Origin of the sequence: Streptomyces sp. NBC_01465, from assembly GCF_036227325.1 — a bacterium.
Taxonomy (GTDB): domain Bacteria; phylum Actinomycetota; class Actinomycetes; order Streptomycetales; family Streptomycetaceae; genus Streptomyces.
In genome coordinates this window covers 3,679,170-3,736,840 of the sequence record NZ_CP109467.1, presented here as the reverse complement: position 1 = coordinate 3,736,840, position 57,671 = coordinate 3,679,170, and the positions used below count along the sequence as shown (strand labels likewise).

Sequence of the window (57,671 nt, the reverse complement as noted above, 5' to 3'; positions counted from 1 at the left end):
TGGAACCTCGACTACGCCGTCGATGTGCACGGGAACGCGATCGCGTACTACTACGACAAGGAAACCAACTACTACGCCCGCAACCTCAAGCCGGCCGACGAAACGGTCTATGACCGCGGCGGGTCATTGGACCGCATCGAGTACGGGCTGAAGTCGTCATCGGTGTACACCGCCAAGGCCCTGGCCATGGTGGACTTCACCTCCTCCGAGCGGTGCCTGCCGGAGACCGGAGTGACCTGCGACGCCTCGACGATCGAGGACAAGTCGTTCTACTGGTACGACACACCGTGGGACTTGAACTGCAAGTCCGGTGTCGACTGCACGAAGTCGTACTCGCCGAGCTTCTGGACCCGCAAGCGCCTCACGGACGTGACCACCGAGGTCCTGCAGCCCGCAGGAACGTATACCCCCGTGGACTCGTGGACGCTGACGCACAGGTGGGGCATGGCCGATATCGACTACCAGTTGCTCCTGGCTTCTATCCAGCACACGGGTAAGTCGGCCTCCCCCAACGTCCCGCTGCCGAAGGTGACTTTCGGCTACGACCAGCGCGCCAACCGACTGGACACGCATGAGGACGACACCTCACCGTTTATCAAGGAACGGCTGTCGACGATCGCAGACGAGTCCGGCGGGCAGACGGATGTCACCTACTCCGCCGCAACCTGCGACGCGGCCAATTTGCCGACCCCGCAAACCAATACCACCCGGTGCTTCCCGGTGTACTACACCAAAGCAGGCCATGAAGATCCCACACTGCAGTGGTTCAACAAGTACGTAGTTGACGCGGTCACCCAGACCGACCGCACAAAATCTTCCCCGGACATGGTCACCCGCTATTCCTATCTGGACGGCGCGGCCTGGCATTTCGATGATGATGACGGGCTGAGCAAGGAGAAGTACAAGACCTGGTCGAGTTGGCGCGGTTACGCGCATGTGCGGGTGCAGACCGGCGGCCAGGACCCGGTCGGGATGAAGTCGCAGACCGACCACTACTACCTGCGCGGCATGGACGGCGATAGGGCGAGCTTGGTCAGCGACCCTAAACCTGTCACCAAGTCCGTCACAGTTTCGGATGACAACGGCGGCACCATCACTGATCATGATTCGGCTGCCGGTTATGAGTACAAGAGCGAGAGCTACAGCGGGCCGGGCGGCAAGATACTGAGTAAGACCGTCAGCACGCCCTGGCACTACGAGACGGCCAAGCGCGTCCGCTCCTGGGGCACCACTACGGCCAACCTGACCGGTACGCAGCACACGTACGCCTGGATGTCCCTCGACGATGGCGCGGGCAGTAAATGGCGGCAGACTTACGTCTCCTATACCCATGAGAACACCGCGGGCCGCGTCATCGTCCAGAACGATGCGGGGGACACCTCCACCGCGACGGACAACCAGTGCACCCGCACCACCTACGCCGACAACGCCACCGACTGGATCCTGAACAAACCCTCCCGGATCGAGACGGTCGCCGTGGCCTGCGCGGACACCCCCGACCGCACCAAGGACGTCCTCTCCGACGTCCGCACCGCCTACGACGGCCAGGCATATGGGGCAGCCCCCACCAAGGGCGAGGTCAGCAACACCGCGACGCTCAAGTCGCACAACGGCACGACCGCGACCTACCTGGAATCCGGCACCACCTATGACTCGTACGGCAGGCCGCTGACCGTCACGGACATCACTGGCACGGTCACCGCCACCGAGGACACGGCTCCTGTCCGCACCAAGCGCTCGGACGGTCGCACCACGACCACCGTCTACACCCCCGCCACCGGCTTCCCCACGACGACTAAGGTGACCGGTGCGCCCGCCACCGCTGGCGATGCCACCACGGCGCAGTCCACCACCACGACCTACGACACGCTGCGCGGCCTGCCGACGGTCGCGCTGGACACCAACAACAAGCGCACCGAAACCACCTATGACGCACTGGGCCGCAACCTGAAGGTGTGGCTGCCCAACCGCTCCAAGGCCAACAACGACACCCCCAACTACGAGTACACCTACAGCATCACCGACAGCAGCCCCGTCGCGGTCGGCACCAAGACCCTCAAGAACGACGGATCGCAGCGCACCAGCTACACCCTCTTCGACGGCTTCCTGCGCCAGCGTCAGACGCAGCAACCAGGACCGGATGGCGGCCGCCTGATCACGGACACGTTCCTCGACGAACGGGGCCTGGACGTCAAGGATTTCGCGCCGTACTACAACACTGACGCCCCCTCGACCACGCTCCTCGCATTGGATGACGCGCTGAACGTGGAGACCCAGACCTGGAACAGCTACGACGGCCTGGGCCGCGCCATCAAGACCCAGCAGGTGGCGGGCAACGGCGACGGCGGCCAGGTGCTGTCCACCACCCTCACCAGCTACCTCGGCGACCGGACCTCCGTCACCCCGCCCCAGGGGGCAACCCCCACCACCACGGTCACCGACGCACGGGGCAACACCACCGACCTGCTGCAGTACCACGGCACCACCCCCACGGGTGCCGCGGACACTACGCACTACGACTACTGGCCCTCGGGCAAGGTCGCCAAGCTCACCGACGCGGCCGGCAACGTCTGGAGCTACGGCTACGACCAGAGCGGCAACCAGACCAGTACCCACGACCCGGACAAGGGCGACTCCACATCGCACTTCGACGACCGCAACCAGCTGATCTACACCGTCGACTCCCGCAGCAAGACCATCACCCACATCTACGACGGCCTGGGGCGTGAAACGGAGTCCCACGACGGCGACGCCTCCGGACCACTGCTGACCAAGCACGTATGGGACCCCACCGGCTTCAAGGGCCAGCTCGCCACCGCCACCCGCTACGTCGGCGGAGCCACCGGTGATGCATACACCACCACGTACAGCCTCTACGACACCCTCTACCGCCCCAACCGCACCACCGTCACGATCCCGGCGTCCGAAGGGGGCCTTGCCGGCTCCTACCAGTCGAACACCAAGTACAACCTCGACGGCACCACCCAGTCCGCCAGCTACCCTGCGGCCGGCAGCCTCACCTCTGAGGTCATCACGCCGACCTACGACGATGTGATGCGCACCAAGAAGCTCACCGGCACCGGCGGCGCCACCTACCTCACGGACGCGATCTACAGCCTCACCGGCAAGCCGCTGCAGTACTCGTATCAGGCACTCGGGGCGAAGAAGGCGCAGGTCACCAACACCTACCAGTGGGGTACCCAGCGCCTGTCCAACTCCAGCGTCAACCGCGAGGACGTCGCGGGCACCGACAAGTCCGCCACCTACAGCTACAACGAAGCCGGCACGATCACCTCGATCGCGGACGTCTCCCGCGACGGCACCGACAACCAGTGCTACACCTACGACTACCTCGGCCGCCTGACCGAGGCATGGGCCCAGCCGACCACCACCTGCGCGAGCACCCCCAGCGGCACCGTCCTGGGCGGCCCGGCCCCGTACTGGCAGTCCTTCGGCTACGACCTCACCGGCAACCGCACGGCAGAGACCGACCACGACGCCGGCGGCGACAGCACCAAGGACGTCAAGCACTCCTACGTCTACCCGCCGTCCAAGGCGGCCCACCCGCACGCGCTCTCCGAGGTCGACACCACCGGGCCCACCGGGATCTCCGCCGACAAGTACCACTACGACTTCGCAGGCAATACCGACACCCGCACCATCGCCGGCGACCAGCAGACCCTCCTCTGGGACGACGAAGGCCACCTCGCCAAGGTCACCCAACCCGACGGCAGCGGCGGCACCAAGACCACGTCCTACGTCTACGGCGCCGACGACAACCGACTCCTGCGCCGCACAGACTCCGCCACCACCCTGTACCTCGGCACCACCGAACTCACCCTCACCAAGGGCGCCACAACCCCCACGGCCACCCGCTACTACGACCTCGGCGGCGGCAACCAGGCCATCCGCACCGACGACAACAAACTCTCCTTCCTCCTCGGCGACCAGAACGGCACCGCCCAACTAGCCGTCAACTCCACCGACCTGACCATGCAGCAGCGCCGCTCCACCCCCTTCGGCACAGCCCGCGGGAAGAGCCCCACCAACTGGCCCGGAGAGCACGGATACGTCGGCGGCACCATCGACGACACCACCGGCCTCACCCAGCTCGGCGCCCGCACCTACGACACCAACACCGGCCGCTTCCTCTCAGCCGACCCCGTCATGGACCTCGGCGCGCCACAACAGATCAACGGCTACAGCTACAGCAACAGCAGCCCCATTTCCTACGCGGACCCCACCGGCCTCTACTACTGCCGCAACGGCCGCTCCGACAACTGCGACGTCCACGGCAACGCCCGCGGGAACGGCGCCTGGTGCCCCAGCGCCGCGGACCCCTACTGCAAGCCCGGCGTCAAGCACGGATACCAGATGGGCAAGAATTCCGAGCCCACCGAAAAGCAGAAGAAGAAAGAGAAGAAGCTCTACGACTACTTCTTTACGAAAAACCAGTGCTACGGAAACCCAGTCAGCGCCAACCCGAAATACGACGTCTGCTACACCCAAGCGGAAATCGACGCAGACAAGCAAATGGGCAAAGAGCTGCTGTCGGCAATCGGCGACATGACACTCATTGTTCCCGACATTCGATGCAAAATGGGAAACGATGCGGAATGCGACGTTGAGGGCGAAGCGATTTCTACCTTTGATGTTGGTGGAGTCGAGATTGGTTCCGTGAGATTTCTTGGAGCGCTCACCAAAGCCGCCAGGGCGATCTGCAGCTTCACCCCCTCCACCAAGGTGCTAATGAAGGGAGGGGGAAAGAAATCGATCAGCGAGATCAAGCCCGGAGACGAGGTAGAAAGCGCTGATCCGACAAGCGGGCGACACCGAGGTGCGCGAACCGTTACAGCAAGACTTGTGCATCACGATAGCGATCTTATCGACCTCGCAATCGGCGGCAAAAATGATCGAGTTAAAACGCTACACACCACGTCTAATCACCCATTCTGGGACGAAACGATCCATGCTTGGGTGCCAGCTGCAGAGCTGATCCCGGGGCACGCCCTCAAGGTGGAATCTGGCCCGGGGGCGACCCTCCTTGGCGCAGTGGTGCGAACTGGCTCTGCCGACATGTACAACCTCACCGTCGAGCAGCTCCACACGTACTATGTGCTGACTGGCGAGACGCCGGTCCTCGTACATAATGCTTGTGGAAGCAGCAATCTAAGGATTGCTGTCGGCAAGGGCGCGAGTCGCGATTACCAGATGTCCACAACTGGAATGATTGAAGTGCGCCTGCACGGTGGAGGCGAGAAGATTTGGGCAGATGGGGTTGACGGTGACTCTATTCTCGATGCGAAGTTCGTCAGCGGAAAATCGAGCCCATTTGTTCCCCCGGGCATCAAGAATGCTAAGGTGCAAGGATTCATCGATGCCGACATTGAGAATGAGATGCGACGCTATGCGGCTGTGATCGGAGATGGCGAAAACCGGTACACGAACCTCAGAATCATTACCAATACGAGTGCAGCTGTACCATATTTCGAAGGGATGATGAGCAAGTATGGGGTACCGGGCGCGGTGTCGGTGGTCCAGTGAGTGCGGAAAGAGTGAGGCGCAGGGATGACATGCCTTGTCTTCGCAGATGACGAGGAATCCGAGTGGCGCGTCGAGCAAGCAGAGCTATCCTCGCACCTCCTCGATGACTGGCCGAGCGCGGAAATCCAGGAGTCCACGCCATCGGATTCCGGGATCGAAGGTCGAGGATTGCGATGGACTTGCGATATCGAAGGCGATGAGGTGGAAGCATGGCTCAACAAGGCGGGCACATGTCTCTACATCGATGGACCGCTTCACGGGGTGGTAGTCCTCGTGGCGTGGTTCAGGAGCCGCATGTCGCAGCAAGTGGAATTCTCCATGTGTGATGACTCCTATTCGTTTCAAGTAGTCATTGAAGTTGGAATGTCGGCACTCGACATCCTGGAATCAATCCCGGATTGATGCCTGCTGGGGTTTCTCGACTTATTAGTCTCGGTAGCGGGTAACCGGGCTGGATACTGCTGCTTGCAGATAGCTGTCGGTAGATCGTTAAATCCGGTGGTAGAGATAAAGGGGTCTGTCGGTGGTGACGGCGTCGAGGAGTGCCTGGAGCGGGGCGGCGGGTCCTCGTCGGCCCAGGCTCGCTACCAGCAGTGCAAGCTGATGGGCATGCAGGGGGCGAGTTTTGCTGAAGCTCCAGACGCGAAGTTTTATCCAGAACTTGTCGAGTTCGGTGGTCTATCTCGGGCACTTCGCCGTGTCGCCGAAGAGCGGAGCCTCGACCTGGGTGACGTGCGACCCGGTTCGGAGCAAGGGCTCAGTGTGTATCGAACTGTCGAGGCTGATTCGAGTCGCGGACCTATCAGGGTTAGCACGGTCTTGAATAGGAGGGCCTTTTCGATTTCCATTGACAGTGCTGCAGGCGATTTCGTATGGGCATACGGGAGCGCGACCACGCTTGAAGACCTAGCGGATGTCATTGACGCCTGGCGGAGCGGGGTGCTACTTGCGCCTCTGCAGGAGCGATTTCCGTTCATTGATTTTTCCAAAATGGCTGAAGGTTATGAGCGCGGCACGCCTGTGGAGACTGCTTGGAACATCCTCCTTTCGGAAGATACCTACGACTCTCGCCGTGAGATGGTGGCCGCACTGCACTCAAGGCCCCGCCTGAGTGAGCTGTTTCCGTTCTTCTCTCATGAGGTATTGCGTTTGGCCGTCGACCCCTTCGATAGAGATGCGGGTGAGATTTGCATCGAATTGCAGGTTAATGGCCTATATTCCATGCGATCATCTGATGATGAGGTCCTGGTCGGCGTCGGGTTGGCTGATCTTGCCGACGCCGCTACAGCAATCGTCGAGTTCCTTGCGCGGCGGCGCCCTCATGGGTGAGCGGACAGGGTGGCGCCCTGTGGCGCTGCCAGACACCCCGCTTGCGTGAGCGATGCGTGAGCGGACGGGGCGGCTCCCTGCGGACCGGACGGCACGGTGGGCGAAGTCGCGACCTTCTGGCCAGGTGAAGCCGGATCGAGCGTGATCACGGAGCACTGCGCGTCATGATCTTGAAGGCCCTCGTAATGCGTAGGTCTCGGGTTCGAATCCCGAAGGCGGCTCGGAATCACCCCAGGACTCACTCGCCGTGACCTGGGGTTTTTTCATGCCCGGGGCGCGTGCCGAGCCGCACGACCGGGATGTCGTGGAAGTGCAGGGTCCAGCACAGCCTGACTGTGAAGGAGTGGGCGGGAGGCGCGTAGGTGACGAAGGCGGGGGCGAGCGGCAAACCTCCCAGTTGTGGTGCATTCGTGGGGCCCTGCCCGAGCCTGACTACGTCGTCTCCAGCAACCCGTGCTGGTTCCTGCTGACCGTCTTGTTGATGGCCGAGAAGGGCATGCGCGAGGTCGATACCCTGCGGCTGAAGGAGTTCAAGGCCGAGCGGCGCGGCTGGTCGGTCGATGACGTGGATGACCTGCTGCCGGCCATCGGACTCAAGGAGGTCCCGCGGTTGTTCGCGGCATCCGAGCGTCACGCGGACAGCGGGGCGTCGCCAGGCTCTCGGCATCCGCCCGATGGGGGTGCGAGGCAGGCAGGAGTTTTGAAGACAGCCTACGTCCCGAGCAGCCGCGCCTTCTGTTGATCGAACTCGTCCTGCGTCAGAGCGCCTTGATCGACGAGGGCCTTGAGCTTGCCGAGTTCGTCGGCCACTGACTGGGGCTTGGGTTGAACTGCTTCGGGCGATGAAGCAGAGCCCATTTCGCCGGCCAACTGCGAAGCGAGCACGTTGAATGCATTCACGTACTGGTTGGCCGCTCGCAGGGTCGTGGAGTCTGGTTTTACGTTGTACGTCTGTGCAGCTCCGTTGCCGAAGGTCACATTGATGACAGCCGCGCCTTTGTTCTTGCGTCCCGCCAAGGCTGAGATACCGCCCGTTGCAACTCCGCCAGCGAGCCTGGTTGCCGTCCACGCTTTGTGAGCGCCAGCGTTGACGAACTCGGCCTGGCCGCCGAGTACTGGTCCTTGCCCAGTCACGCCGAACTTGGAGGACGGCCAAAGGCGCATCATTGCAGCGGTGTTCATCGTCTTCTCGGCAGGGTGCAACTTGCGCCAGTCCTTCAGTGCTTCCTTGTCCGCCTGCCGCTGTTCGGCGGCTTCCGTACGAGCCTGCTGCTTTTCCTCGTGTGCAGCAGCCTTCTGCGCAGTTCTCTCCGGGGCACGCTTGAACATGATCCTCATCAGCCCCTTTGGAAGATGGGAGCGGGCCTCACGCCTCGGCCCAGTGTCGCGCGCTCCTCGCCCAGGGCAACACCTTCAACGCCTCTCGCGCTGGGCACATCTTCCGAGCACGGTCAGGGGCTGGGGCAGTACGCTGAACGCAGCGGGATCGGGCCCGCTTGCATGGTGTCCAGGAGGTGCGTCATGACTGCCGAGACGGTGGCTCCTGCGTGGATGCACGAGCAGATCACTGCGGAGCAGTACGACTCTTGGTCCGAGGAGCAGTGTGCGGGGATCGAGATCGTGGACGGGATGGTCGTCGTGAGCCCCAGTGCGTCCAAGCGCCACAACCGGCTCGCCCGGATTCTGGCGAATGCCTTGGAGGCTGCCGCGGAGCCGGAGTGGAACGCCGATACCGACTTCGACGTCCGTCTGCAGGATGTTCCGCTCACCAATCGGCGTCCGGATGTTGTCGTGTATCGCGCGGACACGATCGATGTCTCGCCCACCCGGCCGGAGCATGTGCTGCTGGTCGTGGAGGTTGTCTCGCCAGGGTCGGAGACCACCGACCGGATCGTGAAGGCGGACCAGTACGCGAAGGCCGGCATCGCCTTCTACTGGCGGGTCGAGCAGGCTGCGACCGGGGTCCCGCTGGTGTACACCTACGTGCTCGATCCGGCTACCAGGGCCTACCGGGACGGGGACGTGTTCACCGGTGTCGTCAAGGTCTCGGCGCCCTTCCCGGTCAAAGTCGACCTCGGTCGCATCTGAGTCCCACGCCGGCGAGCGGCATGCCAATTTGCGTGAGCCCTGCGTGAGCGGACTGGGCGGCACGAGGCCGGATCGGCAGTCATGGTCATACGCTTCTGACCAGCTGAAACGTCATCCATCGGGACGCCCCAGAACCACCCGTAACGATCTTGCAGGCCCTCGTAATGCGTAGGTCTCGGGTTCGAATCCCGAAGGCGGCTCGGAATCACCCCAGGACTCACTCGCCGTGACCTGGGGTTTTTCATGTCCGGGGCGTTCTAGGGCCGAGGGGCGGGCGCCTCCGTGCGCCTTGTGCGCAATCACGCCACCCCGACAGCCAAGCCAGCAGGGCGGACCGGGTGCTGAGGGATCGGCATCGTACGCAGGGTTCAGAGGTCCGCGAAGACGGTGCGGTCGAGGAAGTCGTTGGTGAACTTCCCGGTCGGGTCCCAGTGGCGGGCCAGCTTCCGGAAGTCCGGCAAACGCGGATAGCGCGACTGCAGGGTGGCGGACGAGGTGGTGAAGAGCTTTCCCCAGTGTGGCCTGGACGCATACGGGGCCAGGCGTTCCTCGATCATGGCCAGGACGGGCAGGACCGCTGTGGTGTCGTTGGTCCACGTGAAGTGGAAGGCCACGATGTCCTGTTGGTGAGCGGGGCTCATCCACAGCTCGTCCGCGGCGATGGTGCGGACCTCGGAGATCTGCACGAGGGGCGCGATGTGGGCGCGGATGTCGTCCAGGGCGCGCAGGGCGGCGACGGCGTGCCGGCGGGGTACGAAGTTCTCGGACTGCAGTTCGTTGCCGTAGCCAGGGGTGAAGTCGGAGCGGAAGTGCGGCAGTCGCTCGTGCCAGGGACCGGCCTCGCCGAGTTGCTGGGTGGCGTGGACCGGGGACATGCCGGGCAGCGGGTTGAGCGGGATGTCCGACAGGCGTGCGCCGAGCCAATGGGTCCCCGGGAGGGGCGAACCGGTGTCGTCCTGCTTGCGCTTGAGCCACATCTGGTTGATGCGGGGGCCGCTCCAGTCGGTGAAGAGGCTCACGCTGTAGGCGCTGGCGAAGATCTCGGCGAAGTGCTCGGTCAGCGCCTCGAAGGGCAGGTCCTGGTAGACGTACTGCTCCACCTCGAAGGTGGGCACGAGGTCGAGGGTCACCTGGGTCACGATCCCCAGGGCGCCCAGTGCCACGACGGTGCCGTGGAAGCGGTCCTCGTCCTGGTCGCGGTCGAGCTCGGCCACCTCGCCGTCTGCGGTGACCATCTGCAGCGCCGTGACGGCGGTCGCCAGGTTCCCGTTGGCGTCACCCGAGCCGTGGGTGCCCGTGGCGCAGGCTCCGGCGACGGAGATGTGGGGCAGTGAGGCGAGGTTGTGCAGGGCCCAGCCCTGTTCGTGCAGGCGTCGCCCCAGCTCCGCGTAGCGCATGCTCGCGGTGATACGGACGGTGGCGGCCGCGGAGTCGATCTCGAACAGGGGCGGCAGGTCGTCCAAGCACACCAAGGTCCGGCCGGTGTCCGCGATGTCGCTGAAGGAGTGCCGGCTGCCCAGGGCGCGCACCTTGGAGCTGCGTGCCACCGTGTGCTGCAGTTCCCTGAGGGAGATGGGCCGGTTGATCTCCTGTGCGCGGAAGGCCACGTTTCCGGCCCAGTTGGTCAGCTTCTCGGTCATGTGCGGTACCTCGTCTCGCGCGCCGTTGCGCGGTGGTGGAGTGCCGGGCCTGGTCAGGCCGGACGGTGCTTGTGGGTTCGAAGGGAAGCGCCGGCCCGGGATCAGACGCTGGTCAGTCCGCCGTCGACGCACAGGATGTGCCCGTTGACGTACGCGGAAGCGGGCGAGGCAAGGTAGATGAGGGCGCCGACCAGGTCCTCGGGCTGCCCCCAACGGCCGGCCGGGGTACGGGCGCACACCTGGGCGTGGTGGTCCTTGTCGTCGAACTGGGCGCGGGTCATGTCGGTGACGATCCGGCCGGGGCCGATGCCGTTGACCTGGATGCCGTACGGGGCCAGATCGGCGCACATGCTCTTGGTGAGCATCTTCAGCGCGCCCTTGCTGGTGGTGTACGCGGCCGTGCCGGGGGCGGCGAGGTCGGAGCGGATGGAGCAGACGTTGATGATCTTTCCGCGGCCACGCGGGACCATGCGGCGGGCGGCGGCGCGGCCCGTCAGGAACGCGCCGGTGACGTTCGTGTCCAGCGTCTGCAACCAGTGGGCGTCGGTGAGTTCGGTGAGCGGGCCCCGGGGGTGGATGCCGGCGTTGTTCACCAGGATGTCCAGTTCCCCGACCTGCTCCTCGACCCCGGCGATCGCCCGCTCGACCGCTGCCGGGTCGCTGACGTCGAAGGGGCTGGTGTGCACCTGGCCCGGCAGGTCCGAGGCGACCTCCTCGAGCCGGGCCCGGTCGCGTCCGTTGAGTACGACCCGGCAGCCGGCCTCGGCCAGGGCGCGGGCGAACGTGAGCCCGATGCCGCGCGTGGCGCCGGTGATCAGGGCCGTACGGCCGTTGACGTCGAAGAGCTGGTTGATCACGTGAGCCCGCCTGGTTCCGCGGTCCGGTCAAGGAGATCAATGAGGATCTTCACGGCCACCGAGCCGGTGTCGGCACGGTGAGCCGCCAACTGCAGTGCCTCTGGTGCCGGCGGGTGCGCCCTGTTGGGGACGGCCAGAACCTGCAGGCCGGCACGGTATGCCGCGAGGATTCCGCTGCCGGAGTCCTCCACCGCCACGCACCGGCCGGGAGGCAGCTGCAGGCGCCGGGCCGCACGGAGGTAGATGTCGGGTGCGGGTTTGCCGTGGGTGACCTCGTCGGCGTACGCGATGGCCTGCAGGAATCGGCCCAACTCGAAGGCGGCTACGGCCGCGTCCACGAACCGGCGCGGTGCCGCCGAGGCCAGTGCGACGGGCACTCGGTCCGCCGCTGTGGCGATCAGTTCCAACGCTCCGTCGAGCGGCTCGACACGGCCTTCCGCGAGCGCGACGACCATGTAGTCGGTGCACGACGCCTCCAACTGGGCCGCATCGCCGCCGCACCAGTCGGCCAGGTGCTCACTCCACTGCCCCGACCCCACACACCGGGAGGCGACTTCAGGACTCCACGGGCGTCCGGCCCGCTCACAGTGCTCGCGCCAGCACTCCACCCACACCGGCCCACTGGCCAGCAGGGTGTCATCCAGGTCGAACACCACACCCCCGATGCCGGGGAGGACCTCACCGGACAGCCCGGTCATCGCTGTTGCGACGTTCGGGCCGGGTGCGGTGGGTCGTACGCCTTCCACCGGGGACACTCAACCCCTGCCTACGGGGGCCGAGTCGGTCAGGGCACGCTCCTGGAAGGCGACGAGCTGCTCGATCGAGATCAGCTTGAGATCGTGCTCGTCGGCGAACAGCCGCAACTGCGGCAGCCGAGTCATCGTGCCGTCGTCGTTGATGACCTCCGAGATGGCCGCTGCCGGCGCCAGCCCGGCCAGCCGGGCCAGCTCCACCCCGGCCTCGGTGTGACCGCGCCGGGACAACAGGCCGCCCTCGGCGGCGCGCAGCGGGTACACGTGCCCCGGCCGCATGAACTGCCCGGGCAGCGCGGACGGATCGCCCAGTGTGCGGACCGTCAGCGCCCGATCGGCAGCCGAGATTCCCGTGGAACACCCCAGCGCATCGGTGGACACCGTGAACGCCGTCCCCTTGGGGTCCTGGTTGTCGCTGCACATCGGTGGCAGCTCCAGCCGGTCCAGGTCCGCGCCCTCCATCGCCACGCACACCACACCGCCGGTGTGGCGGATGATGAACGCCATGATCTCGGCGGTCATCTCCGATGCCGCGACGATCAGATCGCCCTCGTTCTCGCGGTCCTCGTCATCGACCACCACGACCGGGCGGCCCGCCGCGAACTCCGCGACCGCAACTTCCACAGCATCGAGCATCATGCGTCTCCACTCATCTCACCGAATACGAGGCGTAGTGAATCAGACGCGGAACGTAGTGAGCGTTGTCCGAGCTGGATCGTTTTTCCGCCACTGCGAGGGAGCGTTCCGGCATCGCCGGCCTCGACCTGAGGGGCGGAGGGTGGCGCCCCCCGGCTCGCTCAAGGGATTCACCGAGCCGCTCGGGCGGCCACCGGCAACCTCGCACCATCCCTGAAGCAGTCGCGATCAGGCCAGCAGCCCCTGAACCGAACCCGCAGACCAAACGAAGATTCCCCAAGCGGTATGAACTCCCGACTGACGGGTTGACGGTGGAGGGGCATCAGCATCGAAGAGCGGTCCGAAAACCACCAGCCCGGAGTTGGTCGGGATCGCGCCGATGGCCGGGCCGCGGGTGACGAGGCAGCCGCGCAAGAGGGCCACGGCGAAGGCCGTTACGGCGTCACCTGGCATCGGACCGGGCATCACGCGACCACGCCGAAACCGACCTCCGGCCGGGTGCCTTCCCCCAGAGGGATGACCGTCGGGAGTGTCTGGTGCGGCGCTCGTGCGCCTTTTCGTAAACACCCCCAGACCGGGAAGCACCAAGCACCCGATACGGCTTGCCGCGTTGAAACCGCGCTCCCCGCCTTGTCGGGAGCGAACAAGAGGCACTTGTGACCGAGATGGAGGTGGATGCCTGGCGTGCCGTAGCCGCGAAGCGCACTCAGGGGAGCGCAGGGGGAGCGCGGACGCCTTTGGACGGTGCGGCACGGGGCCTGCACAGCAGGACGGTGGCAGGTGCCCTGATCTGCGAAGACGGGATCTAATGCGATCGTTCAACACGCGTCGGCATGATCGCTACCGTGCTCGTAATGCGTAGGTCTCGGGTTCGAATCCCGAAGGCGGCTCGGAATCACCCCAGGACTCACTCGCCGTGACCTGGGGCTTTTTCATGTCCGGCCGACTGTTCGTCGAGTCGTCTTCCGGCCTCGGCCCAGCTGATCGGGAGATCGGCGGCGGAGGCGTCCCAGTACACGAACGTCGAATCTCTCATCGTGGGGCGCATCGACTTCATGATCGAGCGGTGCGGCTCCGTCCGGACGTACGTCATGAGCTGCTCGCGGCTTTCCCAGGCGGACAGCGTCTGGAACGTCCGCTTGACGGGCCGGGCGACGAGCGAGGCGCCGAAGCAGCCCGGAGCCTTGCGGACCTGGCGCCAGGCCGCGAGCGAGTTGAGGAAGAACCGGGGTACGTCCTTGGGGCTCCGGACCTCGAAGCGCGACGCCATGATCAGCGCCGTCTCGTGGCCTTCGGGAGAGCTGGGGGTGGTCCAGGGCAGGGTGGGCATCGACGTACTCCTCGGTAGTGGCGTGGTGCTTGCCGGGGGGTTTGCTCAGGTCTCGTCTGCCGCGCCGGCGTTGTCGCCGAGGCCGATCAGCAGGGTGCGCAGGGTGGCGGCGAGGTCGCCCTGCCGGTGCGGGTCGAGCGCGGTGAGCAGTCGCCGTGAGTTTTCTAAGTGGGCGACGACGACGCGGTCGATGAGCTCGCGGCCCGCGGGGGTGAGGGCGACGACGACCGTGCGGCGGTTGGCGGGGTCGAGGTCGCGTGTGACGTAGCCCTTGGCGACGAGCCGGTCGAGCCGGTTGGTGATGGCGCCGGCCGTCTTCATCGCGTGGCGGGCCAGCTCTCCCGCGGTCATGCGGCCGGAGGTGCCGGCGCGGAGGAGTGTTCCGAGGACGTCGAACTCGCCTATCTGCAGGCCGAATTCACTGAAGAGCGACTGGAACTCGCGCTCGACGATGCGGGTCGCCCGGGATAGGCGGCCGAGAACGTGCACGGGCGACGCGTCGAGGTCGGGGCGGGCGTGCGCCCACTGTTCCACGATGAGGTCGACGGCGTCGCGCTCCACAAGGGACCCTTCAACGTTGAAAATTTTGACGCGAGAGTAGCACTTGTCGTGCGGTCGTCAACATCAGAAATCATTCAACTGTGGTGAGGGATCAGGTCAGTTGCTCGGCCAGGCCCACGATGATGCCCTCCGGGCCGCGGACGTAGCAGAGCAGGTAGCTGTCCTCGAAGCGGGCCATCTCGCCTACGAGTTCGCCGCCGTGCGGGCGCAGGCGGGCCACCGTGTCCTCGATGTCGTCGACGGCGAACATCACGCGGTGCGTGCCCAGGATGTTGTGCGGCTGGTTGCGCTGCGCGGGGGTGATCGGTGCGGGGGTGCGGTAGCTCGACAGTTCCAGGCGGCTGTGGCCGTCCGGGGTCCTGAGCATCGCGATGTCGCAGTGGACGCCGTCGAGGCCGGTGCACCGGTCGGCGACTTGGCCCTTGACCTCCGTCCTGCCCTCCAGCTCCAGGCCGAGTTCCACGAAGTACGCGATGGCTGCATCCATGTCCGCGACCACGATGCCTACGTTGTCCATCCGCTGAATCGTCATGCCTGTTCTCTCCCTCTTCCGCTGTGTGACTGGGACGGAGCCGGGTGTGCGTTCTCGACATCCGTTGCCGTCAGGCTAGTCAGCGGGAGGCGGTAAGTGAGGTGTGGCCGTCAGGGCGTGGCGGGCGTGCGGTGCGGGTCATCGGGCGTACGCCGCGGCGAACCGCTCGCGGGCCCGCTCGTACTCCGCGTGGCCCGCATCGCCGTGCGTGAGCAGCAGGTGGAGCCGGAGGATCTCCAGCATGCTCTTGGCGCTGATGAGGGTCTCGTCGACGTCGGTGAAGACGAGGTGTCGCGGGCTGCGCGCGTGCGCCATGTCGGGTGCCTCCGGGCCGAGTTCGATGATCGGCGGCTCACTCTGCCACGGTCGGTCCGTGGGCGGGATCCGGGTCAGAAGCGCCCCCACGCGACGAAGACGGCCAGGGCGAGGTAGACGAGGTCGACGGCGATGGCGAGGTCGTGGCGGCGGAGGCGTACGAGGGCCGCGCCCGTCATCAGCACGGCCACCCCGACCGCCGCGACAGGGACCAGGACCGGTGCGATGTCCAGTGCGGCGGGCAGGACCAGGCCCAGTGCGGCCAGGAATTCCACGGCTCCGATCGACTTGATGGAGCCCGCGCCGAAGTCCTCGGCCCAGCTCCCGCCGGGGAAGGCGATGATCTTCTCCCGGGACATGAACAGTTTGGAGGCGCTGCCGGTCGTGAAGACGACGGCCAGCAGTCCGGCGACGATCCACAGTGCGGTGTTCATCGGGTTTCTCCTTGCCGGGGCGAGCGGGTCAGCCGAGCTGGCCGGCGCGGTAGTTGCCGCCCGGCTGGCGGGTGATGACGTTCATGCGCGTGAAGGAGTTGATGAGGGCGATGACGATGACCAGGGCCGCGAGTTCGTCCTCGTCGTAGTGCTTGGCCGCGTTCTCCCAGGCCTCGTCCGACACACCGCCCGCCCCGTCCGCGATGCGGGTGCCCTGCTCGGTCAGTTCCAGGGCCGCACGCTCGGCGTCGGTGAAGACCGTGGCCTCGCGCCAGGCCGCGACCAGGTTCAGGCGTGTCGTCGTCTCGCCCGCGTGCGCGGCTTCCTTGGTGTGCATGTCGAGGCAGCCCGAGCAGCCGTTGATCTGGCTCGCGCGGATCATCACCAGTTCGCGCGTCGCCGCGGGCACCGTCGACTCCGCGAGCGCGTGGTGCGAGGCGATGAGGTGCTTCATGGCCTTCGCCGCGATCGGGCTGGCCATCGGGTTGATACGAGCAGTCATCGTGAACTCCTGTGTCGTTGTTCGCTGTCACCCCTCTAAGACAGAGCACCCCGGCCGCCTGTGACGGCCGTGGATGTGACCTGCGTCTCCTTGGGGGAGTGCCGGATACGCTGCGGGGCGAGACGAGTCGGTGGGAGGGGTTCCGTGACGGGGTCGAGTGGGACGGCAGTTGAGGCAGGCGTGGCCGGGTATCGGCCGCTGCTGTTCTCCATCGCGTACGGAATGACGGGTTCCGTCGGTGACTCCGAGGACATCGTCCAGGACGCCTTCCTCGGGCTGACCCGGGCGGGCCTGGCGGGTACGGACATCGCCGCCCCGAAGGCGTACCTGACCACGGCGGTGACGCGGCTCGGCATCAACTACCTGGGGTCCGCGCGGGTCCGGCGCGAGACGTACGTGGGGAACTGGCTGCCCGAGCCGGTCGTTGTGACAGGTGACGGGGCGGACGGCCCCGTCGAGCACGCCGAGTTGGCCGACTCGCTCTCCATGGCCTTCCTCGTCCTGCTCGAAGCCCTCTCGCCGGTGGAGCGCGCGGTCTTCATGCTGCGCGAGGTGTTCGGGTACGGATATCCGGAGGTCGCTGCGGCCACCGGCAAGACCGAGGCGAACTGCCGGAAGATCTTCGCCCGTGCCCGGCAACACCTTGCCGAGCAGGGGGAGTTGAGCGACAGCGCGCCGGTCGCGGAGCGGCGTGCGGAGGGCCAGGAGCTCGCCCGGCGGTTCTTCGACGCCGCCGACGGCGGTGACCTGGACGCGCTCCTCGGCATGCTCGCGCCCGACGTCGTGCTCCACGGGGACGGCGGCGGCAAGGCGATGGCGCTCGCGACCCCGGTGGCCGGACGCGCCGGCGTCATGCGGATGCTCGTCGCCGGATTCCGCCGCACCCGGAGCCTCGGCGGCACGGTCCGGGCGGCCCTGGTCAACGGCCGGCCCGGCCTGATCACGTACGACGACCAGGAGTGCGTGCTCAGCGTGGTCGGGCTCGACATCGCCGACGGTGTGATCCACGCGGTCCGCGCCGTCGCCAACCCCGACAAGCTCGGCCACCTCGGCCCGGTCTCCGACAAGGGGCTCCTGCCGCAGAAGAAGAGGGTTGACCTCAAGGAGGATTGAGGTCGCATCCTGGTGGCATGACCACGACCACGAACTCCATCGATCTGCCCGCCTACCTCGACCGGATCGGTCTCGACGGGCCGCAGGCCGCCGATCTCGCCTCGCTGCGGCGCATCGTCGCCGCCCATACGCGGACGATCCCCTTCGAGAACCTCAACCCATTCACCGGGCGCGAGGTCCGGCTCGACCCGGAGGGGCTGACGGAGAAGCTGGTGCGGGGCGGCCGCGGCGGCTACTGCTTCGAGCAGAACCTGCTGCTGAAGGGGGCGCTGGACGCGCTCGGTTTCCGTACGACTGGACTGGCCGCCCGCGTCCTCTGGGGCCGGCCCGCAGGCGCCCCGCCCATCGCCCGCAGCCACATGCTGCTCCGGGTCGAACTCCCGCAGGGCGGGCCCTCGTACCTCGTCGACGCCGGATTCGGCGGGGTGACGCTGACGGGTGTGCTGGCGCTGGAGCCCGGGGTCGAGCAGACCACCCCGCACGAGCCGTTCCGGATCGTCACGGACGGGGCCGACGGCTTCGTGCAGCAGATCTTCGTACGGGAGCAGTGGCGGCCCGTGTACTCCTTCGACCTGCGCGAGCAGCTCCTCGTCGACTACGAGGTCAGCAACTACTACCTCTCGCACGCCCCGGAGTCGCACTTCGTCACCGGGCTGATGGCTGCCCGCCCGGCCGAGGACCGGCGGTACGCGCTGAACGGTGCGTCCCTCGCGGTCCACCACCTGGGAGGGCCTTCGGAACGCACCGAACTGGAGAGCCCGCTCGCCGTACGGGAAGTCCTGGAGAAGTACTTCCTGGTGGATCTGGCGGGGCTCGAGGGGCTCGACGCGGCGCTCGCGCGGCTCTTCTGAGCTACAGGTACAGGCGGTAGAAGCGGTAGCCCTCGTCGTCGTTGAACGGCTGCGCGCCGAGGGCGGTCGCGATGCCCTCCGCGAAGCCGGGTTCCGCCTGGCCCCAACGGAGTTGGGCGTACCCCGCCTTGCGGGCCAGGACGGCCGATTCGGCGGCCAGGGCGGAGAGGATCTCGATCTCCGCCGGGGTGCCGGGGTGGGTGGTGTTGTGCCCGTCCGTGATGCGCTGCCGTTCGCGGTCGAGCAGCAGCCACTGGAGTACGGAAGTGCTGCTTCCCGGCTCCTCGGCGAAGAACACCGTCCAGCCCGCCAGCGCCCCGTTCTCGCGCCCCGCGACGGTCCCGTACGGCGGACGCCAGGGCTCCCCGTCCAGGTCGGGCATCGGGACGGGGAGCCCTGCGTACAGCTCGCGGTAGAGGTCGTTCTCGGCTTCTTCCGACACGTTTTCCAGTACGAGCACCACTGCGCCTCCAGTGACGGGTCCCCCCTGTCACTTTCGGCCGGGGTCACCGGCGCCGCAACTCGCGACGGGGTGCCAGGAACACTGCGGTGAGCACGGCGCCCGCCAGGACCAGGGCCGAGTTGACGAGGATCGCGACGCTCACCCCGGACAGGACCGCGTCGGAGCCCTGACCGGCGCCCATCCGGGCGGTGGCGATCGCGCTCATCACCGGGATGCCGAGGGTGATGCCGACCTGCTGGGTCATCGTGGCGAGCCCGGTGGCCAGGCCCTGCTCCTCGTCGGGGAGGCCGGAGGTCGCGGTGACCATGAAGCCCACGATCATCAGCATGTTGCCGATTCCGCCGACGAAGGTCGCGGCGAGCAGCAGCCAGATCCAGCCGCCCGAGGTGCCGAGGGCCAGGAGGGCGGCGGTGGCCGCGGTCTGGATCAGGGCTCCGGTCACGATGGTCGTACGGCTTCCGAAGCGGCCCACGGCCCGGCCGCCGAGGGTGCCGCCGATGACGGTGCCGGCACCGAGGACGCCGAAGGCGAGACCGGTGGCGAGCGGGGAGTAGTGCAGGACCTTCTGCAGGTAGAGCGTGAGCAGGAAGACCAGCGACGTCTCGGTGACGAAGGCGATCAGGCCCGCGGTGTTGCCCCAGATGACGCTGCGGCGCTTCAGGACGCGGATCGGGACCAGGGGCGCTGTCGCGCGCTTCTCCACGTACCAGAAGGCGACGAGGAGGGCGAGGCCGGCGAGGAGTGCGGCCAGGGTGGTGGGGGTCGTCCAGCCGGATTCGCCCGCCTGCGTCAGTCCGTAGACGAGGAGCAGCAGGCCGCCGGTGACGGTCGCGGCGCCGGGGAGGTCGAGCTTGGGGCGTACGGCGGGGCGCGAGTCGGTGATCAGGGACGGGGCGAGCGCGACGACCAGGGCGGCCACGGGGACGTTGATGAAGAAGGCCCAGCGCCAGGAGAGGAGGTCGGTGAGGAGGCCGCCGAGGATGGCTCCTGCGGTGAATCCGGCGGACATCAGGGCGCCGTTGAGGCCCAACGCCCGCTCCCGCAGGGGGCCTTCGCGGAAGGCGGTGGTGAGGAGCGCGAGTCCGGCGGGGGTGACCGCCGCGGTGGCGAGGCCCTGCAACACCCGTGCGGTGATGAGGACTTCGGGGGTGGTGGCGAGTCCGCCGAGGGCCGAGGAGAGGCCGAGGACGGTCATTCCGCCGATGAAGAGGCGCTTGCGGCCGATCAGGTCGGCCACGCGGCCGAAGAGGAGGGTGAATCCGGCGGCGGCCAGAGCGAACGCGGTGGCGATCCACTGGAGGTGGGAGAGGGAGAAGCCGAGGCCCTCGCCGACGACGGGCAGCGCGACGTTCAGGATCGAGAAGTCGACGGCGATCATGAACTGGGCGCCCAGGAGGAGGGTGAGGACCAGCTTTTGACGGCCCGTCATATGGGAGGCGCGTGGTGAAGCGGTGGAGTGCGGACGGGTCTGCGTGGGTGCGGACATGGCGTGCCCTTCCTGAGGCAGGAGCTTTAACGGGTTTGTGGTTCCGTTAAGTGGGTTCACCGTAGCAGGGCAGACGCGCTAATGGAACTGTGGAACCGTTTTGGATGCTGGCCGGTGCACCGTGGGTGCGCTCAGGTACACCCCGGGCTCGGTGTTTACGGCCATCGATCGCGCCGCCCGTCCTCCGTAGCGTCGAACCCGACAGCACAGAGCAGGTGCCACGAGGGAGTTGACCAGGATGTTCGCCCGCAAGAACCAGACACAGACCGGCAGGGCCGCCACGGCCCTGCGGCTCGTATCGGTCACCAAGAGCTACGGAACCGGCGACAGCGCCGTCACCGCCCTCGACGGCGTGACGCTCGGCCTCCCCGCCGGGACCTTCACCGCCGTGATGGGCCCCTCGGGCTCCGGCAAGTCCACGCTCCTGCAGTGCGCGGCCGGCCTGGAGCGGCCCGACAGCGGCATCGTGCGGGTCGACGGCGAGGAGATGACGGGCGGCACCGAGGCCGAACTGACCAAGTTCCGCAGGCAGCGGATCGGCTTCGTCTTCCAGCAGTACAACCTGCTGCCCACCCTGACCGTCGCCCAGAACACCACCCTCCCGCTGCGGCTCGCCGGCCGCCGCGTCGACCGCGAGCGCGCCCGGCAGATCCTCACCCAGGTCGGTCTCGGCGACCGCCTCGGCCACCGCCCCGACCAGCTCTCGGGCGGCCAGCGCCAGCGCGTCGCCATCGCCCGCGCCCTGGTCACCGAGCCGAGCGTCGTCTTCGCCGACGAGCCGACCGGGGCGCTGGACACCCGCAGCGCACGCGATGTGCTGCGGCTGCTGCAGCAGGCGGTACGGGTCCACGGGCGGACCGTGGTGATGGTGACCCACGACCCGGTGGCCGCCTCGTACGCCGACTCCGTGCTCTTCCTCGCGGACGGCCGCCTCGCGGGCGAGCTGCACGCACCGACCGTGGACGCGGTGGCCGAGCGCCTCGCGCACCTCGGCGACGACACCCTCCTGGAGGTGTGAGCCATGTTCACTCTCGCCCTGCGCTCGATCCGGCTCCGTCCGGGGCGCTTCGCCGCGACGCTGCTGTCCGCCTTCCTGGGGGCCGCGATCATCATGACGTTCAACTCGATGCACGACACGGCGGGCGGCGCGGGCGTCGACTCCGTCAGCTCGGAGTCGCTCTCCACGGCGGCGTCCGTCGTCGGCGGGTACGGCTCGCTGCTCGTCTTCTTCGCCGTCGCCTCCACGCTGACGGTCAATGTCCGCCAGCGGTCGTCGGAGATCGCTCTGCTGCGCTCGACGGGGGCAACTCCCGCGCAGATCAAGCGGATGGTCGTCGGCGAGGCGGCCGCGGTCGGGCTCGTCGGGGCGCTGCTCGCGATCGGTCCTGCGATGCTGGCCGGGCGGGCGCTCCTGGGGATGTTCCAGGACAGCGGCCAGGTGGCGAAGAGCGTGCAGTACTCCTTCGGGCCGATCGCTCTCTCGTCGGGCATCTCCATCGCCCTGATCGCCTCCGTCGGCGCCGCGTTCCTGGCGGTGCGGCGGGCGACGCGGGCCGCCGCCGGAGTGCGTAAAACCCCGGGCAGGGGACGGAAGTTCGCCGGTTACGGTGCTCTCGTGGCCGGCGGTGGAGCCGTCCTGACCACCTTCGCGATGGACTCCACCGACCCGATGGCCATGGCGCCCGCCGCGTACGGATCGATCCTCCTCGCGGTCGGCTTCGCGGTCTTCTCGCCGATGCTGCTGCAGGGTCTGCTCGGAGTGCTGGAGCGGCCGCTGGCCGCCCTCGGAGGGGCGAGCGGCTATCTGGCCGTACTCAACATGCGCCGCAGGGCAGGGGAGTTGGCCGGAATCCTGATGCCGCTGATCCTCTTCATCGGGATGGCGACGGCGACGCTCTACATGCAGGCCGTCGAGAGCGACGCGATCAAGGCGTCGGGCCTCACCAAGTCGGTCGACGACAAGAACCTGGAGACGCTCAACCTGGTGGTCGTCGGGATCATCGTGGTCTTCTCCTGCATCATGCTGATCAACAGCCTGTACGCGGCGACGAGTTACCGCAGCCAGGAGTTCGGCCAGCAGCGTCTCGCCGGGGCCACCCCCGGGCAGGTCCTGGGGATGGTCGGCTGCGAGGGGCTCGTGCTGACACTGACCGGCGTCTTCTTCGGCAGCATCTCGGGGCTCGCCGGGATCATCGCCTTCACCTCGGTCCGTACGGACTCGGTCCTCCCCGACCAGGGGCTCGGCATCTGGCTGGCCATCGTCGCGATCGCCGCGGCGGCCACGCTCGGCACCAGCCTGGGCACGGCCCGGCGGGTGCTGCGGACCCCGGCGGTCGGTGCGGTCGCTCTGGCCGCCTGATGGGGGTGGGATGCCCCGCCGCCCGGGATGCCATGATCGCGGGGGGCGGGGGATCGATCCACGGACGGGGCTGCATGCTGAACGCGCTGAACACGAGGAAGAAGCAGGGGGCGGCCGCCGGTGCGGCCGCCGCCGGCGTTGCCGGGGTGGTGGCGCTGGCGCTGATGGCCGGAAGTTCGGGCAACTCGTCGGGTCGAGCGGCCGCCACCACGTCGCACGCCAAGCCGGTGGCCCATGCGCCGACCGCCACGGCGAGCCCGTCCTGGGACGGGAAGACCGAGGTCATCGGCGACGGCTCCACCTCGTACACCGGACCGCAGCCCAAGCAGCTCAAGCCGAAGAAGCTGAAGCCGGGCGAGAAGCCCCCGCAGTTCGTGGTGTTCTCGTGGGACGGCGCACTCGAGAACGACGACCATCTCTTCTCCCGTTTCCGGGAGTTGGGCGAGAAGTACGACGCGCAGATGACGTTCTTCCTCAGCGGCATCTATCTGCTGCCGGACGCCAAACGGAAGCTCTACCACGCACCCCTCCACTCCGCCGGTGCGTCGGCGATCGACTTCCCCACCGAGGAGCACATCAAGGAGACGCTGGAGCAGCTGAGGCTCGCGTACGAGGCCGGCGACGAGATCGGCACCCACTTCAACGGCCACTTCTGCGCCCCCGATCCGGGCGGTGCCAAGTGGAGCACCGCGGACTGGCGGAGCGAGATAGCCCAGGCGTACTCCTTCGTGCAGAACTGGAAGACCAACACCGGCTTCAAGGACATCCCGCCGCTGCCCTTCGACTACGCGCGCGAGCTGGTCGGCGGCCGGGCGCCCTGCCTGGAGGGCCAGAAGAACCTTCTCCCGGCGGCGAAGTCGTACGGATGGCGGTACGACGCCAGCTCACCCGGCGAATTCCAGGTGTGGCCGGCGAAGAAGAACGGCCTCTGGAACTTCCCGCTCCAGCTGATGCCCTTCCCCGGCAAGGACTTCCAGGTCCTGTCGATGGACTTCAACTTCCTCTACAACCAGTCCGGCGGCGACGTCACGCAGGGCGACCCGGCCAAGTACCAGCAGTGGGAAAAGCAGGCGGTCCAGGGCTACTTGAACGGATTCCAGCGCGTCTACAACGGCAGCCGCGCCCCGCTGTTCATCGGCAACCACTTCGAGACGTGGAACGGCGGCATCTATATGCAGGCCATCGCGGACGTCATGAAGGACGTGTGCCGGCGCGACGGCGTGGAGTGCGTCTCGTTCAAGGAGCTGTCCGACTGGCTGGACGTGCAGGATCCCGCCGTACTGGCCAAGTTGCGCAATCTGGACCCCTCGGAGTCCCCCGACTGGTCACGGTTTCTGAAGAAGTGACGTCTTCTCGTACTGCGTCCAGATGTCCGTGGGGAAGCCGGCGCCCAGCCCCTTCAGGGGCAGCAGCGTCTGCGTCTTGGGGTCGACACGGAAGACGGAGACGGTCGTCGCCGCCGTACGGTCGTAGCCCGCGAACGCGGCGGACGTGCCGTCCAGTGCCGTCCCCGGCAGCCCGGCCAGATCAACACCCGCTTGCCCGACCGCAGTTGAAGCACCATCGGTAACTGCGTTCTTCAGCGCCTGGTCGACGTCGGCGGCGACCTCCGGGGTGAACGGGTGCGTGACCTCGGGCCGGCGCAGCGACTGCTGCTCGCCGATGTGCGTGACGCGCAGGACGGAGTACGGCTCGGTGTGCGTACCGGCGGCCGCGAAGGTTCCGTACGCGCTGGCCAGCCGGATCGGGCTCGGCGTCGCGCTGCCCAGCGAGAAGGAGGGCACCTGCGCGCCGAAGCTGTCCGGCAGCAGGCCCGCGTCGACGGACGCCTGGCGCACGCGGTCGAGGCCGACGTCCATGCCGAGCTGTACGACGGGACCGTTGACGGCGTTGCTCACGGACCGGCCCAGACTCGTCGGACCCCACGACTGGCCGCCCGCGTTGAGCGTCTTGACGATCTTCCCGTCGCGGCTCCAGTACGGGCCTTCCGGGGTGCGCACCTCGGCCTTGTCGTCCCCGTTGTAGACCGCTCTCGGGGTGACGGGGACACGGGGTTTGTCGCGTTCCAGCAGGGCGCCGTCGCGCAGTCCTGCCGCGTAGACGAAGGGGGCGTACGTCGTCCCGGCGGGCACGATCGAGATGCCCGCGTCGTCGAAGCCCTGCTCGATGTAGTCGGGTCCGCCGTAGAGGGCGAGGATGCGGCCGTCGGTGGCGACGGAGGCCGCGCCGACGCGCACATGGCGGTCGGCGGGGCGGGTCTTCGGCTTGAGCTCCCCCAGCTTGTCCTTCACGGCGGCGGCCAGCGCGGTGACCTTCGGCTTCTGGAAGGTCGTGTAGACCTGGTAGCCGCCGAGGTCGAACTGGGCGTCGGAGATGCCGCTGCGCGAAGCGACGTACATCCGCGCGGTGTCCACGAGATAGCCCGTCTGACCGCTGAGCCCGACCGGCTTGGGCGGTGCGATCGGCTCGGGGAAGGTCTTGTACGTGGCCCGCTCGGCGGCGGAGAGATGGCCGGTCTTCACCATCCGGTCCAGCGTCCAGTTCCACCGCTTCACGGCCCGCGCGTGGTTGGCGGGGCTCGTCGACGGGTCGTAGAGGGCGGCGCCCTTGAGGAGCGTGGCGAGGAACGCGCCCTGCCCTGCGTCGAGTTGGGAGACGTCCTTGCCGTAGTAGGCCTTCGCGGCGCGCTGCACCCCGTAGGCGCCGCGGCCGAACCAGCTGGAGTTGAGATAGCCGTCGAGGATCTCGTCCTTGGTCATCCGGTTGTCCAGCTTCACCGAGATGAACATCTCGGTGATCTTGCGGGTCACCGTCTGGTCCTGGTTGAGGTAGACGTTCTTCACGTACTGCTGGGTGATCGTCGAGCCGCCCTGGGTGTCTCCGCCGGACACCATCGCGAGCAGCGCGCGGCCGATGCCCTTCGGGGAGACGCCGCGGTCGGTGTAGAAGGAGGCGTTCTCGGCGGAGAGCACGGCCCATTCGAGGGAGTCGGGGATGCGGTCCAGCGGCATCGCCTGCCGGTCGACGGGGCCGACGCGGGCCATCTCGGTGCCGTCGGCCCAGTAGTAGACGTTGTCCTGCTGCTTGGCGAAGGCGTTGAGGTCGGTGGGTATGTCGGTGCGCGCGTACGCGATGCCGACGACCGCAGCCAGCGTGGAGACCGTCCACAGGAGGAGCAGCAGCGACTGCCGCAGGGACGGTATCCAGCGCCGTACGCGGCTCCGTCCCGGGCGGGGGTAGTGGGGGCGCAGCCGCCGCAATTGCCGCGGTGCGTGTCGGCTCCATACCGCCCGAAGCCTTCTGAGCTGTTCCATCCCCACCCCTGCCGGATCACAAGAATGGCCCCTCATCAGGGCCGATTCGACCTTATGTTCGCCAGCTGTGAGGAAGTGGACGGGACGGCGACAGCTCTGTCACAAGGTCTGTCACATTCGGCTTTCTGGCCAGAAGGCACCCGGGCGCGCTTTAATGGATCCAGTGTTCCATTAGAGCTGAAGGTGGGTGGATCATGGGATCCGACGTCGTGGAACCCGGCACGGTCCGCCCCGGCGGGCGCACCGCCCGGGTCAGGGCCTCCGTGCTGCAGGCGACGGGCGACGCGATCGCCGAGCACGGGCTGAGCGGGCTCGACCTGGCGGACGTGGCCGCCCGCGCGGAGGTCGGCAAGACCACGGTCTACCGCCGCTGGTCGTCGACGTACGGACTGATCGCCGACCTCATCGCCTCCATGGCCGAGGACTCCGTCTCCCGTACGGACACGGGATCCCTGGAGGCGGACCTCCGCGCCAACGCCCGCCTCGTCGCGACGACCCTCGCCGACCCCCGCCAGGGCCCGATCTTCCAGGCGGTGATCGCCGCCGCGACCTGCGACGAACGCACGGCGGAGGCGCTGCGCCGCTTCTACGAGGTACGCATCGAGGAGTGGGCGCCGGTCGTCGCCCAGGCCGTCGAGCGCGGCGAACTGCCCGCGGGGACGGACCCGCGCGAGGTGATCGCGGCGGTGTCGGCCCCCCTCTACTACCGCCTGCTCGCCAGCGGCCTCCCGCTCGACGAGGAGGCCGCGGACAGGGCGGCGGAGGCGGCGGTCGCGGGGGCGCGGGCCGGGGTGTACGTGAGCTGAGGGACCCTCTCGGGCCCCTCAGGTCACGTCAGTACAGCCCCTTGAAGCCCTGCCACCCGGTGCTGATCTTCACGCGTCCGGAGAACGACCCCTTGCCGTTGCCGGTGCTGCGCCACAGCGTCCCGCCGGTGTCGCGCGTCACGAAGTCGGCCTTGCCGTCGCCCGTGATGTCCCCGGTGCCGATGATGGCGTTGTACGAGGACCCCCAGGCGGTCGCCAGCTGCACGCGCGGCTTGAAGCCGCCCTTGCCGTTGCCGTCGTAGCGCCAGAGGATGTTGTTCTGGTCCTTGCCCAGCAGGTCGCCGAACCCGTCGCCGTTGAAGTCGCCGACGCCCGCGAGCTGCCGGTAGTTCTTCCAGTTCGAGGCGATCTGCACCTTCGCCGAAAGACCGCCGGTGCTCGTCCCCTTGTAGAGGTACGTGACGCCCGTCGTGGCGACGCGCGCGATCAGGTCGGGGAGGCCGTCGCCCGTGACGTCGCCGGGCGAGGTCAGCAGGTTGTACTGGTTCCAGCCCTTGCCCAGCGACTTGTACGGGGTGCCGGTGACGAAGGCCTGGCCCACCATGGTTTTGTAGGCGCGGAGTTCACCGCTGCTGAGCCGTACGAGGATGTCGTTGCGCCGGTCGCCGTTCAGATCCCCGAAGGGGACGAGCGTGACCGTGGAGGGCCAACCCGACGCGGACATCGCCCCGTTGAAGCCACCCGTTCCGTTGCCCGGCCGGTACGAGACCACGCCGGACGACGACAGGGTGAGCAGATCACCGATGCCGTCCGGCGCCCACGAACCGCTGTTGGTGAAGTCGCGGCGTACGGCGGCTCCGACGGAGACGCGCACCGACTGGCTGGTGGTCATCGCGGCCCCCGAGCCGTCGGCGGGCTTCGCCGTGACGGTGACGGTGTAGTTGCCGTTGGGGACCAGCGCGCCGGCCGTGCTGCGGAGGTTCCAGCGCGCGGTGAGGTTGCCGTTCACCGGACCGCCGGAGAACGTGCGCACGACAGAGCCGGTGGCCTTGCTGGTGACCGTGGCCGTCCAGGAAGCGGCGGGCTTGTTGAGCAGCGCGCGGTACTGCCACCACGGGTCGGTCGCCGCGCTCGCCTCCCACCTGTTGTCGGTGACCTCGGACTCGATGGAGCCGATCGCCTGGGTGGCGACCCCGCTGGGCACCAGATGGATCTGCTGGTCGGCGTCGACGTAGGCCGCGGGCCCGCCGAACTTGTCGACGGTCCACTTCACGCCGCGCGTGCCTGCGCTGCCGGTGAAGGCGCCGATCGTACGGGTGGTGGCGGTGCCGTCCGCGAAGGCGGTGAGCTTGAGGGCGCCGGCCGCGGTGTCGTTGCGTACGAGATAACCGTCGCCGACCAGGGCGGGGCCGACCGGGACGAGGATGGACTTCTTCGTCGTACGGTCGTAGACGCCGGATACGTCGGTCGCGCCGCACGACCAGTAGATCCAGCGGCCGACGGCCTGGAGCTCCTTCGGGACGCAGGGGGCGCCGGTGCTCACGGTGTCGGTGGTCGTGCCGGTCTTGAGGTCCTTGGCGGTGACAACTCCCGCTGTGGTGCCGGGAGTCCAGAGCTTGGTGCCCCAGATCGAGGCGGCGGTGACGGAGCGGGTGAGGATGGGCTCCAGGTTGGTGTAGACGCCGAGGTCGCCTACGTACTGCTTGGTGGGGGAGGTGCCGTTGACGATGGCGTAGCGGCCGGAGACCTCGAGCATGCTTCCGTAGGCCGAGGGCGTACGGAAGAAGCCTGCCTGGTCGTCCGGGCTGATGGACTGCAGGTTCGACTCGGCGGTGTCGTAGTGGGACGCGAACATCACCGCGCGCCCGTCGCCGGTCGAGTATGGGCCTGTCCTGGTGCTGTAGCTCCACGACTGCCAGGTCGGGGAGGATGGAACATAAGAAGTACCGGTGGAGGCGATCGTGCGGGTCTGATAGCTGCCCATGAAGCTGCCGTCGGCCTCCTGGGTCGCCAAGTTGCCGTTTTGCAGCGACAGTTGACCGATCTTGGCGGCGACCGACGGGACCGCTGTCACCTCGGTGAGGGCCGGAGTCTGAGACCCGGACGCGGTGATCCTGCGTACCGCCCAGTGCCCCGAGTCCGCCCCGCCCACGGCCAGCAGGCTGCCGTCGGGTGCGGAGGCGAGCGTGGCCTTCGCGTGTCGCAGCAGGGTGATCGCATCGCCGCCCGTGAGGGGGACGGCCATGAGGCGCTCGCCTGACTTGTCGGCGTAGTCGCCGGGCTGCGACGGGACGGTGCGGGCGACCACGAGCCAGTCGCCGGCGATACCGAGGGTGGTGGCACCGGGGATCTGCTCGTTGCTGGGCACGGGCAGCGCCAGCGTCCTGTCGGCTGCGGAGAGATCGGCGCGGTCCAGGACGTGCGCGACCGTGGGGTCCTGCGACGACCAGACGACGTGATCGGCGCTCAGTACGGCGGAGACGGGCTCGGCGGAGGCGGAGGTGGAAGCGGAGGCGGCGACGGTGCCGGTGACTTTGGCGGAGGCCAGGTCGACCAGGGCGAGCCGGTACGTACCATCGAGGGTGTAGCTGATGACGGCGGTGGTGCTGTCGCCGCCCACGACGGAGAAGTTGGTGGTGATCCCGGTGGGCCACCCCTCGACGGTGGTGCCTTCGGCGCCCGCGCCGTACAGCCAGAGCAGCCGATTGCCGTCGGCGTCCTGCGACTGGGTCAGGACGTGGGACCCGTAGGTGGCTTTGTAGGTCCCGTGGGTGATCGCGACGTCCGTGCTGGTGCCGGCGGCCAGGTCCCGCAGGACGACCTTCTCGGTGGCCGAGACGACCTCGGTCACGAGGTCGGACGAGGACCCGAGGTAGCCGGCCCCGGCGGCACGGGGAAGGCTGCCCAGCTGGGTCGTCGCGCCGGTGGCGTACGAGGTCCACAGATACCCCGAACTGCCCTCCTGCGCATGCAGATACCCGGTGGCGCCGGCCGAGTAGAGGGTGTCGGACCGGGGCACGTAGCGATCCGACTGGAAGACCTTCTCCGCCGTGACCCCGGTGGTGCCGGCGACGGCAGCCGGAACGGCGGCGAGACCGAGGCCTGCGGTCACGGCGAGAACGACCAGAGCGGCGGTGACGCCGCGGGTGGATCTAAGACTGGCCAACGCAATCTCCCGAAAGGAAAAGGGCGTGGCGGGACGGGCGGCGGCAACGGAATCACCCGCAGCCGGAGCGCGGAATCCGGACCGCGCGAAAGGCAGCGCGGTCTACGAGACGTGGCGTACGGCAAGCGGTACTGCGAAGAATCCCCAGCCCCCCGGCTGTCCCCCCAAGCAAGGAGCCTTGAGATTAACAGCAGCCACATGCATCCCAGGAGCCCCGGCACCCACAATCCCCACGGCCCACGCGCCCCCGCGCGTGCTGCCGAGGGGGAGCCGTGTGTGGGGCTGGGATGTTCGGGTGGATCGTAGTAACCGGCCCCAGAGCACCTCGTGTCACCGGGGAGTGACTCTTCGGGTGTGAGGGCGCTACAGAGGGAGTCCTCGGCTGCGGGGCCGGGCACCTCAGGCGCATGCATTCAAAGATCTTTTCCAGCAGCGACATCGCCCGAGCTCAGCGCGGTCTGCTCACGACTGCTCAGCTGGCGGAGCTCGGTTGCCCGAGTTCCACACTGGTCGGACGGGTGGCCCCCGGAGGGCCGTGGCAGCGGCTGTTGCCCAGGGTGATTCTGTTGCAGACAGGCAGGCCGAGCCCCGAACAGCGTTTGCGGGCAGCGCTGTTGCAGGCGGGCGCGGGCGCCTGCCTGACGGGTGACGCGGCGCTCGCGCTGTACGGCGTGCGGGCGGCGCCGAGGCTGGAGGGGGTGCGGGCGGTCGACGTACTGGTACCGCATGACCGGCATCCGTGCGGCAGTGGGTTCGTACGCATCCACCGCACACGCCGCCCCTGCCGAGCCCTCCCGGTGCGGGGTCTGCCCTGCGCGCCGCTGGTGAGGGCGGCGCTCGAAGCGGTGCCGTACCGGGACAGGGAGAGCGAGGTGGTCGCGCTGCTCACCGAACTGGTGCAGGCCCGCAGCGTCACGCCGGAGGAGCTGATGGCCGAGGTGAGGGACTCCGCACTGGGCAAGGTCCCTGGGGTGGGGGCGGCGATGGAGGGGCTGATCGCGGGGGTGCGTTCGGTGGCGGAGGAGGAGGCGCGGCGGATTCTGCGTACGGCAGGGATCCCGGATCCGCTGTGGAACCGGGACCTCCGCCTGCCGGACGGCACCTGGCTGGCGCGCCCGGACGCGTATTGGCCGTCGGAGGGCGTGGTCCTGGAGATCGACTCGCGGAGGTGGCACCTGGGTCCGGCCGACTGGGAGGCGACGATGGCTCGCCGTAACCGGATGCTGGAGGCGGGCCTGCTTGCGCTGGCGTTCAGTCCGTACCAACTCCGCACCTCACCCGTGAAGTTCGCGCAGTCGGTACGGACCGCACTGGCGACGGGCAGGTCCCGGCCTGCGCCGCTGCTGCGCTGGACGCAGCCGACCAGCTGATCGTGATGGGGCCGGGCTCGATCAATGAGGGTGTGGAAGGTGTCGGATCCTGGCCAATGACGGCCAAGTGATCAGTGCGCATTGACAGTTGGCGAGTCCACCGGCCTACGCTCGCGCCACACGACCTGCACATAGGTGGTCCCGGCGGTGTTAGCGCACCCCGGGACCCGACACCGAAGAATGCGAGTTTCTTCAATGCGAGTCCACAGTAGCGCTCACGCGCGCAATTTCACGGTGCTGCCCAACGCGGCCCTCCGTGACCCCAGTCTCAGCTTCACGGCCCGAGGCATCCTCTGCCACCTCCTCTCCCTGCCCGACGGTGCCCGCGAGGATGTCCGTACGCTCGCGGACCGCTATCCCCGGATCGGCCGGCGCGGCGTAGCGAAGGCGATGGACGAGCTCATCGACCGCGGATACTACGTCCGCCGCACCACGCACGACCCGGCAACGGGCCAGGTGCGCACGGAGACCCACGTGTACGACACCCCGCAGCGGCCCGGGTCTCCGCTTCCCACCAACCCGGGAACCGGTGCGGCAGAGACCGGGAACCCGGGAGCGTCCCCTGAAGGGGAAGAGGACCAGGGTAAAGAAACCTCCCTCCCCGCAAGGGAGTTGAGCGCGGATCCGGACCCGGCCCCCGTACAGCCGTCCGAGCGCACCGCGTCGGACCTGGCCCGGGCAGCCGCCCTCTTGGCCCGTGTCACTGGCCGCGAACCGAAGCTGGCGCTGAGCGCCGCCGAGACCCTCGCCCTGGCCCCGCTCGCAGTGCCGTGGCTGGACCGTGGCGTCTCGGACCTCGTGGCCCGCTCGCTCCTGACGTCGGGCCTGCCCCCGGTGGTCTTCTCGGCCCGCGCGGTCCTGGCCGACCGCCTACGCCGCAAGCTCCCGGCCCCGCGCACCCACCACGACGCGGCGGCCCCGGCCCCGCCCCTGGCGGAGTGCGCCGAGTGCCGGGACCCCCTCCCGCCCACCCAGACCGCAGGCATCTGCACCCCCTGCACCGGAGCCACACCCCGCCCCGCCCCCACACCGCCGCTGCCCGCCTCGGTCCAGGCACGGGTGTCCGCGCTCCGCGCGACGCTGCGCGACCGGAGCCATGCTTCATGGTGAGTGACGCCGACCCGAGGAGCAGGGAGTCGTCCGGGGTTCGGAGACCGGTTCAGCCGAGTTGATCGTCCTGCAGGGCGCGTACGAAACCTGTCCAGGCGGCCGCGTCCACCACGAGCTGGGCAGCCCCCGGCTGCTTCGAGTCGCGTACCAGAGTCCCCGCAGGTACGTGAGCGCACTCGACGCACTCGTTGCCGCTGCCACCACTGAATGTGGACTTGAACCACTGGGGCTCGGACTGCGAGTTCATGAACTCTCCTTGTGCGCCTGTCGGATGAGGGCCGTGGAGGCCTCGAAGCTGAGGGCCTGCGCGCTGAGGTACTGGAAGGCCAACTTATAGCGTTCGATTTCTTGCTGCTTCTCCATGAACAGACCTCCACCGGCCAGGATGTCCAAGAACACAACATCCAGTTCGGGAGTCGGCCCTCCCAGGATGGCGAAGCTGCCGACTGCGGCAGCATGGGCGCCGGTGGCGAACGGCAGGATCTGGATGGTCACATGGGGAAGTTCGGAGACGGCCAGAAGCTGTTGGAACTGCTCGCGCATGACGCCAGGTCCACCCACCCTCCTACGGATGGCGGCCTCGTCGATCACCGCCCAGATGTGCGGGGGATCCTCCCGATTCAGGAGCTCTTGGCGCTTCATGCGGATGTCCACCATGTGCCGGACCTCCTTGTCGGAGCGACGCATCTCCGAAGCCCTGTGTACCGCCTCCGCGTAGCCACGGGTCTGGAGCAATCCGGGGATGTACATGCAGGCGTAGTGGTCCTCGCGAATGACCTCGTCCTCGAGCGTAAGCATGAGGTTCATCGACTCGGGGATCGGATCGGTCAGGGACCTCCACCAGCCTTGGATCTTCGCGCCTTTGGCAAGCTCCACGAGTGCTTGGCGCTCGGCGTCGGTCGCGTCGTACTGCCTGCACAGGGCGTCCACGGCAGGCCACTTGACCGACCCCTCCTTGCGCTCGTAGCGGCTCAGTGTTGCTTTGGAGATGCCGACCAGGGCACCTGCCTCTTCGAGGGTGAAGCCCTTGCGCTCCCGGAGGCGGCGGAGGTCCGCGCCCAGCTGTCGCCTGCGTGTGGTGGGGCCAACTGCCATGGGTACAGCCCTTCGTGTTGATCTCCCGCTGAGAGTGCACGCCTCTGTGTTGCGGCGGCAAGACGGCGCACGCCGGGGGCGCGTAGTGCGCCGGCGCGCCTCACGCGCCTGTGAATGAGAGTTCCATTTTGGAAGTCTCGCTGCAACGCTTAGTCGTTAGGTGATTGCAAGCAGTGCAATCAAGTCGAGGCGTGAGGAGCAGAGTTGTGCGGAACGTCGTCGCTTGTATGTCACGAAAGCCTTGGGATCTGGAGTTCACGGCGGAACCGAGAGAAGTCGGTGCGCTGCGCCGCATCCTGTGCATGCATCTTCGCCTCTGGGGCCTGCATGAAGCGGTGGAATCAGCTCAGTTGTGTGTCAGCGAACTCGTGTCCAACGTCATCACGCATGTGGGTGAGGGCACTCCCACCACCCTCGGCGTCTCCATGAACGGCACGTATCTGCGCATCGAGATCCACGACCCGGACACCAGGGTGCTGCCCACGCTCCTCGCGGCGACGGAGGATTCGGAGTCGGGGCGGGGCATGACCCTCGTCGATGCCGTGTCCGAACGGTGGGGAGTGCAACTGCGGGCAGATCGCAAGGTCACCTGGTGCGAGCTGGCCACCGGTCTGGCTGCGCCGGAGGGGCATGGGGGAGGAGACCACGTCACGCGCGCCGAAGCGATGCTCACTCTGTGGGGCGCTCCCGGTGACGGCCGAGTAGGCGCCGCTGTCGGGGAGGAGACGGCGATCGGCATGATCGCCGATCTCCTCCACTGGCTCCGGGCCCATGGATGCGACCCGGACGAGGCGCTCGACCGCGCCCAGACGCACTTCGAGGGCGAGTTGGGCGGGGCGGCGTGAAACCCGGGTACGAGAGGGCGCGCGGGTCACATGGTTGGGTCCAGGGGTGTAGCGAGGGATCGTCGTAGAAGCTACCGAAGCACCACCGCTACCTGCGGATTCGGGTCCGAACGGTCGGGAGTCGGCCAACGATTCTTTGATGCGCCAGGTGACGCCATCGCTGGGTCAGCTGGGCGGAATGCATTCCACTGCCCTTCTATCGCTTCCCGCATGAGAGGGCGGCGGCGATAGCCGTACCCACTGCCGTGGCCAGGGACGGCGGCAGCGCGTGGCCAATCTGGCGGTAGGCCTTCGTCTTACCTCCGGCGAAGGACCAGTCCTCGGGGAAGGATTGGAGCAGCGCGGTTTGGGCGAGGGTCAGTTTGACCGGGGCGTCGATCGGGGTGGTCGCGGTTGGAAGGGCGTCGGCGAGGCTGTTGCCGTCGACGCCCAAGTTGAGCCAGGCCTTCTTGCTGCCGGTGGGGCCGAGGTCGGCGCCGCCGCGGTTGTCCGAGCCGCCGACCAGGGTGGGGCCGGGGGAGGATGCTCCGGCCATCCAGCGGGTGGAACCAGGCCAGCCCCCGGCGGACATGGAGGGTCCCAGTGTTCCGGCGACGGTGCTCAGGGGTTGGGGGAGTGGGAGTGGCCAGACGAAGCCGGCGGCGTACGGCTCGACCATGGCGACCAGGAATCCGCAGCGTCGGTTCTGGGGAACGCCGAAGTCGACGGCGTCCAGGACCTGCCAGAACACTCGGTATCCCTCCGAGTCGAGGAAGGACTCGATCGCTCTGCGTTCGGGTTCGTAGGTGGGTTTGTCGATGAAGTCGGGGATGTTCTCCAGAAGGAGCGCCTTCGGGCGGATGGTCTCGATCAGATTGACCGCCGTTTCGAAGACCTTGCGCTCTTCCGTGTCGTCGCCCCGGCTCGCGCTCGCGGTGGAGAGGAGACGAGGGAGACCACCACTCACGAGGTCGACGTTCAGCGTCTCCGGGTGGTCCTCGGGATCGAATGCCAGCAGATCGCCGCACTGCACCTTCCACTGCGGGCGGTTGAGGGCGAGCGTCTCGCAGGCGTGAGGCTTGTTGTCGATGAGCAGCAACGGATCGAACCCGGCTCGTTCCAGGCCGAGGGCCTGGCCGCCGGCACCCGCGCACAGTTCGAGGGAGGTGAATCGCCGAACGGGGGCGGAGGGAGCGGGAGGGGCCTGTGCAAGGGGTGAGCCGGCGAAGGCTGCGTCGACGACGGTCTTGACCTGTGTCGCGTCGAGTTCGGCACCACGTGCCTGCGTGAGCACAGCCGACACCGACTCACGAAGAGTGGCGCGCAGCTCGTCCTCCAGAGCGCTCGACTCGATGCTGTCGAAGCTGACGAAGGGGGCGAGGCGGAGCAGTCGCTTCAGGAAATCGCGCAGGGTGTCGCGTTCGTTGAGTCCGGTCAGTTCGGCGAGTGCGACCTCGTTCCAGACGGTGAGGATGGCCTTCACCAGATGCGGGCTGCCGCCGAGCGCTGTGCGCCGCGCGTAGATCTGGTCGAAGGCCGCCTCGCCGAGGATGCGCAGAGAGGCGTAGGGGTTCTCGTCCTCAGGGGAATGGACCAGTTGGGCCCGCCACCACATGCGCCCGAAGACGTGACGGGTCAGGTCGGTGCCCAGGACGCGGTCACGTGTGGGTGAGGGGTAGCGCCAGTAGGCGATGTCGGGCATCAGGATCAGCGAGAGGAAGGCCCAGACCTCTCGGGAGGCGGCTTCCGCGGGAACGAGTCCCATCGTGGAGTGCAGGAGCGCAGCCAGGCGTTGGTCGAAGTCCGCGTTCCCGGAACGGGAGGAACTGTCGGGGTAACCGGCCTCGCGAGCCAGCGTTTCCACCGCGTCGCGCAGTTCCTCCAGTCGCTGCTCTGAGACGCGATCCCCGCCGGTCGCCACGTACACGGCGGAATCGTGCGATGTGCGGGATCGGGATCTGAGTTCGGAGAGGGAGAGATCGCCGTGCTCCGTGTACAGCCCCTTCGCCTGATCGGGGAGGAGCCGTGGGTACAGCTGACTCATCAGGACTCCTCGAAGATCTTGACAGCGGCCTGTAGTTCGGAGGAGAAGCGGCTCGGGGAACTCTCGCGCAGCAGCCGGATGTCGGTGATGCTGCGCATGGGGAAGAGTCGGTCGAAGAGAGCCGCGCAGGTCGCGCCGAGCGAGTCGTCGGGGAAGTCGGCCGCGTCGGTGAACTCGGCCTGGGTGAATGCGTGCTCGATCAGGCAACGGGCGGTGTCCGCGTGCACCGCCGACAGCACCAGCTTGTCCACCGGACGGGGCTTGCCCGCATTGGCGAACGCGGCGGTGGTGACGGCGTTCCGCTCGTTGATCAGCAGGAGCAGCGAACCCATGGTGGAGCTCTCCAGGCTTCCGCTGATCTGAAGATGCCAGGCGGCGGCGTCCGGATGAGTGGTGTGGGCGAAATCGATGACCGCCATCGGGAATTGGGGAGCGTCTCCCTGGAGGCGCAGTCCGTTGCGATCGCTCCACAGCACCGATCCGGCCCGGCGGGGGGAGGACGGTGGGGCATCGGGCCGTCGGTCCGCCAGCACCAGGACGGTGTCCAGGACGAGAAGTCCGCCGAGGTCCGCCCCGCGCAGCCGGAAATCGAGGTTGACGTCCTCGGTACCGCCGGCCACCCGCAGGCGGGCGTGTCGGGCGGGCCCACTGAGGTTGGATCCGGAGGATCTCCAGACCACGCTCAACATCAGTGGTGTGTCGTCGGCCAGACCGCTCTGCGTGCGCACCCCTGTGAGGTCGACGCTGACCCTGCGGCGCAGGTGCAGGTCCATCTGGTAGTCCCAGTCCGGCAGTGCTTCCGGCAGCGGGATCTCGTCCTCGCCCAGAACGAGCCGCCAACCGGCTGCGGTGACGGCGCTCTCGGGCGGTACACGGTAGGGCAGGGCGCGCAGCGTCATGTGGTGCGTACCGCCTCGACCTTGACGGAGATCTCGGTCATGGTGTCCGGCGCGGGCACGACCAGCGCACGCCAGATCCCCCCGTCGCCACCGTCGATCTCGTAGTCGGGAGCGGTGTGGAGGGTGCCGTCCGCCTGCTCCCATCCCAGCAGCTCGGGCATCGGGGCTCCGAGAGGCGGATCGGTCTCGCGTCCGCTCGCACCCGGCAGCGTGATGGCGAGGTCGATGCGCACTCTCTGCCGCAGGGCGACGGGAAGTCGGAACTCCTGGACGAGCACAGTGGTGGCGGCTCTCTCGTCGTAGTACGGCTCGCCGAGGTACTGCACGCGCGGACGCGCGGCTCGTCGGTCGGTCCTCGGAGCGGAGGGTGCGGAGGAATCGCCCTCGGTGGCTGCGGATTCCTTGGGCAGGTACTCGTTCCCGGCGGCTGTCGAGACGTCTGCGGCTGCTTCGGCATCGGCAGCCCTGGCCGCGCGACTCGGGGCACGGGACACGGTGCTGCCGGGCTTCTCCGTGGAGTACGCGGTGGCACCACCGATGCCCCAGGCCCCGCCCACCAGGCCTGAGAACATGGAACTGGCCGCGCCCAATGCGACGCCCTTCGCTCCGTCACGGGTGACGGCCGCGAGATTCAGCAGACCATCGACGCTGTCCCGGATGCGAGTGAACGTGGTGCGTACGAAGGTGCTGTCGGGATACTCCAGCGATTGATGGTTCCAGGCATCGTGGGTGGGCGGTTCGGCCTGCGCGTAGACCTCGTCCATGGAGGGATCGGCACGGAATACCCCGGCGTAGCCGAGGTTCTGCGACGGGGGACGCACTCCGGCGAAGTAGGTGACGACCAACTCGGCTGGACGCATCAGGCACACATGGTGCACGAGGTCGTCGATGTCGACCATGCGCGAGGCCATGGTGGAGCGGTTGGGGGGCATGATGGCTTTGACGAGCCCGAGTTCGCCGAGCAGTCTTTTCGGACGCTGGCACTCCAGGGCCTTGGCCTTGGGGCCGCCGAGTTGGTCGTAAGCGGCGACGAACAAGCTGAGCGGACGGGTGTTCCGAGGATCGGGAACCGGGACGTCGACGCCGTCGCAGCTGACCGCGAATCGCATGGCGGGACTCGCGCCGTTGCTCTCGATCATCTTGGGCCACAGATGCCAGGCGATCGTGTCGGCCAGGTACCCGGCGGTGGTGGCGGGGTCGATCTCCTCGTCGTCGCGTCGCAGCAGCGGATCGACCACGACGACCGTGGTGCCGGTCTCCCCGGGGCCGAAGGACTTGAGGCCGAGTCGTCGCGCGGCCGCATCGGCGACTTCGTCCAGAAGCGGCTCGATCAGCTCGCCCGAGGTGTCACCCCACCAGTGCCGACCGGTGAAGCGGCGCTTCTCGCCGTCGAGGTCTGCGAGGTAGCTGTTCCACATCGCGCAACCGATCAGCCGCGTCTGGAGGGTCCCGTCGGGCAGCACGCAGCGGGTGTGCACCAGGATCACGCCGGGCTTCGAGAGGAGATAGAAGATCCCTTTGCCGAAGCCGTAGGTGCCGCCGCCGAGAGCGTTGTCGCGCGGCTCGCCGATGTTGCGGATGAAGGAGACGAAGTCCCGGTTGCCCCCTGTCACCTGATCCGCACGGGTCGGACCGCCAAGGCCCTTGGTGCCGCGGTCGGAGACCGTGAGAAGTCGCACGGCCGAGCTGCGCAGGGTGTCGCGCAACGGCAGATCGGCTTTCGCCGGAGCATCGTTGAGCAGCATCTCCCGCCATGCGCCGATGCGCGCGGGGCTGATGGTGGAGAGGTCGATCCGGTAGTCGACCGGTACGCCGCTGCCTTCGCGGTGCGCGTCCCAGCTGTTCTGCGCGGATTCGCGCACCAAGATCGTCAACAGGTCCAGTTGGGGGCGACCGAGCTGCCTGCGGATCCCTTCGGCCGCGCTCGCGCCTTCAGGCGGATAGGGCTGGGAGTGCCAGCCTTGGTGGGCCGCAGAGTTCACGAACCCTCCCGCAGCAGCTCCTGAAGGCTCAGGAGCCTCTCCTCCTCCGCCATGGGAGCGGGCTGTTCCCCGGACAAGTCGATGGTGTAGTCGACGTTCATGGCGTCGAGGGGAACACCTGCCTGGGCCAGCTGCTGCTCGGTCAGCTTCGGGAAGGAGGCGTCCACCCGGTACCAACGTTCCTCGGCGGTCTCGAAGCGGACCGTGCCGTTCAGCGCGGCATCGGCAGGGCGGTAGCCGACCTCGGCGAGCAGTGCCAGTACCGCGCTCTCGTCGTCCGAGAGGTTCAGTACGTGTTCGACCAGTTCGACCAGACCGGTGCCGTTCTCCTGGGTACGGCGCAGACGCATCCAGACCAGTTCCAGAGGACCGTTGGTCGGCTCCTCCAGTTGGTCGAGGCCGTGGATGCGGGGACGTCGCCCCTCGTCCACTGTCGAGACCTTGACCTCGAGGGCCCCGGCGGCTCCGGCGAAATCGTGGCGGTGTCCCTTGGGGCCCTGCCAAAGCCGGTGGGCGCTGGGATCCAGTTCCAACAGGCGACTCAGGACGCTCAGCTCGCCGAAGAGCCCTGCGACCTGCTCCGGGCCCAGGGGTGCGCCCACGGAGCGGAACAGCGCCTTCCACCGGTCGATCACCTTGTACAGCGCCTTGAGAGGGTTCTCGGGCACCTGCTCCGTTTCGACCAGGATGTCCGTGCACAGTCGGGTGAACAACTCGTTGAACTCGGGCTTCAGACAGCCGAGGTCCGCGTACACCCGGTAGGTGTCGGCGTCCTCCAGCGGGCGCCTGCGCACCTGGAGAACAGGACCGTTCAGGCCGTTTCGCAACTGCTGGTTGCTCTTGATCGGGACCAGGATGTGACGATGACCGAGCTGGTCGATGGCGGTGGCCACAGACCCGTTGACCGTAGCGATCGACAGCTCTGCCACGCGGAACTTCCGCTCCCCGGTGACCGGTCGGCTCTCCAGTTCGGCCCACCTGTCTTCGATGGCCCGGCGGAGAGGGTTCTCGGTCATGCGTCGACCTCGAGAGCGCTGAAGTCCTCTTCTTCCAGGACGACGTCGGACAGGTCTGCGGTGATGTAACGGCTGACCTCGCTGTCGGCCCCGGTGGGTTCGGGGAAGACCAGGCCGACGCCGATCACGTGCGCCTCGGCGTCCAGCGGGGCACGAAGCTTCTTGGCGGGCGCGGGCCGCGAGGTCTTGTCGATCGGGTAGAGCACCAGCAGTCCGGTACCGGGCAACTCCTTGCGGCGCGCGCGTTTGATGGCAGCCTCGTCCAGGCCCGACACTTCCCCGGTCAGGTCGACGGCGGCGTCCCTGCGGCTCATCAGCGTCTTGATGTCGGCGAAGTCCGCGCGGGCGCTGGTGCCGTGTTCGGCGGCGATGCGGGCGCGGGTGACGCGGCCGACCGAGATGCCCGGGGCGAACTCGAAGGCGTCCTGGGCCGCGCGGAGCGGATTTCCCACGATGGCGATGTTCCAGCGGCTCAACTCCCCCGCCGTGCGCACCCGCTTGCGGATGTAGTCACTGATCAGCTTGCCGTCGGTCTCCACGGAGTCCTCGTGGAAGTGGTAGTTCTCCAGGAAGTCCAGCACCAGTTCGTGCGGGACTTCGCGCAGCAGATAACGGCCTTCGGAAGTGCGGTCGTCCGTCCTGACCGCCTGCTCCTGCGCTGATCCGACCAACTCGCGGGCGGCCTCGGCGTTCTCCGCCAGCCATTCGGCATTGGTGTGGAAGTAGTGGGTCTGCACACGCTTGCCGCCGAACGAGGAGGCGGCGGTGACAGCGTCACGCATCTTGGCCACAGCGGTGACCCGCAGGTTCGGGTGCGTGCGCAGGCGCACGGTGAAGCTCATCGGAGTCTCGTCCTCGGTGAGGTAGACGTCGATGTCGCGCCGCATCTCGGTCTCGACGGTGGCGAGGTGACGGAACCACCGCGCCAGTTCGTCGGTCATCCAGATCCGGGGCAGATCTGCGTAGCCGTTGCGGAAACCGAACCAGCGGCCCATCTGAAGCAGCGTGTCATACGCGGAGACCGCGCGGACGAAGTAGCTGACGGACAGCCCTTCCAGCGTCAGACCGCGGGAGAGGGTGTTGCCGCCGACCGCGATCGCCGTCACCGGGCCGTTCTCGTAGTCGAGGCGGGCTTCGCTGCTGGAGTTGTCCATGATGATCCGACAGCGGTCGAGTACACCGGGCAACTGCTCCAGCAGCATGTCGAAGGGAACCTTCTGTTCGCCGAAGTCCTCGGCGGGCACGCGTTCCGTCTCCCGGTCCCACAGCGACCGGAGTTGTGCCAGCAGCGCCGGCTCGCTCAGCCTGGCGCGAGTCGTCGAGCGCAGGTGTTCCAGCGGTGGGTGAAAACTGTTGTGCACCACCGTGTTCACGCTGGTGTGGATCAACATGGTGCTGTGCGGGTTGCCCGTGCCTCGCACCCGGCGGGCGGCGGTGGCAAGCCAGAAGTAGTGGACGGAGTCGCGCAGCGTGTCGGTGATGAACGGCTCGAAACCCTCTGTCTCCTCGCGATTGCGGGGCCGGACGGCGTCGATGTCCGCATCGGGGATCGAGCGGATCATGTCGTGGCCGTCATCGACGTCCTCGGGATCCTCCCCGTCCAGCGCGTAGCGACCGAACAGCACCTCGGTGCCGAAGTGGCCTTGCGGCTTGGGCAGGTTGACGATGAAGTCCTTCGGGTACAGGTCCGCGGCAGCCGGGTCGATGAGGAGATTCGCGAAGGGGGAGGCGGTGTAACCCACATAGGCGGAGCGCGGAAGGCTGCCGAGGATGCCCAGGATCAACGGGTTGATCGTGGGGGTGGCGACGGAAGCCTGGTCGGCTTCGTCGTCGATGATCAGAGCGGGGCAGTCCTGAAGGTAGTCCTTGGCGCCCGCGAGCCATTTGGTCAGCTTCTCCAGCACGTGCTTGTTCTTCTTCACCACGCACAGGACACGCGTCTTGTTGCTCTTGCCGAAGTAGGACGCCGGATTCTGGGTGGGGTGGAAGTCGTCGTCCAACCCGGTCATCTGGGTCCACAAGGTCGGGTTCGGCTCGACCAACTGCTTCATCAGCCGGGCCTGCGTCTGCCGGCGCAGGCCGTTGTGGATGCCGGCCAGCACGATGATGAGTTTGTAACCGCGGTCCACGGCCTTGGCTGTGACTGCGGTGAAGCTGGTGGTCTTGCCCGACTGGACGTAGCCGACGACGAGGCCTCGCGTGGAGAAGGCCGGTTCGAGGGGGTGGTTCAGCAGGGAGACGATCCGGGTCGAGGATTCGTCCAGGCTCCGGATCGCCGGTTCCTGGGGCCAGCCGTCCTGTTCGAGCAGGCCGACCAGAGCCGGCCAGCACTTGTCCCCTTCGCGCGGGCCGGTGTACCACGTGTCGCGATTGCCTATGACCGCGGAACGCGGCTCCTCCAGCTCCTTGATGCGCAGGCAGTCGCTCTCGTGCCGTTCCCGGATCCATTGAAGCGTCTCGGGGGCGGCGCCGAACATCTCGATGCGCTTCACGGCCTCGGCAGGGGTGTGCTTGTCGAGCAGGTCCTTGAACGTGTCGTACAACATGTCGTTGACGTCGTCGACCATCACTACCCCGTGTTCTCGTTCAGCACTTCACGATCAGCATCGATCAGAGATTGACATGCACCACTGACAATCGCGCCACGTGGGCAAAACTCCGCATTCAATATTATGAGGCCGAGCGGCTTCGCGTGCAGGCACGAAAGACATATTGACCAGGCGCTACGTCATCGGCGATGCGTGGAGCGACCCCCGGCGTCGGAGTTCTCGCCGTTCTTGCGTGGGTGTGGACTCTCCAGGCGCACGGCCAGGCATGCCGCACCCATGTCGGGCACATCGACGGAACGCATGCGTGGCGAGAGAGGTCGGGCGTGTGCCGGTGAACGTTGATCGGCAGAGTGGGTTCTTCCGGCGGAGTTGTCAGGACGACAGCGGCGGGGTCTGTTCCTCAGGACGTGGGCACTTGTCGGTGCAGCCGTCCGATTCCCCGCAGCCGCGGATTCGCAGCTCGGCCCGTCGCTCTTCCGCCACGGGCTGCCAAGGCCGTACCGCCGCGCGAATGTCCGGCGCCGGAAGGCCGAGCGCGGCGCTCAGCAGGTGCTTGCCGAACAGCGGTGGCACCGCGTTCCCCACCTGCTGTGCCTGCGCTGTACCGGACCACGGGTAGTCGGGCGGGAAGCTTTGCAGCATTCCCGCCTCGTTCATGCTGAACCGCGCGCCTTCGCGAACAATTTCTTCATTCAGGTGTTCGAATACGACGAACCGCGAGATGCGACCGGTGACGGTGGCGGCGGGCTGCCGGTCGCTCCGCACGCCACGTCGCCCCGGAATCCCGGAGCTGCCGTAGTTCGAACGGACGAGGAAAGGCCTGGCTCGTCCGGGGTGGGTGCCCACCCGGGCGCCGAGCGCATCCCCCATCGACCTCCAGAGCGGCTTCTCCTCGTCACCCGATCCTCGGTCCGCTTCCACCGTGGTCCGGGGGGCTTCGTCGAGAGTCGGCTGATGCGGGTCGCCTGCGGGGGACGAGGGCCTCCCGTTCCATCCCTTCGCTTCGTAGGGCCGGTGGCTCGATTCGGGGAGGGCGGGATCACCCAGCCCCACCCGCCGGGCGATCAGCACGGCGCGGGACCGGGTCTGGGGCACTCCGTACGTCTCGGTGGCGAGGACATCCGTGACGGCTTTGTACTTGGTGCCGTCCGGCAGCCCCGTCTCCTCCAGCGCCTCGGCGTACTGGGTCCAGAGCGCGGCGACGGTGGGGACCTGTTCCAGGACGATGACGTCGTACGGACGCATTCCCCGATTGGGGCTCCTGGTGGCCTGGATCGCGTACCGGAGCGGTTCGAGGACCATCGCCGTGCGCGGGTCGGTCAGGGTTTTCAGATCCGCGTCGATCGCCTCGTCGGACTCGCCGTCCATGAGTCGGTGGATGTACCCCTTGACCTCGTCCAAGGCTTTGCGTCCAGCGCCTTTCCCCGCGACCGAATAGGTCTGGCAGGGCGGGCCGCCGGCGAGCACATTGATCTCCGGGGGCAGCGACTCGAAGGCGTCCCTGCGCACCGCGCTCACATCCGCGTGGAGCGTGTCCAGCCCGGCCGCGTAGCGCGTGAGGCATGCGCTTCTGTCCCACTCGATCCCGAGACTCGGGATCCCGAACCCATGGGCCGCGACGTCCAGTCCTCCGGGGCCCGCGAAAAGATCAAGGACGAAGGGCTTGTCGAGGATGGGTTGGAGTGACGCCGTGCTGGTCATGTGGCGGAAGTTTAGCCGGCAAACGTAGATCACCGGTTCAGTCCCGGGCTTCGACGCCGGCCCGGCTCCGCACATGCCAGGCGGGAGCGGTGCCGTCTGCTCAGTCGGGGACGTCACCGGGCTTTGCCCGCCGAGTTCGGCGTGCCCTGTGGGACCCGGCCCCGAGATCCGGTTCCTTTCCTCCCAGCCGCTCCGCCCGTCGACTTTCCACGGATGCTGTGATGCGCTCGGTGACCGTTTCTGTCGATTCGTGCTCCCAGAATCGCAGCACTTCCCACCCTGCTGCCCGAAGGTGGTCCGTGGTCTCCCTGTCCCGTGCGATGTTCCGGTCCAACTTCTCCCGCCACCAGCGAGCATTGGCCTTCGGGTATGTCGCGTGCTGCGGGCATCCGTGCCAGAAGCAACCGTCGATGAGCACGGCCACCTTGGCTCGAGTGAACGCGATGTCGATCTTCCGCCGGGGCATGTCCGGCACCGGATAGTGAATCCTGTAGCGGTGGCCCGAAGCGTGGAGCAATTGCCGCACGGAACGTTCGGCCGTCGTGTCCCGGCTGGTCTGTCGGCTCATCCGGGCCGAGACTTCGGGAGAGGAGGCAGGCGGTGCGGCGCGCATGCTCCGAGTCTCCTATACGGGGCCTCCCTGCGGGCAGCGAGGGCGTGATCCTTCTGCGTGGAGTGCAGGTGATGAAAGGACGGTCCCCGCGACGCTCCATGGGGGTCGGGCACAGGGGCGAGGGCTCCGACGCCGAAGGTCCCATCGCCTCCGGTGCTCCGGAAGCTGCGGGAGGCCGTCCGGGAATCGATTTCCCAGGTCGGGGTGGAGTGCCGTAGTGTCGTGTTCACCGACGCGGGGTGGAGCAGCTCGGTAGCTCGCTGGGCTCATAACCCAGAGGTCGCAGGTTCAAATCCTGTCCCCGCTACTCAGTAGCACCGAAGGCCCGGACTCGTCAGAGTCCGGGCCTTCGGCTTTGCCTCGTCATTGTTTTCCGGGTGATCTTCGCAGCGTTACTGTGCGCGACGTGTGTGCATGTTGTGCGCACCGGGATCCCAGGGGGGACTCTTCCGTGAGGCGCAGACGCCTTTCTTTCGCGACCGCCGTCGCCGTGCTCGCAGGGCTCACCGCGGCCGCCGGGCCCGGTGTCGGGGCTTCGTACGCCTCGTCGGGCGACAGTGCCGGTACTCCGCTGCCGCTCGCGCACTTCTCCCACATGGTCGTGGACGGGCTGCACGGGCACGTCTTCATCAGTGGTGGTGCGGGCAGCGACTCCCTCGTGGTGACCGATCTCGATGGGGCGAATCCGACCACCATCAGCGGTGAGCCCGGTGCCACAGGGCTTGCGCTCTCCGCCGACGGGGCCACCCTCTACGCGGCGCTCCCCGACTCCGACGCGATCTCCGCGATCAGCACCGACGGGTTGGCGGAGACCGCGCGGTACGCCACCGGGGACGGCACCCGGCCCGATTCGCTCGCGGTCGCCGGGGGTGCGCTCTGGTTCGGGTACGGGGCTTCGGGGGCGGGTGGGATCGGGTCCGTCGGTGCGGACGGGGGCGTCAAACTCGGGCAGGATTCCGGGAGTTGGGCCGGGTCGCCGATGCTGGCCGGCACGCCGACTGCATCGGATGAGCTTGCCGGGGTTGTGGGCGACGGGGCAGGCGCGGACGCCGTTACGTACAAGATCGTGGACGGCGCGCTGACCCGGCAGGCGGCAAAGGCGCTGAACGTTGCGGATCCGACCGACCTCGCGGTCACCGCGGACGGCGTGGATCTGGCTCTGACATCGGGCGCGGGGCAGTCCGCGGGCCGGTTCCGTGTGTCGGACCTGGAGACCAACGGTGGCTTCGGGTTCAACCTGGGTGCCAGGGCCGTCGCCGTGGCGCCGGACAGCACACTGGCGACTTCCAGTTTCTCCAACTACGAACGTGGATACACGACCCTCCCGTCCGACGGCGGCGGTCAGTACTCCGGTGCCGACTTCGACGACGAGATCGCTGTGCACGGCGTCCGGTGGGCCCCCGACGGCACCCGTCTGTATGCCGTGACCGCAGACGCTTCCGGAGGCGCGCCGGCCCTGCACGTGGACACGCATCCGGCGGTTGCCAGGCTGAGTTACCGGGTGGAGGGGACCACGGCAGCGCCGGGCGAATCTCTCTCGCTCACGTTCGTGCCATGGACCTCGGCCGATCCGGAGAACGTGAACGGCGGCGTCCTCCCGGGCACCCTGCGCATCACGCGCTACGACGACGCCCACCCCGACGGTGTGCCGGTCACCCCGACGCTGCACCCGTCGAACGTCGTCAACTTCATTGCCTGGTACACCCTCGACGACACCGTCCCCCTCACCGGCGCCCTCAGTTACCGCGTCGAGTACTCCGGAAGCACCCACTACACCGCCTCCGACCAGACCTTCCCGGTCACCATCCAGCGCTACGCGCCCACGCTGAAGCTCACCGCGCCGACCACCTCGGCGCGCGCGAAGGCGCTCACCGTCACGGGCAGTCTCGGCTGGCCGCACGCGCACGTCCTCACCGGCGCCGTACACGTCGTCAAGACCGACGCCGCCCACCCCTCCGGCTACAGCCTCGGAACCGTCCCCGTCGCCGCCGACGGCACCTTCGCACTGCACGACACCCCGCAGATCGGCGGCGCCGACAGCTACGCGTTCCGCTACGACGGCGGTACGTCCTACCTCCCCGCCAGTGCCACGGCGAAGGTGGACGTCTCGCGCGCCGCCCCCGCCGTGACCGTGGCGACCAACGCGGCCTCGTACCACTCCGGTTCCACCGTCAAGGTCACGGCCCACCTGGGGACCACGTACAACTCCCGTACGGTGGCGATCTATGCGACGCCCGTCGGCAAGGCCAGGACGCTGGTCAGGAGCGGCAAGGTCGACTCGCACGGGAACCTCTCCGGCTCGTACAAGATCAGCCGGAACACCGTCTTCAGCGCGTCCTTCGGCGGCGACTACCGCTACGCCCCGCGCACCGCGTCCCGCACGGCCGTCCTTGCCCCTACGGTCAAGACCGAGCTGCAGTGGCCGCTCGGGACCACCCGGATCGGGTCCACGACGTACCACGTCTTCCGCAAGAGCGAGGTGAACATGGGCTACGACTTCAAGGTCAGCCCCACCCCGACCAGCGGCTGCGGAACGGTCTACATCGAGCACTACTACTCGCACGCCTGGCACAAGGTCACGTCGACGAGCTGTGTGCCGGTCTACAGCGACCACTGGTACGGATACGGGCGCGCGCTCAAACTCTTCGCCACCAACGGTCAGTACCGGATCCGGGGCCACTATGCGCCGCCCACCAAGGGAGCGGTCATGGGCAGCGTCTGGACCGGCTGGACCTACCTCGTGGTCAAGTCCGGGTGAGCGGGTGGGGCGACGTCGTGGGGGACACCGCCCTGTCCATCCGGGTGCCCGAGGCCGATGCGCTCGTGCGGGCCGGATTTCCCGCCCATGTGACCGTGCTCTATCCGTTTCTGCACGAGAGTCTGATCGGTGCGGGTGAGCGGCGGGAGCTGGCCGGCATCTTCGGGGACCGGGACGCCTTCGAGCTGGAGTTCCGGGAGTTCCGGCGGTGGCCGGGCGTGCTGTATCTGGCGCCCGAGCCGGATGATCTTGTACGTGGGCTCACCGATGCCGTCCGCGTACGGTGGCCCGAGGTCGTGCCGTACCGCGGTGTCTTCGGGAGCGGCGGGCTCGCGCCCCATCTCACCGTCGCCAACAGCGAGGGGCCCGCGACCTGGCGCGCCGCCTACGACCTGGTGGAGCGCGAGCTCGCGCCGATGCTGCCCGTCGTCAGCAAGGTGCGTGAGGTGGCGCTGATCGTCTGGGACGGGGAGCGGTGGTGCGAGCGGGAAGCGTACCCACTGCGTGATCTCCCGGCGCAGAATGTTCCGTATGAATGAATCGGCGGGTGGGGCAAGGGAGTTGGTGCGGCGGGCGACCGTGGAGGATGCCGCCGAGCTCGTACGGCTGCGGGTGCAGATGTTCTACGACATGGGGCGGGACCCCGGGCCGGAGGACGCGCCGTGGCGGGGTGCCGCGCATGACTGGTTCGGTGAACGGCTCGCGGACGAGAAGAGTTTCGCCGCTTTTGTTGTGGAGGGGCCCGGCGGGCGCGGGATCGTCAGTTGCGCCGCCGGGATCTGCGACCGGTACGCACCCGGGCCCACCAGCCCCGGCGGGCTGGTCGGGCATCTGTTCAACGTGGCCACCGATGTGGAGGCGCGCAGGCGCGGGTACGCGCGGGCCTGCGTGGACGCGCTCATGGAGTGGTTCGAGGCGGACACCGAGGTGCGCGTCATCAATCTGAACGCCACGGACGACGGGGCCCGGATGTACCGGGACATGGGCTTCCACGAGCCCCGGTATCCGGCGCTGCAGTTCCGGATGGAGTGACGCAGGGCGCCCCGCCGGATCACCGGCGGGGCGCTGTGCGGGGCAGAGGTCCGGCTAGCGGATCTCGTACGCGCTGTGCACGGTCTGGGTGACCGAGCCGCCCTCCTTGTCCTTCGCGGTGATGCGCAGGGTCGCGAAGTTGGCGGGGTCGGCGGCGCCCATGACGTTGGTGACCGTCGCCGTCCAGGTGCCGTCCGCGTTGCGGGTGACGGGGGCCGTCGTCCACGTCTTGCCGTCGTCGAAGCTGACCTCGGCCGTCAGGGACCGGACCCTCGGGCCGCCCTCGGCGCGCACCGTGACCGCCGTGGTCGCCGCGCCGGTCTCCGTACGGTTGCCGCCGCTCAGTGCCTCTGGCTGGATGCGGAGGGAGTTCAGCGGCAGGTCCTGGGGCTTGGAGCCGTGCGTACGGCGGGAGTTGAACGTCCAGTCGGTGGTGACCCGGGCGCTCGTGGGCATCGCCCAGCCGTCGCGCGTCTGGTCCAGGGAGAGCGTGAACTCGCCGTTGGTGCGCGGGAGTTCGGCAGTCAGCGTGGGGTACGCGTCGACGCCCGTGGAGGTGGCGAGCGTGGTGCCGTTCTGCGACAGCGTCATGGTGTTCGTGCCGCTGGAGACGCCGATGCGGCCCGGGGTCGGGTCGGCGAGGGGGTTGTGGAGCGTGACGGCGGCGGTGTCGCCGGTGCGGACCGCGTCGCCTGATGCGACGACCGGGCCGAAGGAGGAGTTGCCGAAGGCCTCCTCGTGGCCGTTGGGCAGGGCGCGCAGGTCGTAGGTGCCGTACACACCGGTGGAGTAGCTGCCCATGCCGACGATGCGGTACCACTCCAGGCCAGGGACGGCGTTCTCCACGTAGTGCGTGAAGGGGCCGGCCAGCGGCACGGTGGAGCGGGTCAGGCGGACGCCGGTGTCGCCCGGGTAGACGGGCGCCATCTGGAGGGCGACCGCCCTGGCGGCCCAGGCGGTGGAACGGTAGACCGACGTGGTGCGGTCCAGGGTGGCCAGGCTCGCGTGGTGGTCGGCGTCGGCCGGGAACTCGCCGTCGCATACGTCGACCGTGTCCGCACGCCAGTTCTTGGTCACGGACTTGGAGGTCGGCGCGAAGGTGGTGTGGTGGCGGTAGACCAGGCCCTTGCCCTTCGCGGGGAGGACCGTGGTGACCGACGAAGGGCTCACGCCCGTCTGCCAGTTGACCTGGATGTCGCCCATCCTGCGGTCCAGGTCGAGGACCTGGAGGGTGATGGCGGCGTTCGGGTCGTCGTCCAGCGCGGCGGTCATGAGCGAGGACGTACGGGCGTCGACGGTGACCGTCTGGGTGCCCGCCTTCACCGTGACGGGGACGTTCCCCATGACGGCGGTGGACTTGCCGTCCAGGTTCTTCAGGCGCATGTACACCGGCATCGCGTACTCACCGGCGGGCAGGTGGACGTTGGCGGTGCCGTCCGCGGCGATCACCGCGTCGGTCTCGCCCGTCTTCATGTCGACGATCGGCCAGGCCTGGCCGGTGGCCGGAGCGCCGCTGAAGTCGAGGAACTTGAAGGTGACGTCGCCCGCCTCGGGCTCGATGTACGCGCCGAGGACCGTACGGACCGTCTGGCCGCCGCCCTTCGCGGTGAGGACACCGCTGTACGTGCCGGGCTTCGTGTGGCGGCCGCCGATCTCCAGCTCCACGCTCGCCGAGCCGTGCGCCGGGACGCGTACCGAGTGGTCGTCCAGATCGATCGCCTGCGCGTCCTCGGAGAGGCGGAGGGTTACGGCTCGGTTGGAGCCGTTGGTGTAAGTGACCTTTTTGGTCGCCGACTTGGTGCCGTACTTGACCCAGGTGCTCGTGTTCGCCGGGTCCGCCGTCACGGTCGCATCGGTGGCCGCGGCCACGTCCAGCTGGCCCGCACCCGTCTCGAAGGGCGTGTACGAGTCGTCCGATGCGGAGCCCGTCAGGGCGTCCTTGAGCTGCTGGCCCGTCCAGGTCGGGTGCTGCTGGGCGAGGATCGCCGCCGCGCCCGCCACGTGCGGCGTCGCCATGGAGGTGCCCGACAGGTTCGTGTAGAGGTCGTCGACCGGGGTGCCGAGCGAGGTGCCCGTCGCGCGCGCCGCGACGATGCCGACGCCGGGGGCCGCGATCTCCGGCTTGACGCCGTAGTCGCCGATGCGCGGGCCGCGGCTGGAGAAGTCCGCGAGCGCGCCCGTGGAGTCGACGGCGCCGACGGTGAGTGCGGCGTCCGCGCTGCCGGGGGAGTCGACCGTACGGGTCCCGTTGCGGCCCTCGTTGCCCGCCGCGATCACGAACAGCGCGCCGGTCGACTGCGAGAGGTCGTCGACGGCCGCTTCGAGGGGGTCGGTGCCCTGGGTGTCCGTACCGCCCAGCGACATGTTGATGATCTTCGCCTTGGCGTCCTTGGCGGCCCACTCCATGCCGGCGAGCACGGTCGAATCCGTGCCCTGGCCCGCGGAGTTGAGCACCTTGGCGATGGCGAGCGAGACGCCCGGCGCGACCGAGGGGTACGCGGTGCCGCGGCCGGCGATGGTGGCGGCGACGTGCGTGCCGTGGCCGTTGCCGTCCTTCTCGTCCGTGCCGGTGAAGTCCTTCGACGCGACGATCGCGCCCGCGAGGTCGGGGTGGGTGGCGTCCGCGCCGGAGTCGACGACGGCGACCGTGACGCCCTTGCCGTTCAGACCCTTGGCCCACGCCTTGTCGGCGCCGATCTGCTTCGTGCTGGTGTCGTCGAGCGCCTTGCGCTTGCCGTCGAGCCAGAGGTGCCCGTCGCCCTTGAGGGTCTGCGACCAGACCGTGTCCAGGTCGGACTTCTTCACCGTGCCGGTGGTGAAGCCGAGGGCGGGGAGCGAACGGGCCGCCGCGGGGCTGGACTTGGGCGCGTCCTCCGCGATGAGGGGGAGGGTGGAGCGGTCCTCGTCGCCGTACTTCATCGACAGCAGGCCGGTGATGTCGAAGAGGCGCGGGTCCACGCGCTGTTCGGCGACGAGCGTCTGGGCGTCGGCGGGGGTGACGGAGGTGTGGCCGTCCTTGCCCCGTACGGTCGCGAACGGCATCGACTCGCGGCCGTCGGCCGGCTCCACGGCGGTCAGCTGCTTGCCGTCCGCGCCGGGGTAGAGCGTCACCTTGTCGCCGGTGACGAGGGTGACGGAGCGGGCGCCGGTGAGGTCGGCGGGTATCTCCTGGGCCGCGGTCGCGGTGGTGTTCGCGGGCTGGTCGGTGGCTATGGCGACGCCGGGCGGCAGCGCCGCGCAGACGACTGCGGCAGCCAGTGCCGTACGCACGAGGGGTCTCAAAACGTCCTCCGGGGACAGGTTCGGGGTGCACTGAATCTGCCATGCGCTCCGGCGCCTGCTCTCCGACCATCGATGGCGGTTAGCCGCCCTGGCACATAACCGCCGCGAGGCTTTTTCGAGGAGGGGTGAAACATTTCCGGGGGCCCGGAGCATCAGATAGATGTAGGACCGCACGGGGGCCGCACAGGGGTCGTACAGGGGGAGGACAGGAAGCGCATGAGGAGCATGAGGAGACAGTCCCGTCGTACGGAGGACTTCCTTGAGTTCGCGGCCGGCCGGACCGGTCATCTCTACCGCTCCGCCTGTCTGCTCACCAGCGGCGACACCCACCTCGCCGAGGACCTCGTGCAGGAGACGCTGGGCCGGATGTACACGCTGTGGGGGCGGATCACGCGGATCGAGAACCCCGCGGGCTACGCCCAGACCGTTCTCGTACGGACCTTCCTCGCCCATCAGCGGCGGCTGTCTGCCACGGAACGCCCGGTCGGGGAGATGCCCGAAGGGGCGGTGACGGGCGACGACCCCGCGCTGCGGGTGGCGCTGCTCGACGCGCTGGGGCGGCTGGCGCCGAAGGACCGGGCGGTCGTGGTGCTGCGGTACTGGGAGGACCGCTCCATCGAGGAGACCGCCGACGCACTGAACGTGAGCTCGGCCGCCGTACGGACCAGGGCGGTGCGGGCGCTGGCGAAGCTGCGCGAGCAACTGGGCGGAAGCCTGGCGGAGTTCGCGGCGCTCTAGAGCCCTTAGGGCTGATCAGGACTGTTTCACGTCATCACTAGGTGAATGGGTAGGTTTGTCATGCCGTTTGAGGACCAGCTGGGCGAATCGCTCCGCCGCACCGGCGAGAGCTTCCGACCGGATGACCGTTCCGCCCTGGTCGACGCCGGTCTCCGCCGCGGCCGCCGCACGGTCCGCCGCCGGCGCACGGCGACGGTGACCGGCAGCGTGGTGGCGCTGGCGCTGGTGGGGTTCGGCGGGGCGTACGCGAGCGGGGTGCTCGACCTGGGCGGGGGGCAGGGGACCGGCTCGGTGGGGGCGCCGGCGAAGCCGAAGCCGCTGCCTGCGGCGAAGGGGGACGGCCATGTCTCCAAGGAGCAGGTGCTCAGGATCTTCAAGTCGCTTCTCCCGGAGGGGAAGACGAGCCAGGAGATCGCGTCGGGATCGGCTCCGGAGAAGGAGGACCGTCCGTCGGGAATGCCGAGCGCGTCGGTCGTCTTCGACGATGGTGACGGCAAGGCGCAGATCGGGATCTCGTTCAACGCGGTGGGGACGGCCCCCGATGTCGTCGACGGGTATGTGACCTGCCCCTCGAAGGCCTATGTGCCGTACGACAGGTGCGCGACGGAGACGCTTGCCGACGGTTCGCGGTTCATGGTCGTCCAGGGGTACGAGTACCCGGACAAGCGGGAGCCCACCAAGAACTGGCGGGCCACTCTGGTCACGCCCAAGGGCGTCCTGGTCGACATGAGCGAGTACAACGCGCCTGCGGAGAAGGGCGCCCAGGTGAGCCGGGACAACCCGCCGCTCACCGCCACCCAGTTGAAGGCGTTCGTCACGGCCAAGGCGTGGGCGCCGGTGATCGCCGACCTGAAGCCAGTCGCGGAGAAGTCCGAGACCCCGCGGAGGACGGATCCGAGCGCGGCCGGCATCCAGAAGGCGCTGATCGCTTCGCTGCCGGGGAAGCTCGCGGTGACCGACAAGGGCGGTCAGGAGGGCTTCGGCTTCGTGGTGGTCGATGACGGCAAGGGCGCGAGCCTCGTCCAGATCAACGTCCAGAACGGCATGGACGATGTCTTCCCCCGGGGCGACGTCACGACGCTGCCGGACGGGACGGTGGTGGGGGTGCAGAAGGGGTCGGGCGAGAAGGTGGCTGACCAGGCGATGTGGACTGCGGATGCGGTGGGCCCTGACGGGTTCCGGGTGGTGATCTCCGCGTTCAACACGGGCAGCCAGACGTCGGCGTCGACGCGCGAGGAGCCGGCCCTGACGCTGGCCGAGCTGAAGGCGATCGCGATCGACGCGAAGTGGCGCAAGGTCCAGTAGGGGCAGGGGTTCTTCCCCCACCCCGCCCCTTCCCGGCTGTGACATTCTGCGGCTCCGCCGCGTGGGGGGCTCCCGCCCCAGACCCCGGGCCCCGGTAAGCGGGGGCTTCGCCCCCTGCACCCCCGTACGCGACCTTCGGCCGCGTGTCCTCAATCGCCGGACGGGGTTGATTTGCCTGACGTGGGCTTGCATGCGCGGGTGATTTTGGCCGGTGTCGCATCCGAACGGACCGCAAGCGGCCATTGAGTAACCCCCACTCGTGCCAACCACTTCCGCGAGAGCGGCGCCGGTTTAGGCGCAAGACCAGGCGGGGTCCGGGGCGGAGCCCCGGTGGGGGTGCACCTACTTGGCGTCCGCATAGCACCGAACCACCGCCACCGTGAACGGAAACCTCACCGGCGTCTCCCCGAACGCGATCCGCCCCGCCACATCCCCCGCCTCGCGGATCGCCTTCTCCACCGCCTCCGTCTCCTCCTCCGGGCAGTGCACGATCACCTCGTCGTGCTGGAAGAACACCAGCTCCGCCCTGAGCCCCGCCCCCGCGATCGACTGCCGCAGCGCCGCCAGCATCAGGAGCGCCCAGTCCGCCGCGCTGCCCTGCACCACGAAGTTACGGGTGAAGCGGCCCCACGCCCGCGCGTCGTTCGAGGCGCGGGCCGGGGCCCCGTCGCCCTCGTCCTGCGGGACCCCCGCCTCGTCGGCCTCCTCCGCCCCCGCCGCCCGCGGGCTCGTCCGGCCCAGCCACGTCCGTACGAGCCGGCCCTCCTCGCCCGCCTTCGCCGCGTCGTCCACGTACGCAACCGCCAGCGGAAATCTGCGCCGCAGCGCCGCCAGGTTCTTCAGGCCGTCGCCCGACGTCTGCCCGTACACCGCGCCGAGCAGCGCGATCTTCGCGTGGTCGCGGTCGCCGCTGAACGCCCGGTCGGAGAGGCGGGTGTAGAGGTCCTGCTCGCTTCCCGCGACCTCCATCAGGCCCCGGTCGCGCGAGATCGCGGCCAGGACCCTCGGCTCCATCTGGTCCGCGTCGGCCACCACCAGGCGCCAGCCCTCGTCGGCGACGACCGCACGCCGGATGACCTTGGGGATCTGAAGTGCCCCGCCCCCGTTGGTCGTCCACCGGCCCGACGCCGCCCCGCCCGGCTGGTACTCCGGTCTGAAGCGCCCCTCGCGCACCCAGTCCTGGAGCCAGCCCCAGCCGTGCGCGGTCCAGATGCGGTAGAGCTTCTTGTACTGGATGAGGGGGGCCACCGCCGGGTGGTCGATGCCCTCGATCTCCCATCTCCGCGTCGACTTGATCCTGATCCCGGCCTGCCCGAACGCCTTGATGACATCGGCGGGCAGCTCCGGCCGCACCCGCCGCCCGAACGCCGCCGAGATCTCGTCCGCGAGCTCCGCCATGCGGCGCGGTTCGCCCCCGCCCGCGTACCGCTCGCCGAGCAGCTCGTCGAGGACGGCGCGGTGGACGTCCGCCGACCAGGGCAGCCCGGACGCGTTCATCTCGGCGGCGACGAGCATCCCCGCCGACTCCGAGGAGGTCAACAGCCGCATCCGGTCCGGGTGTTCGGCCGCGTCATGGCGCCGGAGCTGGTCCGCGTACACCTCCAGGAGCGCTTCGAAGGGGACGGCGACCGGCTGCGGTTCGAAGAGGGAGGACTGCGAGCCCGGTTCGGCCGCGCGCGGCGGCGGATCGGGCGGTACGGGGCGGTTGTGCAGCCGCGCCCAGGCGGCGGCCGCCGAACGCGGTTCGCCCAGGCGGCCCTCGTGGCCGAGGAGGAGGAGCTCCGCGTCCTCGATGTCGTAGCACCGCTCGACGCGCACCCCGGCGGCGAGCAGCCGTGGATAGATGTCGTACGTCGAGCGCCACACCCAGCGGCCCACCTCGGGGCGCTTCCGGACGGACTCGACGAGGTCCGCCTCGTGCAGGACCGGGCCCGTGGGCAGCCCGTCGGGGCCGAGGGGCGCGAGGTGGGCCCCGCCGCCCTCGGCCGCCGCGACGGCCCAGCGCTCGATCATGCAATCGAGTCTGGCACCCGCCACTGACAATGCCCCTCGAAGTCAGGCCGCCTCGCGGAACCGCGCCGCCGCCTCACCCCGCGAGCCGACCCCCAGCTTGGTCAGGATGTTCGCCACGTGGAACTTCACCGTCGACTCGCTGATGTGCAGATCCTCGGCGATCGCCCGGTTCCTGTGCCCCTGCGCCAGGTGCCCGAGCACCTCCAGCTCCCGCGACCCAAGACCGCCCAGCGGGTCCACCGCCGCAGGCGCCGGCGTGCCCAGCGGGACGACGGCCGTGACCGTCGTGCCCCACCCCGGCACCGCGTCGATCGTCACCTTCCCGCCGACCGCGCCGAGCCGTTCGTTGACCCGGTGGGTCGAGAGCGAGCAGTACGAGAGCTCCCCGGGACCGTCGTCGCGTACCGTCGCGCGCAGTTCGTCGCCCGCCACCTGCCAGCCCACATGGATGCGCTGCAGCGGCGCCTGCTCCATCACGGACAGCACCACGGCCCGCACCACCGCGCGCAGCGCGTGCGCCTCGTTGGCCGGGACCGGGCGGCCGCGCTCCTCCACCGGAGGCCCGAGTTCCAGCCGTACGGGACTGTGCCGCAGCAGCGGTGCGAGGGAGTCCGCGAGCCGTTCGAAGGCCTCGTCGGCGGGCTCCTCGCTCAGCGCCTTGTCGCGGTCGGCCTCGGCGCGCTGTTCCAGGAGGGCGGTCACCGCGTACTCCGTGGCCCGCGCCCTGGCCGTCGCATCGTCCAGGTCCCGGCTGCGCAACACCCCGAGGAGCCCGGTCAGCGCGGCCGCGTGCGCGTCCCCGAGCTCGGCGATGATCCGCGCCCGCTCGGAGGCGGTGGCCCGGGAGCGGGCCATGTTCACGGGGATGGCCTCGGTCGTGAACCGCTCGGAGTGCGCGGTGACCAGGTCCCAGAGCGCCTGTACGTCGTCGAGCCCGGCCGCCACCGGCGCCGCGTCCTCGTCCCGTACGAGAACGAGCGTCGCCCCCTTGTGCGTCTTGTCGCTGAGGACGACGACCACCGGCCGATCCGCGCCGCCGATCCTGGCCATCCCCTCCCAGGGCTCCCCGGCCGTCGCCCCCTCCGCGATCCGCTCCAGCTCGGCGCCGGTGATCCGGCCGGTGAGCGCGGTGTCGCCGTACGACTTGATCGGCGTGTGCGTGCAGTGCGGGGACAGTTCGGCGGCGGCGCGGTGCGGTACGAGCGCGGCGACCGCGGCGGAGACCCGCCCCAGCATGTCGCCGAGGGATGCCTCGAGGACGGGGACGGCGGCGGAGAGCGGGATGGCGGCCATGTGTTCCA

46 protein-coding genes and 2 tRNA genes (1 of these 48 only partly in view) are annotated in these 57,671 nt (G+C 68.3%); 21 read left to right on the top strand and 27 right to left on the bottom strand.

Features of this window, described 5'->3' with window-relative positions; genetic code table 11:
- The 5 genes from OG707_RS17590 to OG707_RS17570 all read left to right on the top strand — a co-directional run.
- Positions 1–5,544: the 3' portion of a polymorphic toxin-type HINT domain-containing protein gene (locus OG707_RS17590; protein WP_329119298.1), read on the top strand. It extends 1,389 nt beyond the left edge of the window; the window shows 5,544 of its 6,933 coding nt (coding positions 1,390–6,933); the start codon falls outside the window, past its left edge; it ends in the stop codon at positions 5,542–5,544.
- Between the two features lie 24 nt (positions 5,545–5,568).
- The gene (locus OG707_RS17585; protein ID WP_329119296.1) at positions 5,569–5,946 is read left to right on the top strand and encodes a hypothetical protein; all 378 of its coding nucleotides are present in this window, start codon (positions 5,569–5,571) and stop codon (positions 5,944–5,946) included.
- A gap of 96 nt (positions 5,947–6,042) precedes the next feature.
- The gene (locus OG707_RS17580) at positions 6,043–6,873 is read left to right on the top strand and encodes a DUF6193 family natural product biosynthesis protein (protein ID WP_329119293.1); all 831 of its coding nucleotides are present in this window, start codon (positions 6,043–6,045) and stop codon (positions 6,871–6,873) included.
- A gap of 119 nt (positions 6,874–6,992) precedes the next feature.
- Positions 6,993–7,094 (top strand) — tRNA-OTHER (locus OG707_RS17575).
- A 260-nt stretch (positions 7,095–7,354) separates the two neighbouring features.
- A complete protein-coding gene (locus OG707_RS17570; protein ID WP_329119291.1) occupies positions 7,355–7,615 on the top strand; it encodes a hypothetical protein in 261 nt (86 codons plus the stop codon).
- Here the strand turns inward: OG707_RS17570 and OG707_RS17565 are convergent.
- Positions 7,585–8,202, bottom strand: coding sequence for an SHOCT domain-containing protein (locus OG707_RS17565; RefSeq protein WP_329119289.1), 618 nt, complete (start codon positions 8,200–8,202; stop codon positions 7,585–7,587). The two genes, OG707_RS17570 and OG707_RS17565, sit on opposite strands and share 31 nt — an antisense overlap.
- 192 nt (positions 8,203–8,394) lie before the next feature.
- On the opposite strand from OG707_RS17565, the gene OG707_RS17560 reads away from it, so the two are divergent.
- Positions 8,395–8,961 carry a Uma2 family endonuclease gene (locus tag OG707_RS17560; RefSeq protein ID WP_329119288.1) on the top strand — a complete coding sequence of 189 codons (567 nt, stop codon included), beginning with the start codon at positions 8,395–8,397 and terminating at the stop codon, positions 8,959–8,961.
- Between the two features lie 368 nt (positions 8,962–9,329).
- Here the strand turns inward: OG707_RS17560 and OG707_RS17555 are convergent, their stop codons facing one another.
- The 10 genes from OG707_RS17555 to OG707_RS17510 form a co-directional block, all read right to left on the bottom strand.
- Complete coding sequence (locus OG707_RS17555; protein ID WP_329119286.1) at positions 9,330–10,601, bottom strand: D-arabinono-1,4-lactone oxidase; 1,272 nt, start codon at positions 10,599–10,601, stop codon at positions 9,330–9,332.
- A gap of 101 nt (positions 10,602–10,702) precedes the next feature.
- Positions 10,703–11,458: a glucose 1-dehydrogenase gene (locus OG707_RS17550; protein ID WP_329119284.1), complete on the bottom strand. Its 756-nt coding sequence runs from the start codon at positions 11,456–11,458 to the stop codon at positions 10,703–10,705.
- A complete protein-coding gene (locus tag OG707_RS17545) occupies positions 11,455–12,204 on the bottom strand; it encodes an HAD family hydrolase (RefSeq protein ID WP_329119281.1) in 750 nt (249 codons plus the stop codon). Before OG707_RS17545 ends, OG707_RS17550 begins: the two co-directional genes overlap by 4 nt.
- Before the next feature lie 9 nt (positions 12,205–12,213).
- The gene (ribB, locus tag OG707_RS17540; RefSeq protein WP_329119279.1) at positions 12,214–12,849 is read right to left on the bottom strand and encodes a 3,4-dihydroxy-2-butanone-4-phosphate synthase; all 636 of its coding nucleotides are present in this window, start codon (positions 12,847–12,849) and stop codon (positions 12,214–12,216) included.
- 904 nt (positions 12,850–13,753) lie between these two features.
- Positions 13,754–14,176 carry a DUF3291 domain-containing protein gene (locus tag OG707_RS17535; protein WP_329119277.1) on the bottom strand — a complete coding sequence of 141 codons (423 nt, stop codon included), beginning with the start codon at positions 14,174–14,176 and terminating at the stop codon, positions 13,754–13,756.
- A 45-nt stretch (positions 14,177–14,221) separates the two neighbouring features.
- Positions 14,222–14,737: a MarR family winged helix-turn-helix transcriptional regulator gene (locus OG707_RS17530; RefSeq protein WP_329119276.1), complete on the bottom strand. Its 516-nt coding sequence runs from the start codon at positions 14,735–14,737 to the stop codon at positions 14,222–14,224.
- Positions 14,738–14,828: 91 nt separating this feature from the next.
- Entirely contained in the window at positions 14,829–15,269 is a 441-nt protein-coding gene (locus OG707_RS17525) for a VOC family protein (protein WP_329119274.1), read from the bottom strand.
- A 138-nt stretch (positions 15,270–15,407) separates the two neighbouring features.
- Entirely contained in the window at positions 15,408–15,584 is a 177-nt protein-coding gene (locus OG707_RS17520; protein ID WP_329119272.1) for a hypothetical protein, read from the bottom strand.
- Between the two features lie 74 nt (positions 15,585–15,658).
- On the bottom strand, positions 15,659–16,018 hold the full coding sequence (locus tag OG707_RS17515; protein ID WP_329119270.1) for a DoxX family protein: 360 nt from the start codon (positions 16,016–16,018) through the stop codon (positions 15,659–15,661).
- A 28-nt stretch (positions 16,019–16,046) separates the two neighbouring features.
- Positions 16,047–16,520: a carboxymuconolactone decarboxylase family protein gene (locus OG707_RS17510; protein ID WP_329119268.1), complete on the bottom strand. Its 474-nt coding sequence runs from the start codon at positions 16,518–16,520 to the stop codon at positions 16,047–16,049.
- A gap of 144 nt (positions 16,521–16,664) precedes the next feature.
- Here OG707_RS17510 and sigJ point away from each other — a divergent pair, with 144 nt between their 5' ends.
- Positions 16,665–17,633: an RNA polymerase sigma factor SigJ gene (gene sigJ / locus OG707_RS17505; protein WP_329119265.1), complete on the top strand. Its 969-nt coding sequence runs from the start codon at positions 16,665–16,667 to the stop codon at positions 17,631–17,633.
- A gap of 17 nt (positions 17,634–17,650) precedes the next feature.
- Positions 17,651–18,484 carry an arylamine N-acetyltransferase family protein gene (locus OG707_RS17500; protein WP_329119263.1) on the top strand — a complete coding sequence of 278 codons (834 nt, stop codon included), beginning with the start codon at positions 17,651–17,653 and terminating at the stop codon, positions 18,482–18,484.
- Position 18,485: 1 nt separating this feature from the next.
- Here the strand turns inward: OG707_RS17500 and OG707_RS17495 are convergent, their stop codons facing one another.
- Positions 18,486–18,944: a hypothetical protein gene (locus tag OG707_RS17495; RefSeq protein WP_329119261.1), complete on the bottom strand. Its 459-nt coding sequence runs from the start codon at positions 18,942–18,944 to the stop codon at positions 18,486–18,488.
- Positions 18,945–18,990: 46 nt separating this feature from the next.
- On the bottom strand, positions 18,991–20,433 hold the full coding sequence (locus tag OG707_RS17490) for an MFS transporter (RefSeq protein WP_329119259.1): 1,443 nt from the start codon (positions 20,431–20,433) through the stop codon (positions 18,991–18,993).
- 238 nt (positions 20,434–20,671) lie between these two features.
- Between OG707_RS17490 and OG707_RS17485 the strand changes: the two genes are divergently transcribed.
- The 3 genes from OG707_RS17485 to OG707_RS17475 all read left to right on the top strand — a co-directional run bounded on the left by OG707_RS17485 (position 20,672) and on the right by OG707_RS17475 (position 24,138).
- On the top strand, positions 20,672–21,451 hold the full coding sequence (locus OG707_RS17485; RefSeq protein WP_329119256.1) for an ABC transporter ATP-binding protein: 780 nt from the start codon (positions 20,672–20,674) through the stop codon (positions 21,449–21,451).
- 3 nt (positions 21,452–21,454) lie between these two features.
- On the top strand, positions 21,455–22,792 hold the full coding sequence (locus OG707_RS17480; RefSeq protein WP_329119255.1) for an FtsX-like permease family protein: 1,338 nt from the start codon (positions 21,455–21,457) through the stop codon (positions 22,790–22,792).
- 74 nt (positions 22,793–22,866) lie between these two features.
- A complete protein-coding gene (locus OG707_RS17475; protein ID WP_329119254.1) occupies positions 22,867–24,138 on the top strand; it encodes a hypothetical protein in 1,272 nt (423 codons plus the stop codon).
- On the opposite strand, the gene OG707_RS17470 is transcribed toward OG707_RS17475, so the two are convergent.
- Positions 24,118–26,106 carry a transglycosylase domain-containing protein gene (locus tag OG707_RS17470; protein WP_329119253.1) on the bottom strand — a complete coding sequence of 663 codons (1,989 nt, stop codon included), beginning with the start codon at positions 26,104–26,106 and terminating at the stop codon, positions 24,118–24,120. The two genes, OG707_RS17475 and OG707_RS17470, sit on opposite strands and share 21 nt — an antisense overlap.
- Positions 26,107–26,300: 194 nt before the next feature.
- On the opposite strand from OG707_RS17470, the gene OG707_RS17465 reads away from it, so the two are divergent.
- On the top strand, positions 26,301–26,912 hold the full coding sequence (locus tag OG707_RS17465) for a TetR/AcrR family transcriptional regulator (protein ID WP_329119251.1): 612 nt from the start codon (positions 26,301–26,303) through the stop codon (positions 26,910–26,912).
- Between the two features lie 28 nt (positions 26,913–26,940).
- Here OG707_RS17465 and OG707_RS17460 read toward each other — a convergent pair whose 3' ends face one another.
- Positions 26,941–30,039 (bottom strand): FG-GAP-like repeat-containing protein, encoded by a 3,099-nt coding sequence (locus OG707_RS17460; protein ID WP_329119249.1) that lies wholly within the window; start codon positions 30,037–30,039, stop codon positions 26,941–26,943.
- Positions 30,040–30,605: 566 nt separating this feature from the next.
- Between OG707_RS17460 and OG707_RS17455 the strand changes: the two genes are divergently transcribed.
- Positions 30,606–31,409 carry a hypothetical protein gene (locus OG707_RS17455; RefSeq protein WP_329119247.1) on the top strand — a complete coding sequence of 268 codons (804 nt, stop codon included), beginning with the start codon at positions 30,606–30,608 and terminating at the stop codon, positions 31,407–31,409.
- A 195-nt stretch (positions 31,410–31,604) separates the two neighbouring features.
- Positions 31,605–32,519, top strand: coding sequence for a helix-turn-helix domain-containing protein (locus OG707_RS17450; RefSeq protein WP_329119246.1), 915 nt, complete (start codon positions 31,605–31,607; stop codon positions 32,517–32,519).
- Positions 32,520–32,568: 49 nt separating this feature from the next.
- Here OG707_RS17450 and OG707_RS17445 read toward each other — a convergent pair whose 3' ends face one another.
- Both OG707_RS17445 and OG707_RS17440 read right to left on the bottom strand, forming a co-directional pair.
- On the bottom strand, positions 32,569–32,766 hold the full coding sequence (locus OG707_RS17445) for a DUF397 domain-containing protein (protein WP_329119244.1): 198 nt from the start codon (positions 32,764–32,766) through the stop codon (positions 32,569–32,571).
- Entirely contained in the window at positions 32,763–33,614 is an 852-nt protein-coding gene (locus tag OG707_RS17440; RefSeq protein ID WP_329119243.1) for a helix-turn-helix domain-containing protein, read from the bottom strand. The genes OG707_RS17445 and OG707_RS17440 overlap by 4 nt, the downstream gene beginning before the upstream one ends.
- Before the next feature lie 227 nt (positions 33,615–33,841).
- Here OG707_RS17440 and OG707_RS17435 point away from each other — a divergent pair, with 227 nt between their 5' ends.
- Positions 33,842–34,459: an ATP-binding protein gene (locus OG707_RS17435; protein ID WP_329119240.1), complete on the top strand. Its 618-nt coding sequence runs from the start codon at positions 33,842–33,844 to the stop codon at positions 34,457–34,459.
- 196 nt (positions 34,460–34,655) lie between these two features.
- Here OG707_RS17435 and OG707_RS17430 read toward each other — a convergent pair whose 3' ends face one another.
- From OG707_RS17430 to OG707_RS17400, 7 genes are all read right to left on the bottom strand, one after another.
- On the bottom strand, positions 34,656–36,482 hold the full coding sequence (locus OG707_RS17430) for a DNA cytosine methyltransferase (RefSeq protein ID WP_329119238.1): 1,827 nt from the start codon (positions 36,480–36,482) through the stop codon (positions 34,656–34,658).
- On the bottom strand, positions 36,482–37,381 hold the full coding sequence (locus OG707_RS17425) for a hypothetical protein (protein WP_329119236.1): 900 nt from the start codon (positions 37,379–37,381) through the stop codon (positions 36,482–36,484). The genes OG707_RS17430 and OG707_RS17425 overlap by 1 nt, the downstream gene beginning before the upstream one ends.
- Complete coding sequence (locus OG707_RS17420) at positions 37,378–39,363, bottom strand: hypothetical protein (RefSeq protein ID WP_329119234.1); 1,986 nt, start codon at positions 39,361–39,363, stop codon at positions 37,378–37,380. Before OG707_RS17420 ends, OG707_RS17425 begins: the two co-directional genes overlap by 4 nt.
- Positions 39,360–40,379, bottom strand: coding sequence for a PD-(D/E)XK motif protein (locus tag OG707_RS17415; protein ID WP_329119231.1), 1,020 nt, complete (start codon positions 40,377–40,379; stop codon positions 39,360–39,362). The genes OG707_RS17420 and OG707_RS17415 overlap by 4 nt, the downstream gene beginning before the upstream one ends.
- Complete coding sequence (locus OG707_RS17410) at positions 40,376–42,946, bottom strand: Z1 domain-containing protein (protein ID WP_329119229.1); 2,571 nt, start codon at positions 42,944–42,946, stop codon at positions 40,376–40,378. Before OG707_RS17410 ends, OG707_RS17415 begins: the two co-directional genes overlap by 4 nt.
- A gap of 354 nt (positions 42,947–43,300) precedes the next feature.
- Positions 43,301–44,629 carry a DNA cytosine methyltransferase gene (locus tag OG707_RS17405; RefSeq protein WP_329119227.1) on the bottom strand — a complete coding sequence of 443 codons (1,329 nt, stop codon included), beginning with the start codon at positions 44,627–44,629 and terminating at the stop codon, positions 43,301–43,303.
- Positions 44,630–44,729: 100 nt separating this feature from the next.
- Entirely contained in the window at positions 44,730–45,197 is a 468-nt protein-coding gene (locus OG707_RS17400) for a very short patch repair endonuclease (protein WP_329127844.1), read from the bottom strand.
- A gap of 278 nt (positions 45,198–45,475) precedes the next feature.
- Here OG707_RS17400 and OG707_RS17395 point away from each other — a divergent pair.
- The 4 genes from OG707_RS17395 (at position 45,476) to OG707_RS17380 (ending at position 49,032) form a co-directional block, all read left to right on the top strand.
- Positions 45,476–45,549, top strand: a tRNA-Met gene (locus OG707_RS17395).
- A gap of 144 nt (positions 45,550–45,693) precedes the next feature.
- Complete coding sequence (locus OG707_RS17390; protein WP_329119225.1) at positions 45,694–48,000, top strand: hypothetical protein; 2,307 nt, start codon at positions 45,694–45,696, stop codon at positions 47,998–48,000.
- Between the two features lie 17 nt (positions 48,001–48,017).
- Entirely contained in the window at positions 48,018–48,539 is a 522-nt protein-coding gene (locus OG707_RS17385; RefSeq protein WP_329119223.1) for a 2'-5' RNA ligase family protein, read from the top strand.
- Positions 48,532–49,032: a GNAT family N-acetyltransferase gene (locus OG707_RS17380; protein WP_329119222.1), complete on the top strand. Its 501-nt coding sequence runs from the start codon at positions 48,532–48,534 to the stop codon at positions 49,030–49,032. The genes OG707_RS17385 and OG707_RS17380 overlap by 8 nt, the downstream gene beginning before the upstream one ends.
- A gap of 54 nt (positions 49,033–49,086) precedes the next feature.
- Here the strand turns inward: OG707_RS17380 and OG707_RS17375 are convergent, their stop codons facing one another.
- The gene (locus OG707_RS17375) at positions 49,087–52,314 is read right to left on the bottom strand and encodes a S8 family serine peptidase (RefSeq protein ID WP_329119220.1); all 3,228 of its coding nucleotides are present in this window, start codon (positions 52,312–52,314) and stop codon (positions 49,087–49,089) included.
- A gap of 225 nt (positions 52,315–52,539) precedes the next feature.
- Here OG707_RS17375 and OG707_RS17370 point away from each other — a divergent pair, with 225 nt between their 5' ends.
- Complete coding sequence (locus OG707_RS17370) at positions 52,540–53,052, top strand: SigE family RNA polymerase sigma factor (RefSeq protein WP_329119218.1); 513 nt, start codon at positions 52,540–52,542, stop codon at positions 53,050–53,052.
- Positions 53,053–53,112: 60 nt separating this feature from the next.
- Complete coding sequence (locus OG707_RS17365; protein WP_329119216.1) at positions 53,113–54,357, top strand: hypothetical protein; 1,245 nt, start codon at positions 53,113–53,115, stop codon at positions 54,355–54,357.
- A 342-nt stretch (positions 54,358–54,699) separates the two neighbouring features.
- Here OG707_RS17365 and OG707_RS17360 read toward each other — a convergent pair whose 3' ends face one another.
- Positions 54,700–56,370, bottom strand: a complete 1,671-nt coding sequence (locus OG707_RS17360) for a bifunctional 3'-5' exonuclease/DNA polymerase (protein ID WP_329119214.1) — start codon at positions 56,368–56,370, stop codon at positions 54,700–54,702.
- Between the two features lie 42 nt (positions 56,371–56,412).
- Positions 56,413–57,663, bottom strand: a complete 1,251-nt coding sequence (locus OG707_RS17355; protein WP_329119211.1) for a helix-turn-helix transcriptional regulator — start codon at positions 57,661–57,663, stop codon at positions 56,413–56,415.
- Positions 57,664–57,671 lie beyond the last annotated feature (8 nt).

What these genes read in the sequence shown, in the direction of transcription:
- OG707_RS17405 (WP_329119227.1), bottom strand. Translation starts at nt 44,629, where the DNA reads ATGACCAGCACGGCGTCACTCCAACCCATCCTCGACAAGCCCTTCGTC.
- OG707_RS17520 (WP_329119272.1), bottom strand. Translation starts at nt 15,584, where the DNA reads ATGGCGCACGCGCGCAGCCCGCGACACCTCGTCTTCACCGACGTCGAC.
- OG707_RS17500 (WP_329119263.1), top strand. Translation starts at nt 17,651, where the DNA reads ATGACCACGACCACGAACTCCATCGATCTGCCCGCCTACCTCGACCGG.
- OG707_RS17450 (WP_329119246.1), top strand. Translation starts at nt 31,605, where the DNA reads ATGCGAGTCCACAGTAGCGCTCACGCGCGCAATTTCACGGTGCTGCCC.
- OG707_RS17560 (WP_329119288.1), top strand. Translation starts at nt 8,395, where the DNA reads ATGACTGCCGAGACGGTGGCTCCTGCGTGGATGCACGAGCAGATCACT.
- OG707_RS17485 (WP_329119256.1), top strand. Translation starts at nt 20,672, where the DNA reads ATGTTCGCCCGCAAGAACCAGACACAGACCGGCAGGGCCGCCACGGCC.
- OG707_RS17490 (WP_329119259.1), bottom strand. Translation starts at nt 20,433, where the DNA reads ATGTCCGCACCCACGCAGACCCGTCCGCACTCCACCGCTTCACCACGC.
- OG707_RS17565 (WP_329119289.1), bottom strand. Translation starts at nt 8,202, where the DNA reads ATGTTCAAGCGTGCCCCGGAGAGAACTGCGCAGAAGGCTGCTGCACAC.
- OG707_RS17535 (WP_329119277.1), bottom strand. Translation starts at nt 14,176, where the DNA reads ATGCCCACCCTGCCCTGGACCACCCCCAGCTCTCCCGAAGGCCACGAG.
- OG707_RS17480 (WP_329119255.1), top strand. Translation starts at nt 21,455, where the DNA reads ATGTTCACTCTCGCCCTGCGCTCGATCCGGCTCCGTCCGGGGCGCTTC.
- OG707_RS17585 (WP_329119296.1), top strand. Translation starts at nt 5,569, where the DNA reads ATGACATGCCTTGTCTTCGCAGATGACGAGGAATCCGAGTGGCGCGTC.
- OG707_RS17370 (WP_329119218.1), top strand. Translation starts at nt 52,540, where the DNA reads ATGAGGAGACAGTCCCGTCGTACGGAGGACTTCCTTGAGTTCGCGGCC.
- OG707_RS17510 (WP_329119268.1), bottom strand. Translation starts at nt 16,520, where the DNA reads ATGACTGCTCGTATCAACCCGATGGCCAGCCCGATCGCGGCGAAGGCC.
- OG707_RS17525 (WP_329119274.1), bottom strand. Translation starts at nt 15,269, where the DNA reads ATGACGATTCAGCGGATGGACAACGTAGGCATCGTGGTCGCGGACATG.
- OG707_RS17355 (WP_329119211.1), bottom strand. Translation starts at nt 57,663, where the DNA reads ATGGCCGCCATCCCGCTCTCCGCCGCCGTCCCCGTCCTCGAGGCATCC.
- OG707_RS17465 (WP_329119251.1), top strand. Translation starts at nt 26,301, where the DNA reads ATGGGATCCGACGTCGTGGAACCCGGCACGGTCCGCCCCGGCGGGCGC.
- OG707_RS17425 (WP_329119236.1), bottom strand. Translation starts at nt 37,381, where the DNA reads ATGACGCTGCGCGCCCTGCCCTACCGTGTACCGCCCGAGAGCGCCGTC.
- OG707_RS17400 (WP_329127844.1), bottom strand. Translation starts at nt 45,197, where the DNA reads ATGAGCCGACAGACCAGCCGGGACACGACGGCCGAACGTTCCGTGCGG.
- OG707_RS17380 (WP_329119222.1), top strand. Translation starts at nt 48,532, where the DNA reads ATGAATGAATCGGCGGGTGGGGCAAGGGAGTTGGTGCGGCGGGCGACC.
- OG707_RS17430 (WP_329119238.1), bottom strand. Translation starts at nt 36,482, where the DNA reads ATGAGTCAGCTGTACCCACGGCTCCTCCCCGATCAGGCGAAGGGGCTG.
- OG707_RS17360 (WP_329119214.1), bottom strand. Translation starts at nt 56,370, where the DNA reads ATGATCGAGCGCTGGGCCGTCGCGGCGGCCGAGGGCGGCGGGGCCCAC.
- OG707_RS17415 (WP_329119231.1), bottom strand. Translation starts at nt 40,379, where the DNA reads ATGACCGAGAACCCTCTCCGCCGGGCCATCGAAGACAGGTGGGCCGAA.
- OG707_RS17570 (WP_329119291.1), top strand. Translation starts at nt 7,355, where the DNA reads ATGGCCGAGAAGGGCATGCGCGAGGTCGATACCCTGCGGCTGAAGGAG.
- OG707_RS17410 (WP_329119229.1), bottom strand. Translation starts at nt 42,946, where the DNA reads ATGGTCGACGACGTCAACGACATGTTGTACGACACGTTCAAGGACCTG.
- OG707_RS17435 (WP_329119240.1), top strand. Translation starts at nt 33,842, where the DNA reads ATGTCACGAAAGCCTTGGGATCTGGAGTTCACGGCGGAACCGAGAGAA.
- OG707_RS17440 (WP_329119243.1), bottom strand. Translation starts at nt 33,614, where the DNA reads ATGGCAGTTGGCCCCACCACACGCAGGCGACAGCTGGGCGCGGACCTC.
- OG707_RS17470 (WP_329119253.1), bottom strand. Translation starts at nt 26,106, where the DNA reads ATGGAACAGCTCAGAAGGCTTCGGGCGGTATGGAGCCGACACGCACCG.
- OG707_RS17555 (WP_329119286.1), bottom strand. Translation starts at nt 10,601, where the DNA reads ATGACCGAGAAGCTGACCAACTGGGCCGGAAACGTGGCCTTCCGCGCA.
- OG707_RS17365 (WP_329119216.1), top strand. Translation starts at nt 53,113, where the DNA reads ATGCCGTTTGAGGACCAGCTGGGCGAATCGCTCCGCCGCACCGGCGAG.
- ribB (WP_329119279.1), bottom strand. Translation starts at nt 12,849, where the DNA reads ATGATGCTCGATGCTGTGGAAGTTGCGGTCGCGGAGTTCGCGGCGGGC.
- OG707_RS17475 (WP_329119254.1), top strand. Translation starts at nt 22,867, where the DNA reads ATGCTGAACGCGCTGAACACGAGGAAGAAGCAGGGGGCGGCCGCCGGT.
- OG707_RS17515 (WP_329119270.1), bottom strand. Translation starts at nt 16,018, where the DNA reads ATGAACACCGCACTGTGGATCGTCGCCGGACTGCTGGCCGTCGTCTTC.
- OG707_RS17445 (WP_329119244.1), bottom strand. Translation starts at nt 32,766, where the DNA reads ATGAACTCGCAGTCCGAGCCCCAGTGGTTCAAGTCCACATTCAGTGGT.